This window comes from Anaerotruncus sp. 1XD42-93, from assembly GCF_009917605.1.
In the GTDB taxonomy this organism is placed as follows: domain Bacteria; phylum Bacillota; class Clostridia; order Oscillospirales; family Ruminococcaceae; genus Anaerotruncus.
This window is the reverse complement of sequence record NZ_QZEG01000018.1, coordinates 1-53,078: the sequence shown is the minus strand read 5'-3', so window position 1 is coordinate 53,078 and position 53,078 is coordinate 1. Positions and strand designations below refer to the sequence as shown.

Here is a 53,078-nt window from a genome sequence, read left to right as displayed (position 1 = left end):
ATCTTTCTGCCCCCGGTCTTTTAAGATAGTTCCATTCTATCACAATCCCCGCCTCTTGTGTAGACGCTATCTAAATCATATGTACCAAATTTCCTAATTTTATCGCGGCTAATACGGGCCTTGTACTCTCCTGCCCGATATCCACTAACCGAACAGGTATCTCCCACTTTTGCGCCATTTGTATAAAGACCAAAATAGCCTTGAGATGCCGTTCCTGTCGGAAGGGTAATCTCCTGCTGCTTTGGAGGAAGAACCCGCGCTCCATTGGGACGGATAGCGCAGTTTACTGCCATCAGCAAAAATTGTCTTATGCGGAAGAACAATTTTGATCCTTGTAGCCTTGCCGCCATATCTACCATCATACAGGCAATGTGCCGCTGTTCCCATCGCATGATCTCCATAGAGGAAACCTGTGCCCTGCCTTGTTTTTCCATCCGGATAGTCGATAAATAGCTTCGCATCAGCTTTGTATCCTCTTCCATCTGCCGATATGGCTTTCCAAGATTCATCATCGCCAAAAATCGTGCAAGGACGCACTGACGGGTTCGGGTCATAAGGTTCTGTTTTATCTTGAGAGTCGCCTACGGCAGAGGCCGACAAGCCCATAGTCAGCAACAAAAAAACAATCAGAAATGTACTTACGCACTTTTTTAACATATAATTCCATTTTCCTTCACTGTTTCTTTGCCGTGATACCCCCTGCGCGCAGATCTGTTTATCACAATTTCATCATATCACATATGGATAATATTGTAAATCTTGTTATTTTAAAAAATATATTTGATATTTAAAAAATAATTATAAAATAATCTGTATAAATCAATGCATTGGGACCATACTAACAACGGTTTTTACTCCGAAAAGCGTTTGCACGGGGATAAAAACCCAAGCCGGACGGCAATCGCTGTCCGGCTTTCGTTTTTTCTGTATCAAAGGGAGAGCTGTTCGCCGGTATCCTCCGGCCGGGGCAGCATCCCTGCCGAAGGCAGTGTCTTGGTACGGTACCGGTGGTCGTTCGCGAGCGACCCCTCCACAAACGGCTCGGCCGATGCCAGCGTCTGGTTCTTCTTCTGGGTCATGACCGCGATCCCCTGTGTCCCGCGGGTCGATTTCGGGGCGATTGCGCCGGTGTGGACAATCAGCATCCGGCCATTCGTTGAGGTCAGCAGGAATTCGCAGTCCTCCCCAATCTGACGCGCCGCGACCAGCGGGGAAGCCGCATTATAAGCGCCAAGCAGCTTTTTGCGGTTGGTTTTGGTCTGATACCCGGAAAGCTCCACCTTCGCGACCTTTCCGTTCTCGAAGAAGAAGAGCATATAACCGGCAAAATCCGAAGTCGCCGCCAGATAGACCGCGTTTTCGCCTTCCTCCATCCCGAGCCGGGCGGGGATATAATCCCCCATCACGCTCGCCTTGGTGTCGTCAAAGTCGGATGCTTTCGCCTTGTAGACCTGCGCCCGATCGGTAAAGAAGAGAAGTTCCATATTGTTGCTGCCCTCAAGCGCCTGTACGACCGAATCCCCCTCTTTGAGCTTGTGTTCACTGCTCATCCGGAGCGACTGCGGCGTAATCTTTTTGAAATATCCTTCGCGGGTAAAGAACAGATGGACCGGATAATCAGGCATCTCGGCGGCAACCGGCTGCTCGTCCTCCTCTGTGGGATAATAGAGCAGCGAACGGCGGGGTTTCCCGTACTTTTTGCTGACCTCCTTCAGATCAGAAATAATCAGTGCACGAACCTTTTTCCGATCCCCAAGGATCTCCTGCATCTCCGCGATCTCTTTTTCGAGCTGCCCGGTTTCCTCGATCCGCTTGAGAATATACTCCCGGTTCAGATGCCGCAGACGAATTTCCGCGACATATTCCGCCTGCACCTCGTCGATGCCAAATCCGATCATCAGATTGGGGACAACCTCTTTCTCCTCCTCGGTTTCCCGGACGATCTTCACCGCCTTGTCAATATCGAGCAGGATTTTCCCCAGGCCGCGCAGCAGATGCAGTTTATCCTGCTTGCGCTTCAGCTCGAAATGGATCTTGCGCCGGACACATTCTTCACGGAACGCCGCCCATTCGTTGATGAGCGTTTTAACCCCGCAGACCCGCGGCATACCGCCGATCAGCACATTAAAGTTGCAGGAAAAACTATCCTCAAGCGGGGTCATCCGGAACAGCCGACGCATCAGCGCATCAGGGTCTGTGCCGCGCTTGAGGTCGAGGGTCAATTTTAAACCGCTCAGATCGGTCTCATCGCGCATATCAGCGATCTCCCGGATTTTCCCGGCCTTGACCAGATCAACCACCTTGTCCATGATCGCCTCGACTGTGGTGGTTGGCGGGATTTCGGTGATATCAATGCAGTTGTTCGCCTTGTCGTAGGTATAGCGCGCCCGCACCCGGATGCCGCCCCGCCCTGTTTCGTAAACCTGACGCAGTTCCCGTTCGTTGTAAACGATATAGCCGCCTCCTGGGAAGTCGGGGGCTTTGAGGGTCTCAGTCAGGTCGTGATCGGGGTTGCGCAGGACAGCGATCGTGGTTTCGCAGACCTCCGAAAGGTTAAACGGGCAGATCGACGAAGCCATCCCAACTGCGATGCCCACATTGGCATTCACCAGAACCGACGGAAAGGTGACCGGAAGCAGAGTTGGCTCCTTCATGGTACTGTCGTAGTTATCCACAAAATCCACCGTGTCGCGGTCGATATCCCCAAACAGTTCATTGCAGATCGGGTCGAGCTTGACCTCGGTATACCGGGACGCAGCATAGGCCATATCCCGGCTGTATGCCTTGCCGAAGTTGCCCTTGCTATCCACATATGGATGGAGCAGCGCCTCGCACCCGCGTGCAAGACGCACCATTGTTTCATAGATCGCGCTGTCGCCATGTGGGTTGAGACGCATTGTCTGGCCCACCACGTTGGCCGACTTGGTGCGTGCCCCGGTCAACAGCCCCATTTTATACATCGTATAAAGCAGTTTCCGGTGCGACGGCTTAAACCCGTCGATCTCGGGGATCGCGCGGCTGACGATTACACTCATCGCGTATGGCATATAGTTTTTTTCGAGGGTTTCCACAATCGGCTGTTCGAACATGATGCCCGCATTTTCGATCACAGCCGAGGGATTGACCTGTCTTTTCGGTTCCTTTTTCGGTCGTTTGGCGGCCATTGGTTCACCTCATCCTGTATGTTTGTTTCACAACCAAAAGTTTTACTCGATTTTTTTCAAAAAATCGCGGTTTCCAAAGGCAGGGCCTTTGGCCGCGCTCCGCAGAGCGCGGAACGCCTTCTCCTGAGAAGCGCATTTGGGGGTGAATTGCCGCCGTCGGCGGCAAGAGGGGGCTTTTTGCAAGAGAAAAAGCCCCTTTCCCATCCATGCTGTCACGAGATGTCCGCCAGATCGAGATACTGATGCCCGTTTTCCGCAATAAACTCCTTGCGTCCGGCGAGGTTGTCACCAAGCAGCAGATCAAACATCCGGCTGGTTGCCTCCGCCTGCGAGGGATTCACCTTAATCAACCGGCGGGTCTCGGGATTCATGGTGGTCAGCCACATCATATCCGGCTCGTTTTCGCCCAGCCCTTTGGAGCGCTGGATGTTATATTTTCCACTGATCTTGGAAAGTGCGTCCGCCTTTTCCGCTTCGGTATAGGCGAAGTAAACTTTATCCTTACTGGTGATCTCATAAAGCGGCGATTCGGCAATATAGACATACCCCCGCTCAATCAAGGTCGGGGCGAGGCGGTAGAGCATGGTCAAAATCAGGGTGCGGATCTGGAACCCGTCCACATCGGCATCGGTACAAATTACGATCTTATTCCACCGCAGCCCGGAAAGATCGAAGGAAGAGAGGTCCCGGTTGGCCTTGGAGGTGACCTCCACCCCGCATCCGAGCACCTTAAAAATATCGGTGATGATGTCGTTTTTGAAGATTTTGTCATACTCCGCTTTCAAACAGTTGAGAATCTTACCGCGTACCGGGATAATCGCCTGAAACTCGGAGTCCCGGCCCATCTTGCAGGAGCCGAGCGCCGAATCCCCCTCCACGATATAAATTTCGCGGCGGTTCACGTCTCTGGTGCGGCAGTCAACGAACTTCTGTACCCGGTTGGACATGTCAATGCTGCCCGCCAGTTTCTTTTTGAGGTTGAGCCGTGTTTTTTCTGCGTTCTCACGGCTGCGCTTGTTGATCAGCACCTGCTCGGCGATCCGAGCCGCATCATCCGGGTTTTCGAGGAAATAGACCTCGATCTGATGCCGCAGAAACTCATTCATCGCCTCATAGATAAACTTGTTGGTGATCGCCTTTTTGGTCTGGTTTTCATACGAAGTCTGGGTGGAAAAGCTGCTCGAAACCAGTACCAGACAATCCTCCACATCCGCAAAGGTGATCTTGCTTTCCCCTTTGTTGTACTTCCCGGCGTTTTTGATGTAGTTGTCGATCATATAGACAAACGCCAGCTTGACCGCGCGCTCGGGGGAACCGCCATGCTCCAGAAAGCTGGAATTGTGGTAATACTCAGCCTTCTTCACCCGGTTGGAAAAACAACAGGCCACATTCAGCTTGACCTTGTATTCCGGCTTGTCCTCCCGGTCGCGGCCTCTGCGCTCGGCCTTCCAAAACTGCATCGAGGTCAGCGCGCCTTCCCCCGCAAGTTCGCCCGCATAATCGACAATCCCGTTTTCATAGAGAAACTCCTGCTCGTCAAACCCCGAATCGGTCTGGCTGCGCAACAGGAAACGGGTCCCGTCGTTGACGACCGCCTGCCGTTTGATGACATCCTGAAAATATTCGAGCGGGATGTCAATATCGGTGAACACCTGTAAATCCGGCTTCCAGCGGATTCTGGTGCCGGTCTGCCGGCGGCGGGTCTCCTCCTTCTGGAGTCCTCCGATGTTTTCACCCCGCTCAAAATGCAGGGTATATTTCATCCCATCGCGATAGATTTCCGCATCCATATACTCGGACGCATACTGGGTTGCGCACAGCCCCAGACCATTCAATCCGAGCGAATATTCGTAGCTTTCCCCCTCGTTGGTCTGGTACTTGCCGCCCGCGTAAAGTTCGCAAAATGCCAGCTCCCAGTTATACCGTTCCTCCCGGGGGTTGTAATCGACCGGAAGCCCCCGTCCGAAATCCTCGATCTCGATCGAATGGTCGAGATAGCGGGTGATGATGATCCGGTCTCCGTGTCCTTCGCGCGCCTCGTCGATCGAATTGGAAAGAATCTCAAACATCGCGTGCTCACAGCCGTCCAGACCGTCCGATCCGAAGATCACCCCTGGACGCTTGCGAACCCGGTCGGCCCCTTTCAGCGAGGAAATACTCTCATTTCCATAATCATTTGTGGCTTTTTTTGGCATTGTATGGCCTCCGTAATAAACAGCTTGTTTTTCATCATTTCACAGGGGCTTTTTCACTCGCAAAAAATGCCCTGTTCAGCCTGTAGATTCTCCCGACAGGCTGCGGGACGGGAAACCCGAATCTGCGCGCTGGGAACCGTAGCGTTATAGCGAATGCACTCCGCAAGATTCGCTGCAACCCACAGTGCAGCGGCAGCAAAAAACGAGTAAAACTTTCAAAAGAGAATCGGACCGCCTCTGCAAGCGAAAACGCCCGCCCAGCTCTGCACAGCAACAGCCGGGCGGACAAGGTTATCTCTTTTTGAAGAAATCTCTCAGGCGGTCCAGCACAAACCGCTCTCTGGCCTGTTGTTGTGTGGGCGTCCTCTTTTTGAGCGCTTTTGTGGCTGCTGCGTGTTTAGACTTGGGTGCGGATGGCTTCTGCGAACTTTTTGGCGGATTTGCCGCATGTTCCGCGCGCATATACGCCGCTTTGTACAGGTCGATCTGGCTATCTATCGGGGGCTTGTCGTTTTTGACCAGCTGATACTCCCCATTTTCCAAGAGCCGCTTCCCCTTAACGTTGTCTGAAAATTCCAGATTCAGCATTGCCATAATCCGCTGTTTCAGTTGTTCGTTGTAGATCGGCGCAGCGACCTCGACCCGGCGTTCCATGTTCCGGGTCATGAAGTCAGCGGACGAGATGTACATATGGCTGCGCTCGGGCGGGCCGAACACATAAACCCGGCTATGCTCCAGAAACCGTCCTACAATGCTGACAACCTCGATGTTATCGGTATAACCGGGCACTCCCGCGCGCAGGCAGCAGATGCCGCGAACCACCATCCGGATTTTGACCCCGGCTTTTGACGCCTCGATCAGCGCATCAATCAGGTCCTTATCGGTCACCGAATTCACCTTGACGAGGATTTCAGCCGGCTGTCCCTCCCGCGCATACCGGATCTCCTGTTCGATATACCGCAGCACTGCCGGTTTCATGGTGAGCGGCGAGGCGAGCAGATGGGTGGTCGTTTCGGCGGGATGGTCGGTCAGGATGCCGTTGAAAATCCGCAGTCCATCCTCTCCGAACTCCCGGTCAGCGGTAATCAAACAGAGGTCTGTATATTGCCGCGCGGTCGATTCGTTGTAGTTGCCGGTTCCGATCTGGGTGATAAACTGCACCTTATCGCCCTGCTTGCGGGTGATGACCAGCAGTTTGGAATGCACCTTATACTCTCCAAGCCCATAGGTCAGATTGACCCCCGCTTCCTCCAGCCGCCTGGACCAGATGATATTATTTTCCTCATCGAACCGGGCGCGCAGTTCAACGACGACATGGACCTCCTTGCCGTTTTCAGCGGCCTTGATGAGTGCCGCCACCACCTGGCTCTGACGCGCAACCCGATAGAGGGTCATCTTGATGCTCAGGACACTTTCGTCCGAAGCCGCCTCGAGAAGCAGGTCAATAAACGGCTTCATCGTTTCGAAGGGATAGGACAGCAGCACATCATGATCCTCGATCTGCGGCATGATCGGCTTGCCATGCTCGAGCATGACGCTCTTCTGGGGAGTGAGCGTCGGGTAGAACAGCTCCTTTTCCCCACGGCGCTCATACCGGGCACAGAGCGAAAAACCAAATGACATATCGAGCGGGGTACGCATCTGGAAAACCCGATCATGGCTCAACTCGAGCTTTTTGCAGAGCTGGTCCAGGATGGCGTGGTTGGCGCCGCCCTGAATCTGGAGCCGGACCGGCATCAGCTTGCGGCGGTTTTTGACCATCTGCTCCATGACGCTCCGATAGTCGATGTCGTGGTCGTACATCGCCTCATCCACATTGATGTCCGCATTGCGGGTGACCCGCAGGATCGTCTTGGCTGTGACGACATAGCTTTCAAATACCTTGTCGCAATATTTGAGCACCAAATCTTCAATCAGAACGAATTTGTCCTTGGCAAACGGGAGGAACACCATCCGGTCGAAGCCGGTCGAAACCGGGATCATTGCCAGCTTGACAAATTCCCCTTTGGTTTGGAGCTGGGCGCAGATGTAAATTTCCTTGTTGCGCAAAAACGGGAACGGATGATGCTTGTCGATGATCTGCGGAGAGAGCATGGGCATCAGCTCATGGGTAAAATATCGTTCAAGATACTCGGCCTTTTCCCCGTCGAGCGTTTCGGGGTCGAGCTGCTCGATCCCGTGTTCCTGTGTGAGATCCCGCATCAGCAGCTGGTAGACCTCGTCTTTCTGGGCGGCTAGCGAGCGGGTCTGCGCGAAGATCGCCTGAAGCTGTTCGGCAGGGCTCATCCCCAGCTTATTGTCGGTCTCATCCGGCTCGAGCAGCGCGGCATCGGTCAGCGTGCCGACCCGGATCATATAAAATTCGTCCAGATTGCTCCCGAAAATCGAGATGAATTTCAGCCGTTCGAGCAGTGGGATTGCGTTGTCCCGCGCCTGCTCGAGTACCCGCTGGTTGAATTTCAGCCAGCTCAATTCCCGATTGTGATAGAGCAGCGGCAGATTTCCCTGATTGTCCATTGTGAAGTTCCCCTTTATTCGTTGCTGTCCAAACTGCAAAAAAGGGCATCGCCTCCCGACAATACCCTCTTTTCTGTTTTAGTTGCGCTTGTTGTTGAAGATCGACAGGATGTCAAAGAAGTTGTCGTCGTCCTCATTGGAGGATACCACAGGCGGTGTTTCCTCCTGTTGCTGCTTCTCCGGAACCGCTGCCGGCTTTTTCCCGAACCCATAGGACGGCAGCGCAAAGTTTTTGTCGTTGTCGAAGCCGGTCGCGATCACAGTGACACGGATCTCGTCGTTGAGGGTTTCGTCGAAGGTGGCGCCCCAGATCAGGTTGACATCCGGATGCGCCGACTCATGGATCATCGAAGAGGCGGTATCGATGTCATCCAGATCAATGTCAGGTGATGCAGTGATATTGACGATCACGCCCTTGGCGCCGTTGATCGAGGTTTCGAGAAGCGGAGAGGCGATTGCCGCTTCTGCCGCCAGACGCGCCTTGTCCTTGCCGGACGCCGCACCAACACCCATATGCGCATAGCCCGCGTCCTTCATGATCGCAGTGACATCAGCGAAGTCGAGGTTGACCACACCGGGGATATTCACCAGATCGGAAATGCTCTGTACGCCCTGTTTGAGCACATTGTCCGCCGCAGAGAAGGCATTCTGGAGGGTGATCTTCTCGTCCGAGATCAGCTTGAGCCGTTCGTTCGGGATGACCAGCAGCGCATCGACATGTTCACGCAGCGCGGTAACACCCATCTCCGCCTGCTCCATCCGCCGGCGCCCTTCAAAGTTGAACGGCTTGGTGACAATGCCAACTGTAAGTACACCCATCTCGTGCGCAATCTCCGCCACAACCGGGGCGCCGCCGGTACCGGTGCCGCCGCCCATGCCCGCTGTGATAAATACCATATCGGTGCCCTTGAGCGCGGCTGCGATCTCGTCCCGGCTCTCCTCCGCCGCGCGCTGGCCCTTTTCAGGATTGCCGCCCGCGCCTTTGCCGCGGGTGAGTTTATCACCAATATGCAGTTTATAGGTGGCCTGCGACCGAAGCAGCGCCTGATTATCTGTATTGATCGAGATGAATTCCACACTCTTCATCCCCGACTGGACCATCCGGTCGACCGCATTGCCGCCACCGCCGCCCACGCCAACTACCTTGATTGATACGACATTCTCCGATTCACTTGCCATATCGAAGTTCATTATCATCGCTGTTCCCCCTGTATCCGTTCCATACCTTATTTTGGCGGCATGGCTGTTTTTATGTCTAAAAAGGCGCTTCTACCCCGTCTTAGTCTACTATCGTCCCCATTTTAACAGATTTCCGCCGGTAACGCAATAGCTTTCCGGGCCAGTTTCTCAAATTGTGACAAATTCCCAGCTTTCAGCCCTTTCCGGCACTCACCCAACCGGGACTGTGGCCAGCTCGTCCCGCGAGGAGGAGGACGCCTGTTCCGGCGGCCCCGATGCCGCGGACGAGGAAGATGCCGCTGCCTTTGCTGCGGCGCTGTTGGCGGCCGCAAGCGCGTCCGGGTCGAGCGCAAGCTCAGGATTGCTGCTGTCCTGGAACCAGATGGTGGTTTCCGGCTCCTCTTCCTCCTGCGCCTCTTCGATAAACTTGCGGCGGGCGTCGATCTCGCTTTGGATATCGCCGGGACGGCTCCAGATTTCCGCCGGGGTCGAGCTGCCGACCATCGTGACATCAAGGGTACCCTCAAAGTCATCCGCAAGATTTTCCAGAGCGACCTTCTCGACCGCCTGCAGCTTCAGCGCGAGGTGCGCCTCGCTCCCCAGCTCAACCATGATCCGCCCATCATAGACGATCATCATGTTGAGCGGGTCGGAAAAGTCGATCAGGGTGATGTTTTCAAAACCGGTCTCTTCCACCGCGTCGACCAGATAGGTCAGCATCTTGAAGCCGTCCTCCTCCGCTTCCGCCGCCTCCTGACGCCGGATCCGGTCCCGCTCCTTGTTGCTGATCTTCTGGCGTTTCGCCTCTTCCTCGCGTTCGGCGGCCTCCGCCTGGTCGAACGCATTGGTCTGCTGGACCTCTTCGGGATAGATGATCTCCCCGCGCTCAACTACGGTGCCCAGCCTGCGTCCAACCGCCGGCGAACTGATATACATGCCGGTCACAACGGTCATCGCTTCGGGCAGCGAAACTGCATTCGCCTCGAGAATCCGCCCGCTCCGGCCGATGATCAGGTATCCCACCGAGGTATCCACCGCGCCGAGCGGGGTTGCCTGGGTGATCTCCAGCACCAGCTTTGCCGGGAACACCCGCTTGAAATGCACCTCTTCAACGTAGGGGAACTTTTCAATCAGGCGCTCTTCCACCTTTTTTACGCTGACCCGGAACAGATTGTCCCCGATCTGGACCCCGCTGCTTTCGATCAGCTCTTCATCGGCATACATCGCGTTCCCGGAGACCTCGACCGCTTCGATCTTGAAAAACACGGTGAGCGAGAGCACCGAAAAGATCGACAGCGCAACAAGCATCAGCAATATGTAGTTGAGGGTCTGCCGGCCTGTGCGCCTGCGCCTGCGCCGGCGCCCGGAAGCTGCCGCCTTCGCCCGACTGGGGGAGGAACGGCGCACCGGTCCGAACGATAGGATTTTCTGCTTCATGGCTGCCTCCGGCGATTCCCGCTTCAAAAGGACGGGAACTGTTGCTGATAAAGATGATCCGGCCGAACCATTTCAGGACAACGGATCATCCTGGTAAATGGCGGACAAACGTCAGCAGGCATGTAAAACATGCCTGTCGGCCATGAAATCCGAATCAAAGCCGCTTTTCGCCGCTCCCTGCGGCCATTCTGCCGCAGGCTTCCAAAGAATCCCCATAAAACTTTGAAAGTAATTCGATTATAACGGAATCCGGGTGAGAAAAACCGGCGTTTCTGTCGAACTTCGCGCCTAATTTTAAAAAATATCTTCCAGCCCTCAAAGCAGACTGAATCGGCGGCTTTTATGAAAACTGGTTTCAAAACCAAAACGGTTTTGAAACCCGCAGCACTGCTGCGGGTAAGTATGGCTTCCAGGTAACCCCGCTGTCTGTAACGTGTCTAAAAGCCTATTCCATCTCTTTTTGCGAGGGATTTTTACCACCCGAAAAAGCAAAATCCCAAAAAGCGCTTCGTATGGAGAAAGCGTTCTTCCAAAACTCGGAGGGAATTGTATAAAACATCCCATCCAAAAACCGATAAATAGGGACACCCAAACCATCGAAACCATGCGTTTGGTCAAAAACGACCGTTTGCGCGGCGGAGATATGCCCGGAACCCATCAAAATCTTCCCACACTTTCCCTGCCGCCGCCCGCTTTCCAAAAACATCCAGCAGAGGGAGCCTCCTTGTTTGCGCCAGTTTTCTGTTCTATTATAACACGCAGGAGCAGGCGGCGCAATCCGCTCGAAAAAAATTCAAAATTTCAGGCATTGAATTTGGTTATGCCTCCCGCCGCACCTGTGCCCCGATCGACGCAAGGTTCTCTTCAAACCGTTCGTAACCCCGGTCAATATGCCCGATCTCGAGCAGTTCACTTTCCCCCTGTGCCGCCAATGCCGCCACTGCGATTGCCGCCCCGCCGCGCAGGTCGGTGCAGTGTACCGACGCACTGTGCAGCTCCCGTACCCCGTGTACCAACGCGATCCGCCCTTCTACCTTGATATCCGCGCCCATCCGCGCAAGCTCGGGAACCTGCTTATAACGGGACTCAAAGATGTTTTCGACAAACATGCTGCTCCCGTCCGCAAGGCAGGCGGCCGCCATCAGCGGGGACTGCGCATCGGTGGGGAAGCCCGGATAGGGCATGGTCCGCACACAACGGAGCGGACGCAACCTCTGGGGAGCTTCGAGCCGGATGGTCTCGGCTGTTGTCTCAATGCGGCAGCCCATCTCTTCAAAGCAGGGCAGAACCGCCGAGAGATGTTCGGTGCAGACCCCGGTCAGCAGCAGCTCGCCGCCGGTGATTGCCGCACAGCTCAGGTAGGTTGCCGCAGCGATCCGGTCGGAGATCACCCGGTGTTCACAGGGCGACAGGCTGCGGACCCCCTCGATCCGCACATCCCCGTTCTGCGCAATCCGCACCCGTCCGCCGCACGCATTGAGAAAATCAGCAAGATCGGAGATCTCCGGTTCACGCGCCGCATTCCGAATGACCGTCTCCCCTTCGGCCAGCGCAGCCGCGATCATAACGTTTTCGGTCGCGCCGACACTCGGGAACGGCAGCGTCACGATCCCGCCATGCAGCCGGTCCCGAACCCGGCAGTCGAGATAGCCGTGATCCTCCCCAATCTCGACCCCAAGCCGTTCAAGTGCGGCGAGATGCAGGTCGATCGGGCGCGGCCCAAGCTCGCATCCGCCCGGCAGAGAGATCCTCGCCCACCCGCATTTTGCGATGATCGCCCCCAGAAAGACGATTGACGAACGCATCCGGCGCATCAGCTCATCCGGGATACAGCAGCAACAGTCCCCGCCGCCAGACACCACCACCGATTCCCCCTCACGATGGGCGCTGGCCCCAAGCTGGGCGAGGATATTGCAGGCGGCTTCCACATCGGTCAAACGCGGGCAGTTATGTAATACGCATTCACCCGGCAGCAGTGATGCCGCAAGGATCGGCAGGGCGGCATTTTTCGCGCCGTGGACCCGCAGCGTCCCGGACAGCCGGCTGCCGCCGCAGATTTTCAGTTTTTCCATCTTCACGCACCCTTTCATCTGCGGATACGCCCCCCCTCGTTCCAGGGGCTGTTTCCATCGTTCAAACAGAGCTTCAATCCTGCCTGATTCTGAACCATCCTATGCTGTGCACAAAATTCTGGTTCCGGGAACGCTTTCGGGCTTCACCGCATAAAATTTCAGAAAGGGGTTGACAATCCCGGCCGTTTGTGCTTAAATAGGGGACATAAACCAGTGACGGAGAGATAAAACCGTAAGCGCACGCACAGAGAGCTTGGGAAGCTGAGAACCAGGCCGGAACGCGGGACGGGCAAATGGACTCCTGAGGGCGCGGTGAAAGGCGAATCTGCTGAGTATCCTGCGACGCGTGCCGGCGTTATCGGGCAAAGGGTGTGTTGGCACTCTGATGAGGTGGGCGTTTTTACGTCAATCAAGGTGGTACCGCAGGTTTTACACCTGTCCTTGTTGGAAGGGCAGGTGTTTTTGTTTGTTCTCCGGAAACTGCAAAGCCTGCTGTACCTCCACCAACATATAAATCATTTTATATGTAAAGGAGCACTGAACCATGAAAAAGTTTTTTGCAGCAGCAATCGCAGTCCTGATGACCGCTTCCCTCGCCGCCTGCGGCAGCACTCCCTCTTCTTCCGCGGCGGAAAACCCCGCCCCCGCTTCCTCGGCAGCATCCACAGAATCCGCACCCTCTGATGCAGGCTCGGGCAACACCTACCGGATCGGCCTGGCACAGATCATGGAACATACTTCGCTGAACCAGATTCGGGATTCGTTCACCGCTGAAATGGAAGCGCTCGGTTACGGGCCGGACAAGGTGGAAATCGACTACCAGAACGCACAGAGCGACCAGTCCAATCTGAATTCGATCTGCCAAAAATTTGCGGGCGACGGCAAAGACCTGATCGTCGCGATCGCCACCCCGACCGCGATCTCTGCGGCGGCAGCAGCCCCCGACATTCCACTGGTCTTTTCGGCGGTAACCGACCCGGTCGCGGCCAAACTGGTCGAGAACCCTGACGCCCCCGAAGGCAACATCACCGGTACCTCGGATGCGATCCCGGTCGACCAGGTGTTCGAGCTGATGAACCAGCTTACCCCCGGCGTCGAGACGGTCGGCCTGGTCTACAACCTGGGCGAGGTCAACTCGGTCGCAGTAATCGAGCAGGCCAAAACCTATCTTGACAGCAAGGGGATCGGATATGTGGAAGCCACTGTGACCAATACGAGCGAGGTACAGCAGGCGGCACAATCCCTGGTGGGCAAATGCCAAGCATTCTATACCCCGATCGACAACACCGTCGCAACCGCAATGCCGGTTTACGCGGAGGTGGCGAAACAGGCGGGCCTCCCGATCTATACCGGCGCAGACTCGATGGTCATTGACGGCGGCTTCGCAACGGTCGGCATTGATTACACCCTGCTCGGCAAACAGACCGCCGCAATGGTGGTGAAGGTGCTCGAAGGCACCCCGATCAGCGAGATTCCGGTTGAGACACTGAGCAACTTTGCCACCGTTGTCAACACCACCACCGCCGAAGCGATCGGCGTAACCCTCCCCGGGGACCTCCTCTCCTCCGCAATCGTCGTGGAATAACCATCTGCTGATTTTTTGAGAAAAGAGTGATCTTATGTCCTTATTCGCCTTGCAGGGCGCGGTCGAGCTGGGCCTGATCTATGCGCTGATGTCGCTGGGGCTGTTCGTCTCCTATCGGATTCTGGATATTCCCGACCTCACGGTCGACAGCAGCTTCACGCTGGGTGCGGCAGTCGCTGCCATGCTCACGGTGGCTGGCCACCCCTATCTCGGGCTGGGGCTGGCGGTCGCGGCGGGCACGCTGGCGGGCTGTCTGACCGCTTTCCTACAGACCAAACTGCAAATCCAGCCGATTCTGGCAGGCATCCTCTCGATGACCGCGCTCTATTCGATCAATCTGCATGTGATGGATGGCAAGGCACAGGTTTCGATGCTCAAAACCGCGAGTCTTTACACCCTTTCCAGCGGGAAGTTCTCGAAACTGCTCGTCTCGGGCGCAATCCTGCTGGCAGTCTGCCTGATGCTGGGATTTTTCTTCCGCACCCAGCTCGGGCTTTGCATCCGGGCGACCGGCGACAATGAGGATATGGTCCGCTCCTCTTCGATCAACACCGAGCGGATGAAATTCATCGGGCTTGGGCTGGCAAATGCGCTGGTCGCGCTCTCGGGCGGGATGCTCGCGCAGTACCAGAACTTCGCCGATCTGAGCATGGGAATCGGCATGGTGGTCATCGGGCTGGCTTCCCTCATCATCGGCGAGGTGATCTTTGGCCGGCCGAACATCCCGCGCAACATCCTCGCGGTCGTTCTCGGGTCGATCATCTACCGCACGATCATTGCGTTTGTCATGGCGCGTGGGATGTCCCCCAACGACCTCAAGCTGATCTCCGCGGCAATCGTCGTGCTGGCAATCTCCTATCCGGCAATCCTTCAAAAGGTCCGGGTGCGCAAACTGATGAAGGAGGCGAAGCTTGATGCTTGATCTGAAAAACGTCAGCAAAACCTTTTTCCCGAACACCCCCAACGAACGTAAGGCGCTCGTTGACATCAACCTGCATCTCGCGCCGGGCGACTTTGTGACGATTATCGGCGGGAACGGTGCTGGCAAATCGACCCTGTTTAACTCGATTGCCGGATCGTTCCTGATCGACCGCGGCAATATCCTGCTTGACGGCAAAAACATCACCTTCCTGCGCGATTACCAGCGCGCCCGGACGATCGGCCGGCTGTTTCAGGACCCGCTGAAAGGGACCGCCCCGAACATGACGATCGAGGAAAACCTGGCAATGGCCTACCTTCGCGGGATGCGCAAAGGCGTGCACTTCGGGATCAGCAAAAAGGATTCAGACTTCTTCCGGGAGCAGCTTTCCGAGCTGGGCCTGGGACTGGAAGACCGGCTGAAAACAAAAATGGGGCTGCTCTCGGGCGGACAGCGGCAGGCGGTAACCCTGATGATGGCAACGATCGTCACCCCAAAATTACTGCTGCTCGATGAGCACACCGCGGCGCTTGATCCCGCTACTGCGGAGAAGGTCGCCGAGCTGACCCAGAAGATCGTCGCACGCGGCAGCATCACCACTATGATGATTACCCACAATATGCAGCAGTCGCTCGATTGCGGCAACCGCACAATCATGATGGATAACGGCCGGATCATCCTCGACCTGCAAGGGGACGCACGCTCCAAACTGACCGTCCCGGATCTGCTGGAGCTGTTCAAGGACCGCAGCCATAAGGCGTTTGACAACGACCGTATGATGCTCTCGTAGGGCGGCATGTCCCCTGCCCCCGCTTCGCAAAGGAACGTTTTGCCTGCTTTTTAAGCAACCATCATAAAAAGTTTCGCCAGCCTTTTCAAAGGCTGCGGTTTCCAAAGGCAGCGCCTTTGGCCGCGCTCCGCAGAGCGCGGAACATCCTCTTGGGTGCCGGGCACCCGCCTGAGAAGCGCATTTTTGGGGGTGAATTGGCTCTGACTTGCAGTCAGAGCCAAGAGGGGGCTTTTTACAAGAGAAAAAGCCCCCTTCCCAAAAGATATACATAAACACCATGTGTTTCCACCAGCAAATCTATGCACTGCGGCCCGCCGGACAGCCTTCCGCTGTCCGGCGGCCTTTTTGCGATTCATAATGTTTTCGTTCCCCGCATAAGGTATACAAGCCTATTCAAAAGAAGGGGGACGAAAAAATGGGGCAGCAATCCGCAAGACTGACAGCCCACTCGATCGGGGGGCTGAGCAAATCCGAAGTGGAGCGCGCTCGGAGGGAGCATGGGGAAAACCAGTTTACCCGGAAACGCCGCAGAGGGTTCTGGCAGCAATTTCTCGAGAGCTTCGGAGACCCGATCATCAAAATCCTTCTGGCAGCGCTCGCGGTGAATCTGCTCTTCCTCCTGCGCAGCCAGAACTGGTTTGAAACTGTCGGTATCGCGCTGGCAATCTTCCTGGCAACCTTTGTCTCCACCCTGTCGGAATATGGGAGCGAGTCCGCCTTCCTGAAATTACAGGAGGATGCCGCTAAAATCCAGTGCCGGGTCAAGCGCCGGGAAGGGGTGCTCTCGGTTCTGATGTCCGAGATCGTAGTGGGCGACCTCGTGCTGTTGCAGGCAGGAGAACGGGTTCCGGCAGATGGTATTCTGATTTCGGGCGAGCTGCGGGTCGACCAGTCCGCGCTGAATGGGGAAAGCAAAGAGGCGGTAAAAATTCCGCTCCAAAACGGAGCGGACGACTGGGACCTTACCGTAAAAAACCAACTCTTCCGCGGGAGCGTGGTCACTTCGGGCGAGGGATTGATGGTGGTACGAAATGTCGGGGACCACACCTTCTACGGCGGGGTTGCTCAGGAACTACAGGAGGAAACACGGGAAAGTCCGCTCAAACTCCGTCTGGCAGGGCTGGCCCGGACGATCAGCGGACTGGGGTACAAAGCCGCTGGCCTGATCGCATTCGCCGACCTGTTCCACGCCATCGTGATCGACAACAGATACAGCATCCCGCTGATCCTCGCAGAACTGCACGACCTTGGCGGGATGCTCGCCAACTTCCTGCATGCGGGGATTCTGGCGATCACTGTCGTGGTGGTGGCGGTTCCCGAAGGACTCCCGATGATGATTACTGTCGTGCTCTCCTCCAACATGTTCCGGATGCTCCGGGACCATGTGATGGTGCGCAAACTGATCGGGATCGAGACCGCCGGGAGCCTCAATCTGCTGTTCACTGACAAGACCGGCACCCTCACCCGCGGTAATCTGAGCGTCTCCACCCTGATTTCCGGGGACGGAAAGCGATACAACAGCGTCCAGTCGCTCAAAGCGGCGCCCGGACTGTTTGAGCTGGTCTGCACCTCCGGGTTTGTCAACACAGCGAGCATCGTCTCACAGGGACGCGCCATCGGCGGCAATGCGACCGACCGCGCATTCCTGGATTACCTCCTGGCCGTCCAGCCGCAGCCCCCCTCCTGTTCCAAAGAACATGTTCTCCCGTTCGACAGCGCCCGGAAGTTCTCGTCAGTGCGCCTGGGCGGCGGACGGAATCTGACCCTGTTGAAGGGCGCACCCGAAAAACTGCTTCCGCACTGCAAGCGCTGCTACACCCCAGACGGCAAAATCCGCCCGCTCCCCAGCCTTGCAGCGCTCCAGCAGACGTGGAATCAGCTTGCAGGGGAGGCGATGCGGGTTCTGGTCCTCGCGGCATACGACGGCGCATGGAGCGAAGAGATTCCCCATGATCTGATCCTGATCGGGCTGGCTGGCATCCGGGACGAGCTGCGCCCCGAGGTGCGCAAAGCGGTCCGGGAGGTGGAAAGCGCGGGCATCCAGACGGTCATGATCACCGGCGACAACCGGGAAACCGCAGTTGCGATCGCGCGGGAAGCCGGTTTGCTTCGGTCGAACGAACCAGACGCAGTACTCACAAGTGCGGAACTCGCCGCGCTTGACGACAGCCGCCTCAAGGCAGTCCTGCCGCGCCTGCGGGTGGTCGCACGCGCACTGCCCACTGATAAGAGCCGGCTGGTGCGGATTGCGCAGGAACTGGGGCTGGTGGTCGGCATGACCGGAGACGGGATCAACGATGCGCCCGCCCTCAAAAAATCCGATGTCGGATTCGCGATGGGGAGCGGCGCAGAGGTCGCCAAAGAGGCCGGTGATATCGTCATCCTGGACAACAACTTCGCTTCGATCGCCAAAGCGGTGCTCTATGGCCGCACGATCTTCAAAAGCATCCGCAAGTTCATCGTCTTTCAGCTCACCATGAACCTCTGTGCGGTCGGGGTCTCGCTGATCGGGCCGTTCATCGGGATCGACACCCCGGTCACAGTGGTTCAGATGCTCTGGATCAATATTATCATGGATACGCTCGCCGGGCTGGCGTTCGCGGGGGAACCGCCGCTCGCCGAATACATGAAAGAGCCGCCCAAAAGCCGCAGCGAACCGATCATCAGCGCCGAGATGCAAAACCAGATCATTGTCACCGGGCTGTATACAGTCGCCCTCTGCGTATCGTTCCTGCGTCTGCCTTTCTTCCGCAGCCTGTTCCGACCGGGGGATGCCTATTTCATGACCGCCTTTTTTGCCCTTTTTGTTTTTTCAGGCATCCTCAACAGCTTCAATGCCCGCACCCATCGGATCAATCTGTTCGCCCATCTCGCAAAAAACCCGTCGTTTGCGGCTGTCATGCTGTTGGTCGCAGGGGTACAGCTTCTGCTCATCTACTACGGCGGAACCCTTTTCCGCACCGCTGGGCTTACCCTGCCCGAATTGAAAGCTGTCTGCCTGATCGCTTTTTCGGTGGTACCGGTCGATCTTGCGCGCAAGCTCTGTCTGCGGCTTCGCAGAAGATGACAAAAGCCTGTGCATGGGGTTCCCATGCACAGGCTTTTTTTCGTGAAGCGGATCAGACCAGCTCAATTGTATATTCGAACTGGTACTCCTGCTGGAGTGCTTTGACCTTCTCCTCGTTGTCCTCAATAAATGTCTCGGTATAGACCGATTTCCCCTGTTTTTTGTAATCGTTCAGGATTGCTTCGAGTTTGTTCCAGCATTCCTGCTGGCGTGCCTCGTCTTCCTCCTTGATGTCAATTACAAACTCTCGATGTTTCGGAATTCTCGCTTTCATCGTTTCACTTTCCTTTTCTCTCGGGCGGCAGCCGCCCGGGTAATGTCCTTATTTTATCGTCTGGAACGGTCCAGGTCAAGCTTTTTTTCACAGCCTGTTCTGCCTTTGGAGCAGACGTTCAGCGCTTCCCCTTCAGATATTCCGAAAGTGCCTGCGCCATCACACGCGCCTGCTGCTCGCTGAGCTGTTCCGGTTCAGGCGCCCCTGTCTGCGGCAGCGAAACCGGCTTCTGTGGTGCGGATGGCTTGCCGGCTGTCTGTTTTTTGCGGCGGAAAAGCCCCATTTCAGCACCTCCTTTTTGCAAAAATGGTCTGTGTCCCTGTGTGACTCCATGCCAATCTGGTGTATCTCCCTACCCTCATCAAGCGGCCGGATTCTTTTTTGATTATAGCACGCCTGCCCGCCGGTGACAAGAGAGACAGCGGAAATCCTCCTAGATGGCAGAACAGCCCGCCCCCTCCCATGCCATCAAAAATTTTGATAGCATGCCCCTTGATTTTTCAGGGCTAAAGAGCTAAAATAATGTCTAAATATTTCGTACGGAGGGGTCGAAAAATGGTAAAGGTCGGGTTTGATAAGGAAAAATATCTGAAGCTACAGTCGGAACACATCCTTGAGCGGATTCAAAAGTTCGGCAACAAGCTCTATCTGGAATTTGGCGGAAAATTATTCGATGATTTCCACGCCTCGCGGGTGCTGCCCGGGTTTGCCCCTGACAGCAAAATCAAAATGCTGCTCCAGCTCAAAGAGAGCGCAGAAATCGTAATCGTTATCAACGCCTCGGACATCGAAAAAAACAAGGTCCGCGGTGACCTCGGGATCACTTATGATGTCGATGTGCTCCGCCTCATCGACGCATTCCGCGCAATCGGTCTGTATGTCGGCAGCGTTGTCATCGCACAGTTCGCCGGACAGCCGACGGCAGATGCATTCCGAAGCCGGCTGGAAACCCTGGGGGTCCAGGTTTACCTCCACTACCCGATTGCCGGATACCCCTCCAACATCCCCCTGATTGTCAGCGACGACGGCTACGGCAAAAACCAATACATAGAGACCTCCCGTCCATTGGTTGTGGTCACCGCGCCCGGTCCGGGCAGCGGTAAGATGGCGGTCTGTCTCTCCCAGCTTTACCACGAACACAAGCGCGGGATCAAGGCCGGGTATGCCAAATTTGAAACCTTCCCCATCTGGAACCTGCCGCTCAAACACCCGGTCAACCTCGCCTATGAGGCGGCAACCGCTGATCTCAACGATGTGAACATGATCGACCCGTTCCATCTGGAATCCTATGGGGTCACCACCGTTAACTACAACCGCGATGTAGAGGTATTCCCGGTGCTGAATGCGATCTTCCATCAGATCGCCGGAGAAAGCCCCTATAAATCTCCTACCGATATGGGGGTGAACATGGCGGGCATGTGCATCACCGATGACGAAGCGGTCGTGCAGGCATCCCGACAGGAGATCATCCGCCGCTATTATCAGACGCTCGCTTCCCATCGGATGGGGATGGCAAGCGAGGAAAGCGTTTATAAACTCGATCTGCTGATGAAACAGGCGGAGGTCTCCACCAAGGACCGCCCGGTCGCACAGGCGGCTATCGACCGTTCGGCCGCAACTGGGATGCCCTCCACCGCGATCGAACTGCCCAACGGCAAAATTATCACCGGCAAGACCACCGATCTGCTCGGTGCTTCGTCGGCAGTCCTGCTCAATGCGCTCAAAGAACTGGGGGGGATCAGCCACAACATCCACCTGATTTCACCGATCATCATTGAGCCGATCCAGCATCTCAAGGTCGACCACCTGGGCAACCACAACCCCCGCCTGCACAGCGATGAAACGCTGATCGCGCTTTCAATCTCGGCAGCAACCAACCCCACCGCCGAACTGGCGATGCAGCAGCTCGATAAACTGCGTGGGTGTGAAGCGCACTCCTCTGTCATCCTCTCACAGGTGGATGTGGCTGTGTTTAAAAAGCTGGGGATGAACCTCACCTACGAGCCCCAATACCAGACCAAAAAACTCTATCATAAATAGGAAATCCGCGTTTCAGGGATTTCAAAAGAGCCGCCCAGATGCTGGGCGGCTCTCTGTGTTCTGGCTTTCTGGAGCTGTGTAAACGGAATCAGCCGAGCTTGAGCGCTTCCTTGACCTTTGCGATGATCAGTTCAGCGATATCACGGGAAGCATCGACGGTCTGCGCGCCGATGTGAGGAGAAACAATGAAGTTGTCGCACTCAAAAAGCGGGGAGTCGAAGCCTGCGCCTTCGGTGAGTCCGCCGCCAGCCAGCTCGTTCTCCATAACATCCGAAGCATAGCCGCCGATTTTGCCAGCCTTGAGCGCCTCATACATATCCTTCTCGTTGACGATTCCGCCGCGGCCCATATTGAGGACAACCGCATCGTTTTTCATCTCAGAAATCGACTTCGCATTGAACAGGTTTTTCGTCTCTGCGGTGAGGGGCACATGGATGGTCACATAATCCGAAACCTTGAGCAGTTCGTCCACGCCCATGCCGGTAGCGCCCTCTTTTTCGAAATCCTCGGGCTTGAGGAACGGATCGTAAGCAACAATGTTCATCTTGAATGCGCGTCCCAGCTCACCGACACGGCGTCCAATGCGCCCGAAGCCCAAGATACCGAGCGTTTTGCCGCGCAGCTCACGCCCAACAAATTTATATTTATCCCACGATTTGTTGACCTTGACATCATGGTTCGCCGGAATGGTGTGGCGGGACATCTCGAGCATCTTTGCGAGGGTCAGCTCAGCAACTGCGTTGGCGTTCATACCGGGCGCATTGAATACCTGAATGCCCTTTGCTTTGGCGGTCTCGGTATCGACATGGTTGAGGCCGACAGCGCAGACACCGATTACCTTGAGGTTTGCGGCAGCATCAAGGATGGTTTTGTCAATCTTGGGGTCGACACGCATAATCAGCACGTCATAATCCGGAATCAGCGACGCAAGTTCCTCCTGGGAAGGGAGCATTTTGGTATCTACCTGCATATACTTGCCAAGCTCTTCCGAAATCGAACTGTGGACCGCATCAATAATGAGACATTTCATGGGTAAAACATCCTTTCCAACTTTTTTGTGGTTCTTCTTCACAACATACAGAATTCCTGTTCGGAGAGACGGGACAATCGCCCGGGACACGGAGCAGCTAAAATTTTACAGTCACCTCCAATACTGACAAAATCCTGCCTCCATGTCGCCCCGCTCTTTACCAGTTTACCATCTTTTGCAACATTAAACAAGACAACTCTGAAAAAATCATGGAGATGTTTTTTCGCAGGGTTTGTGCAAAATTTCCTCATTCTCCCAGCCCCACAAAAACAGCGATGCAGACAGCAGATCGGCACACCCTCCCGGAGAGAGGTTCTGTTGGATAAACGCCTGGTCCAAAGCTGCAATATCCTCCATTTCCGGCAGAGGGCTGCGTTCCAGCAGCCGGGCACAGTCCTCCGCCGCTCTTTTGGCAGCAGGCTGCCCACCCCGGGCGATCATATTGGTGTCGGTTACCTTCGCGATCAGGTGAAGCAGCGCGACAGCCCCTGCATCGTTTCGGCTTCGGCCGGAGTCCAGCGCCCTCTGGAACGCAGGGAGGGCAATCTCAGAGACCCCCGGAAAACCCCGGGCCGCTTCCCCTCGGACCCCGGCCAACCCCTGCCGCAGATAGAGCTTTTGTCCAGTGGTATGGGCGGTTTCATCGCTCAGGCCCGCAAAATCCGCTTCTACCGCAGCGGTCGCCATGGCGGAACATTCCGCCAGTATGGCTTTTGGATCCCGGCAGGGATTGTCCGCCCGCCACAGCCGCCCCACAGCACCGCAGATGGTTCCCAGTGTAAAAATTGCTCCTTTGTGGGTATTGATGCCGCCTGTAGCGGCAAACATGGTGCGTTCCGCGCTCTGACCGGCCTGTTTCAGGGCCTGAAAAGTATCTGACGGGGTGCCTTTTGCCGTATCCTGGCCGATTTGCACACAGCGGGACCAATAGGGGGCCAAAGCTGCGGCACTGGCAAGAAAGGTGAAAAGGTCCATATCCCGGTGGCTACCGTTGTTTGCCCGATCTACGAGGCCCGGCTTGGGCGTGATGCAGACCTCTTCCAGCAGGGCTCTTGTCGCCAGCGCAGCGACAGTTTCCCGGTCCGCAGCGGCGAAGTGCTCCTCCATGATGCGCAGAGTCGCCTTTTGAAGCGTTTCCACCGAATGGACCCGCCGGGAGGCGCACCCTCTCCCCTCCGCACCGCAGACGATGCAGTTGCGGGAGCCGCCTCCAACCTCTTCCCGATCCAGTTTGCGGCCATCCGGAGCCAGGACATCCATATCGAACAGCCTGCCCAGCCCGGTACTGTCTTCGATCGAAACACATAGCGCCTTCACTTCCCGGGCTGTTCCTTTCACTGCATACCGCGCCTCACAACCGGTGGGAGCCAGCAGCTCCTGACGAGCCAATACAGGGAGCTTCGCTGCCTGTAGGCTGGCCTCCAACTGTCCCTGCCCCGCCCGGAACGACCGTCGGATCAGGGGGGAATCTTTGACCGGTCCGGCGATGTTCAGGGTGAAGGAGATGACCGGTACCCCATATTTTTCAAGCAGGGCGTTCTGATGCCATACCCTGTTTTCCCTGGCCTCCAACACTTCTGTCAATGTCACTTCCCGTTCCATTGTCCGCTCCTTTCAATAGTGGATCACATCTTCACAGGCCCGGATGGCAGCAATTACCGGCTTGGCCTCGGGCGAGGCAAAATAGTCCCAGGTTGTTTTGGGCACCAAAGGACCGATCTCCCCCAGCCGCCCATCATGAATCCATCTTCTGACTGTACTGGCGCTCACCGGCTGTCCATCGTGTTCCAGACGCGGGATCACCCGGCACTGGATGCCAAGTTCCGGCAGGCGCCGGACCATCTCCCCATTATACAGGGCTGTGACGCGGCTGCTCTTCTCCTCCCCTACATAGCGGTATCTGATGTTCAGGCAGGGGGCGATCTTTCCAAAGACCTCCAGATCCAAAGCAGCGTGGGCATGGATGACCGAATCCGCATCCTTTAAAAAATAACTGGGAAAGGTGGCCCCGCTGATGATGTAGGGGCCAGATTCATGGCAGATTACATTGGGCAGATGGGACACCCCCGCCTGTACCAGACGCCGGCGGACAGTGGAAGGGATGGGGCCGGCCTCTTCACTGAGGACAAACAGATGAACCGTTTCATGTGCCGCTGCGGCCCGCTCCACCAGATGCAGGTGGCCCAGTGTGAAGGGGTTCGCATTCATAACGACCGCGGCCGCCTCCCCTTCCCGCCGCATCTGTTCCAGTGCTGTGCAGTAGTCGGAAAAACCCCGGCGGCGGTTCTCCAGAAAGACCAGACGGTCCTCTACCCGCGCAATCTCATAAAACCCAAGATCACAAAAAAATCTGGCACTCTGCGGCTTGGTGTATAGGAACAGGTGGGTGTTCCCGCGTTCCGCCTGAACCTCCATCAGGTGGCTTACCACCTGGTTGAGCAGCCCTTCCCCCTGGCGCCTCCGATCCACCGCCAGGCAGCGGATGGTATTCCCAAAACAGCTTCCTGTGGCAGCCAGCTTCCAATCCGCATCAAAAAGGCCGCAGGTGTAGTCCAGATTTCCGTCCCGGCAGATTCCCTCCTGCTCCAGAAGTGCGTCCAGCTGCCGTTGGGCGCGTGTGTCTTTTGGGGAAACCGCAATCAATGTATCTGCCATAAAATTCACCTCATATCAGCAGTGTGGGATCGCCGCAGGCTGGAAAAGACCCATCCTGATGTTTTCCAGCGTTTTCATTATAACAGAGGGCGGTTGCTAAAAAAAGTCCCCTGACGCAGCAACCGACGAACGCCAGGGGAAACAAGAAAAGGAGAGCGCTTACAGAGGCATGATACCCAGCAGAATAGCCACCAGCATACACAGGATGGAGAAGCCCCAGACATAGGGGAAACTGTTCTTGATATGGTCCTTGATGTCCACATCGGCCAGGCCAACGCCCAGGAGGGTGGCGGGTACCATAGGACTGATAAAGGTGGCGCAGTTGCGGCAGACCACCATTGCCACAGCGATAGGCAGGGCGGCGATGCCGAATCCTTCGCCGATACCGATCATAACAGGGAGCATACCGTAGAAGTAGCTGTCGGTATCGAAAGCCAGCGCCAAAGGTACAGACAGGATGCCGATTACAATGGGCAGGTGACGGCCCAGGAAAGCGGGCAGGACCATCTTGATGAGGTTGGACATGCAGGTGACTACACTGGCAACCTCCACGTCATTGACCGTGACGCTCTTGACCAGCACGCCCATGAGAACAGCGGCGCCCATCAGGGTGGAGCACATCATCAAAGCGGGAGCGGCATGGCTGTTGATGATCTGTTTGTGGGCCTTGGCGGTAAACCCATAGTTGATCAGCAGTGAAGCGGCCACGCCCAGCATGAAGGGCACATAACTGGGGAATTTATCCCAGATCAGCAGGGCGATTACAGCGACCGTGAGCAGGACATTGACCGCGAAAAGACCGGGGCGAGACAGCTCGTTCTTCGCTTCCTGGGCAGCCTCATCCAGCACCACCTCGCCTTCCAGCTGGGCCAGGCTACCGTTGAGGCCCGCACCCCGTTTCCGTTCCTGAATACCGGCCAAAACAGCATGGGCCAGACACAGAGCGATACCAAATGCCTGGATGGGGAGCAGCGTGCTCCAAAGCTGGCTGGCCTCTATGCCCAGCACAGTGGCGGCGCGGGCGGTGGGACCGGACCAGGGCATCAGATTGAGTACGCCCATCGCCAGCACACTCACACGCAGCAGGGTAGCGGGGCGCATGTGCATCTTCCTGTAGACCGGCAGCATGGCGGGAACCACAATACAGAAGGTGGAGGCCCCGCCACCGTCCAGATGGCCGATGAGGGCGATCACAGTGGTCATGACGGTAACGCCTACAACACTGTTGCCCACCACCTTCATCAATTTTCCAATGATAACATCAAACATACCAGCATCTGTCATAATCCCAAAATATAGTACGCTGAATACAAACAGAGCCGCAGTAGGGGCGGTGGACCCAAACCCGGATTTGATGAGGGAGCCTACATTCCCCATGGTATAGTAACCGCCCAATACGAGGACAACCGCCAGGGTAAAGGGGAAAACGATAAAAGCAATGCTTGGAAGGGTGCGGCTCCGGAACAGTGTCACCACAATAGCGATGATGCACAGGAAGCCGAGAATACCTACCATAGTCTCAGTCATAATCTGTAACCTCTTTCTGTTTGATTTCTGTTAGTCCAGCGCAAACGGCCTGATCTTCCGCACGACATCCAGAATAGTCCCATCCCGGGCTTCCAGTACGGCCACCACCTGGTCCTCCCATTCCAGATCGTCCGGAGTCCCCACCAGCGCATACGCCTTCTCTTTTAACGTCTCAATGCCCACATGGGGAATCCCAGCCGCGTCCAGGCACTGGATCAGGTCCGGCCGCAGAGGGTTGACAGCGATACCGTAGTCGGTGACCAGCACATCCACACAGTCCCCGGGGGTCGTGACGGTGACTACATGCTCACAGACGGTGGCCATCCGCCCCCGGACCAGAGGAGTGACGATGATACAGCACTTGCTCCCGGCCGCCGCATCCGGATGCCCGCCGGGGGCGCCGCGGAGGACACCGTCCGAGCCGGTGAGAACATTTACATTGAAGCTGGTGTCGATCTCCAGCGCGGCCAATACCACAAAGTCAAGCTTGTTCACGAAAGCCCCTTTGTTTGCGGGATTGGCGTACTGGCTGGCGCTCATCTCAAAGTGTCCGGGGGTCTGGTGGATCGAGTTCACCCCATCCAGATCGAAGTCCTGAACGTCAATCACCTTGCCTACCTTGCCCTTTTTCAGCAGTTCCACCATAGGCCCGCAGATACCGCCGATGGCCCAGCCCATCCGGATTCCACGGTCATCCATATACTGTTCCAGAAACAGGTTGGCCGCGAGGGAAGGCCCGCCCACGCCGGTTTGGAACGAAAACCCATCCTTGAAGTAGGGGGTGGAGGCGATCACCTTTGCGACATCCTCTGCCATCATCAGGTCACGGGGATTCTGGGAGATGCGTGCTGCGGCCGAGGCGATCTTCTGCGGGTTGCCGATCGAGTCCACCACCACGACCGCATCCACGTCGATGGCTTCTACGCTGGCGGGCATGTTGGGAAAATCCACCAGGCAGTCGGTGATGACCACCACATGATCGGCATATCTGGCGTCGGTCATGGCGTAGCCGAGGCTTCCACAGTTGGACTTGCCGCCGATCCCCCGGCAGTTGCCCATACAGTCGCTGGTAGGGGCGGCGATAAAGGCGATGTCGATGTGCACTTCGCCCCCCTCAATCGCCCGGGGACGTCCGCCATGGCTGCGGATCACCGCGGGGGTCTTCAGCTTTCCAGCGGACACGACCTCCCCCATCCGGCCCCGGATGCCGGAAGTCTGGATCCCCACCACCTTACCCGCCTCGATATAATCGGCAATAGGGTCGTGGGCCGAACCCAGGCTGGTGGCTGCGATGGTCAGTTCTTCCAGTCCCAGCTGCTCAATAGCGGTCTGCATCACCATGTTTACCACATAGTCCCCATCCCGGAGATGGTGGTGGAACGAAAAGGTCATACCATTTGCGGCTTTGCACTGCCGAAGCGCCTGTGCGATGGATTCCACCACCTTGCTTTCCTGCGGCTTCTCGCAGCGCCGGGTCTTTGGGGCGGCTTTCTGGATGTATCTGCCGTCCATGTGGTCTTTCCCCTGATAAACTTCCCGCCCCCCGGTCAACAGGGCATCGGGAATTTCCCTTCCAACTGCATTTTTCATATCAGATCCCCCTCATACATACCACAGGCCCGCGCCAGACGCAGCGTACGTTCGGCGCCGGGAATAAAGGCAATGTCGATCATCTTGCCGTCCACAGTGAACACGCCCACCCCGGCGGCAGACTGCTCCCGGTAGGCCAGCAGGATTTTTTCCGCCTGCATGACCTCTTTTTCAGTGGGGGCAAAAACCTGATGGACAAACCGAATCTGTCTGGGGTTGATGAGGCTTTTTCCATCAAACCCCATCGCCTTGTTTTGCAGGACTTCGGCCTCGAACCCTTCCTGATCGTCCAGATTGGTGAATACGGTGTCAAAGCACTGGATTCCCGCAGCGCGGGCAGCCAGCAGCATCTGTCCGCGGGCGAACAGCATATCCACACCATCCCGCTGCGGGGTGGTCTGCATACATTTCCGGAAATCACCGCCCGAGATCGCCACCCCAAACATCCGCTCGGATGCGGAACAGATTTCGTAGGCATTCAGCACCCCCTTGGGGCTTTCCAGCGCGGCCATCAACAGGGTCCTCCCCTGCTCCACACCAAACTCCCGCTCGGCTTCCTCCACCGCGCGTTCTATGGTGTGCACATCATCGGCGCTCTCGCACTTTGCGATGCGGATTCCGTCGGCTCCGCCGGCCACGCACACCCGGACATCCTCCCGCCAATGGGGGGTATCCAGACCATTGATGCGTACGATCACCTCGGTGTCACCATAGTCGATCGACCGTAAAGCGTGGTATAGGGAGAAACGTGCGGCGTCCTTCTGGTTCTCGGCCACCGCATCTTCCAAATCCAGCATGATGGAATCAGCGCCATAGATATAAGCATCTTTGATCAGCCCCGGTTTCTGTGCATTCATGAACATCATGGTGCGGCGCAGCCGGAACCGTTCGGGTCTTGGACGGGGAATCATCTTACCGCACCTCCCCAGGGGATATTTGCGGCCGACTGGCCGCAGCTGCGGAACACCGCACATTCCACCCTCGCTTTCAGGGTACAGTCCAGCGCCCCTTTATCCACGACGGTTACACGGGCGCTGGCAACGCCCAGCCGTTCCAGCGTCTCTAAAATGGTGGCTTTGATCTGCCGCCCATACTGATTCATGACGCTGCTGGTAAGGGTCAGCTCAATACCCGCTGTGCCCGGCTCTATTGTCACTTGCGCATCGCTGGATTCCATTGTTCCGGCAATGGCTGGCTTCAAAATTTCCATCTCCTGTGCCTCCTTATAAAATGGGGTCTTTCCGCTCTTTGATGGCAATAGTTTAACATGCATCCTCATTAGGGACAAATAGAATTTTTCTGCATTTTATATAACTTTTTTCTTATGAAACCCGCTATAGATTGACTTATATAGAGATTATGTTATGATGTAAAGCAGATGCAGGCCATACCATTTGGACGTTTTGCAACAAACCGGGGAGGATTTTTCTATGAACCTGAAACAGGCCCATTATATCCGCACCATCGCGCAGGAAGGCAGTATCACCGCCGCCGCAAAAAAGCTCTATATCAGCCAGCCTTCCCTGAGCCAGATGCTCAAACAGGTGGAGGCCGAACTGGGGGTCTCGCTGTTCGACCGGAGCGTGTCCCCCTTCCGGCCCACCTTCGCAGGGGAAAAATATCTGCAAACTGCCGGGATCATCCTGGCCGCCAGCCAGCGCCTGGAAACCCAGATCCAGGCGATCCGGGAGGAGAACAGCGGCCGGCTCCGGCTGGGGATCAGCGTCCAGCGCGCCATGCAGGTGCTTCCGCTGGCTCTGCCATGGTTCATGGCCCAGTTTCCCCATGTGCTTCTGGAGATCACCGAGCGGGGAAGCGCCCATCTGGAGGAACTGGTCCTCCAGGGCCAGGTAGACCTGGCTCTGGCCGCGATCGAATCTACCAGCCCCCGCCTATCCTACGAGCTGATCGAACGGGAAGTGATCGGCATTCTGGCAGGGAAACGCTCCCATTTGGCTGCCCGCTATCCGGACGGGACCCCCATCACTTTGGATATGGCTGGAGAAGAAACGTTCGTAAGCCTGAAAAAAGGCCACAGCGTCCGGGTGGTCCAGGATGACCTGTTCCGGCGTTGTGGCCTGATGCCGCATATTCTGCTTGAAACCGATTCTCTGGAGGTCGCCCGGCGGGTAGCCTTGGGGACCGGGAGCTGTATGCTCTGCTCCAATATTTATGTAGACGGCCCAACCCGCCGCCATGGGGCCTTTTATCCGCTTCTGGATTACGAGAACCACCGGCATTTTTATGCCTGCTATCCCAGAGAGGAAAAACTCCCTCGTTATTCTGTCGAGTTTATCCAGATTGTAACCCGCGTGCTCCAGCAGGAAGACTTTTATCATTGATGCGCTTGTTTCCAAGTCGTCCGGCGATCACCGAAAAAAGTTGCACAAAATTCAAAGAAAGAATTTGTGGAGCGGGTTTTCCTCCATCCCCACCAGTTCCCTGATAAGTTCTAGCAAGTGGACTGCATGTTCCGAGGGCCTGCTGCCCCTGGGGTACGCCGCCGAAAAATCGGCGGACAGCTGCCGCTCCCCCACCGAGAAAACCTGGGGTGTCTGAATAAACCGCATATCCCGCAGGTAGCTTTTCAGGCAGAAGGAAACACCAAGGCCGCTTGCCGTCATCTGGGCGGCTGTCTCGATATTGCGGATCAGAGTGGTGCGATGGGGGGTTACCCCTGCCTGCCGCAGCAGCTCATCGGAATATTGACGCAGGCTCTGGTCGTTGTGCTGTAGGATAAAAACTTCCTGTTGAAACAGTTTCAGGTCGATCCACGGGCAGGCAAACCCCTCCCGGTATTTCGCATAGCCGCACAAGGGGTGGTCCCTTGGCGCCAGAAAAAGCACCGGATCGTGGTCTAAAAGGGTATATTCGAACTTTTGATCGGGCTGGACCGCATTGCACAGCATCAGGTCAAGCTGGTCGGTGCTCAGAAGCTCCCCCATGGTTTTGATGTTGCCTTCATAGATCACAAGCTCTACATGCGGATAGAGGTTCTGGAAGGTTTTCAACACCGATGGCACCAGCTGTGGAGAGCGCCGTATGGGGAAGCCCACCCGCAGGCGTCCCCGATGCCCATGCAGCACAAGGTCATGCTGGATGTCAAATTCTGCCCCAAGCGCCAGTATTTTTCGGGCTTTTTCCAGATATACCTCCCCCAGATAGGTGGGCACCAGCCTCTTCCCGGTACGTTCAAACAGCGGGTATCCCAGCCCGTTCTCCACAGAGGACAAATAGGAGGACAGGGCTGGCTGGGTCACCCCGAGACGGTTTGCGGCCCGGGTCATGCTGCCGCAGTCGGCCAGTGTCACAATATAGTGCTGCTCCTTCAGATTCATAAAACAGCCTCCTCCGCGTACCAACCATAAGTTTTTCTTATACCACCTAAAAAGCGAGATGATTTGCGTTATTCTGCCATTCCATTATACTGAATGTCAGGAAAAGCGGCAAGGCTTTTCTGCGTTGGTGTCCTGATAAAGCTGTCAGGCTGGGAACCTCTGGTTGGGAAGCGGTGAGTCCCCTGCCCGGCAGGACCAAGAAGAGGAGGAAAGAAACTTATGGAACCAAAAGCAAAAAAAGCATTTAAAATGCCACACACACTGGTCATCATCTTCGTCATCATCCTGGCTGCTGTTGTGCTGACCTGGCTCATCCCGTCCGGCGAATATGTGCGGGTTGAAGACGCGGCTACCGGGAAAAAACTGATTGACCCGAGCAGCTTCCATCTTGTGGAGAGCACACCCGTCACCCCTTGGGCCATCATGGACTATGTGGTCACCGGGTTTTCCAAATCCATCGACCTGATTCTGGTCATCCTGTTTGCAGGCGGCGCATTCCATATGGTGACCGAGAGCGGCGCGCTTCAGGCATCGGTGGCCAAGGTGGCAAGAAGGTTTTCCTCGCGGCTATACATCTTCATCCCGATTCTGACGCTGGTGTTCACAGCCATCGGCACCTCCCAGGGCGTGAACCTGTTTATCCCCTTTGTTCCCATCACCCTGATGCTCTCCTACGCACTGGGGCTTGACTCGATTGTGGGCGTGGGCATCATCCTTCTGGGCGGCGCTATCGGGTTCTCCACCGGCACCCTTCAGATCAATACCACCCTTGTTGCGCAGGAGATCGCTGGTCTGCAGCCCTACTCCGGCATCGGATACCGGTTCGTATGCCTGGTGGTATTCTATGTTATCACGAATGCCTATCTGATCCGCTATGCCATGAAAATCCAGAAAGACCCCCAGCTGAGTCCCATGTATGAGCTGGACCAGCAGAACGAGATGAAAAACAATGCGGACCTGGATTCCTTCGGCACCATGACCTGGCGGCGCTGGGCGATCCTGGCAGTCGTGGTCGGCGCGCTCGGTCTCATCGTCTACGGGGGCCTGAACCTGGATTGGGAAATGGCCAACTTTGCGGCCATGTTCCTGTGGTTGACGGTAATTGTCGGCCTGCTCGACAAGAAAGGCCCTTCCGCCATCGCCAAGGGTCTGGTGGTTGGATGCAAGACGATGCTGGGCGCGGCCCTGATTATCGGCCTGGCCCGGGCGATCGCCGCGGTCCTCTCCGCCGGCGGAATCATCGACACCATCGTCTATGCGATGGCGGGTGTCCTGAACGTGGTGCCCTCCTTCCTTCAAGCCCCTGTGATGTTCCTGCTCAACATCGTCATCAACTGCTTCATCACCTCCGGTTCCGGTCAGGCCGCAGTGGTCATGCCTCTGTTCCTGCCTGTGGCCGATCTGGTCGGCATGACCCGCCAGACCGCGATTCTCGCTTTTAACTTTGGAGACGGCTTCTGCAACTATGTCCTGCCTACCTCCACCGCTCTGATGGGGTTGATCGGTGCGGCCAACGTACCCTATGACAAGTGGATGAAATTCATGTGGAAGCTGTTCCTGATCTGGTGTGTAACCGGCTGCGTCCTGGTCAGCATTGCACAGTTTATCCGTTTGGCCTGATAACCTGTTTCGAATGAACCTATTGAAAAAAAAATCAGAAAATGGTTCTTTTCGGGCCTGCGGCGGGGTTGCCGCAGGCTTGAAAAATCCAAGGAGGATCCAGAAATGATGACAAAAGACGAGCTTTTCCAGACAGTTGAGAGCCAGCGTTCAGCCCTCCTGACCATGGCTGACAATATCTATGATCATCCGGAGCTGGGATTTCAGGAAGTTTCGGCAGAAAAAGCCATCACCGGCTATCTGACCCAATGTGGATTTCAGGTTGAACACGGTGTGGGAGGGATCGCCACCTCCTTTCGGGCAGTTTTTCAGAACGGAGAGGGTGGCCCTCGGATCGGGCTGTTGTGTGAGTATGACGCCCTGGAGGGGCTGGGCCACGCCTGCGGGCACCATATGCAGGGTCCTGCCATCGTGGGAGCGGCTCAGGCCCTGAAGGTATGCGCCGGAGAAATGCCCTATACTGTGGTAGTCTATGGCACGCCCGCCGAAGAGACTACCCATGGAAAACTGCGGATGCTGGAAAATGGCTGCTTTAAAGACATTGACGTGGCATTGATGATGCATGGCTCCCCCACCACCACTGTGGATGTGAAGTCGATGGCTATGTCCAGCTTTACCGTCACCTTTCACGGCAGGAAAGCCCATGCTGCCCTGAAGCCGGAGGACGGCCGCAGTGCGCTGGACGCGCTTCTTGTGGCCTTCCAGGGGGTGGAATTCCTGCGGGAGCATGTCCCGGAGGACACCCGGATGCACTATACCATTGCCCAGTCCCCCGGCCCTGCCAATGTAGTCCCGGACACCGCAATCGGGCGGTTCTCCCTGCGCTCCTACTCCCGCAAAGCGCTGGATCAGGTGGTGGAACGGTTCCGGAAAATCATTGAAGGCGCGGCGCTCATTGCCGACGTGACCTACGACCTGAAAGAAGGGGATCGGCTGGCGAATAAGATTCCGGTTCTGAAACTGAATCAGCTTCTGATGGAGAATGCAGAACTGGTTCAGGCACCCAGGCTCAGCCCTCCCCGTGAAAAAACCGGTTCTTCCGATTTCAGCAACGTTATGTATGAGGTTCCGGGAAGCTGTATACGGGTAGCCATGGTCCCGCCTGGGACATCCTCCCATTCGCTGGAGTTCCTCCAGGCGGGTAAGGGGGAAGAGGCGCACGAGGCGGTTGTGATTGCTGCAAAGGTGCTCTGCGGCGTCGCCTGCGATCTGATCCAGGAGCCGGAACGCCTGTCTGAAATCCAGATGGAATTCCAGAACAACAAGTGCACAAACCTGTAACCGGTAAGGGTGGCCCCTGCCCGAAACGCTCTGGTTGCCAGCAGGCTTATCTTCCTATAGGAAAGCCTCATAAAATCCCGTGGATTCGGCCCAATGACAGAATCCACGGGATTGCATCTTGTTGAACCATGCATACAGCACCTCCATAGAGGCAAACTACTCTTTTGCGCGGTTTCATGCGTGTCGATGGCAATACCTCTTACTTGCGAATGGAACCCGCTTCTGCTATAATTTCTTATAAAATGCAAAATGCTGAGAAGGAGGGTCATTCATGATTCGCATGATGGTTGCGGGATTCTGGGTCGCACTGATTGCCTATTTCTTTGGTGTATTTTGGGGATTGGTCGTTTTTGCAATTATGGTTTCCATGTCGCTTGGCCGGGCGATCGAGCAGACGGAACATCTACAGGATGAGCTGCGGAATTTGAGTTGGGAGGTCCGGGTACTGCGGGAGCAGGTGCGAGATATGCGCGGTGAAGACGGTATGCAAAGCGGCTCCCCGCAGCCGATGCATCGCATCGACCCGAAATGAGAGGTGTTTAACAGCTGTACTTCGGCGCAAAAATATCGCTTTTGATAGCAAAAGACGCTCATTGCGATTCTTCAAACAGTCCCTGCGCATTATAATCAAAAATGCCGCCCCGATTGGGGCGGCAGATTGTTTTTTACAAAGATGTACTTATTTGGATTTTTTGTTTGCTGCGATCGCGCCGGCAGCCGCAAGGGAAGCGATCCCTGCCATAACAGCCGCGTTGATCATGTCGCCAGCACCGGTGCCCGGGTTGTTCTTGTCGGTGTTGACGTTGCTGCCAGCATTGCTGCCGCCAGACACAACGTTCTCGTCGATAATGGTGCCGTCTTTGATCGACCTGTCGGTGACAAAGAAGGTATCGAGCTTGTTGGTACGGAACTCCAGAGTCTCATCCGCTGCATTGTAGGACGCATTCAGCTTGTAGACGCGGCCGTTCGCATAGCGGTAGAGGTTCAGGCTCTCGTAGTCGTCCACGATGTCCGAGACATCCAGCGCGACCTTACCGGTCGAGTTGAAGGACGGTTTGCCGCCGAACCGGAAGAACTTGAAGTCCTGATCCGGATATTTTGCCATGATCTCTTTGACACCAGCGTTGGTGAAGACCATGTTCTTGGTGGTCTCGTCGGTCACATTGACAGTGAACTGCCAGCCGGCACCCGCCAGAGTGACGTTCTTATAATCGTTGAGTTTCGCAATCTTGTTGAACTGCTCTTTGGTGATAACCGGACGGTTGTTGTCGATCTCGACGATATCGCCCTTGTCCAGATCATTGATATAATCGTCGTTGCTCTCGTCATAGCCGTAGGAGAATTTGACCTCCTGGCTGAATACCGAGATATTGTTGGATTTGCGGACCAGCTTGACATTGTACTTCACGTCAACCGGCTTGGTCGGGGTGGTGTCCTTGGTCTCGATGATCAGATAGTAAACGCCTTTGCGCTCCTCGATCTTGAAGGTCTTGACGCCCGAAGCGGTCACGCGGGTGTAATTGAACTTGTAGTCCTTGAGCAGCTCGTCGCTGACTGCGACCTTCGCTCTCTGGCCGCCAAACTCAACGTATGCCGGGAACCGGTACTCTCTGCCCGGCTCGAGGAGGTCTTCACCGAGGACAGTGCCGTCCTCATCCGAGTGGAAGACCAGGGAAGAGGGCTCACCCACCGGGGTCTCGTCCTCAGAGCTGGAAGAGTTGTCCGAAGAGCTGTTGTCCGAAGATGCATCCGAAGAGCTGTTATCGGAAGAAGTGTTGTCAGACGAGGTGTCGGAAGAGCTGTTGTCAGACGAAGCGTCCGAAGAGCTATTGTCCGAAGAAACATCGGAAGAGCTCGACCCGGTGTCGGCCACCTGGGCCACGTCATCCGCAAGGGCGGTCACGCCAAGGGCCATAGTCGCAGAAACTGCAAGCAGCATAGCAATCGCTTTTTTCATGGTTTAGGATCCTCCTGAAAGAAAAGTTTTGATCCGCGGCGTCCGTCGTCCGGGCCGCTTGGAACGTGTCTCAGTATAACCGGGCCACAAGACTTTTTCAAGAGGATTTTGTTACCATATTGTCATTTTTATTGTCTATAATTCATAATTTAATTTAATATATAAAATTAAAATTTGATTTTTTAAACAATTTCTAAAGATATACAGCCGATTCCACTAAACACTAGGAATAATTCTGCCATTCCTGGGCATACATCCCCGCACAAACCGTTCGGATTCGCGCCTGTTCCGATTTAAAAGCAAAAGGATCCTGTTGTTTTCCACTCGCCCACACCTGATAACAACACCCTCTATGCAGTCTGTTTTCTGCATAGAGGGTGTTCCTTTTCATCAGGACGGCGCTTCCGCAGAGGAGCCGAACCGTTCTCTGTAATCAGCCGCAGCAGGGATGGCTGCCCATATCGGCTGCCGCGCTGTTTTGCGCAGGGTCTTTCATGCAGAGATGCACTGACGCCGTTTTGAAGGTCAGCGGCAGGGCAAGGATGTTCGGGTTCGGCCCGACAAATTTTTTCTTCGCATCCTCAAGCGCTTCCTCAAAGGTCGGACGGGTTTTCAGCCCCATCCCGCGGGCATAGCCCGGCTCCTGTGCGCCCACAAGATAGATCGCCGATGTGTTCATCTCCGCGATATGGCCGCAGGCAATCATGCTGAACCCATGGAACGGATGGAACGCGTTGCAATAGCGGTACTTGCGGATATATTCCTCATTGGTCGCAAAATACTCGCCATAGCGGTTCATGTCCGGCAGCGTGTTCATCTGGTCATGCTGGAACATCTCATACATCTCCCGCAGATAAGGCCACAGCTCGTCATGGAAATAGCCGTTGCAGAGGGAGGAGCAGATAATCACACAGTGGTCGCTCATGATCCGTTTGTGGCGGATCACCTGCGCCGAAAGCGCCTGCATCAGCATGATCGGGTTGGTCCCCATCCCTTCCCCGTAGTGGAAGAACTGCGGCATCCCGAACACCAATACATCATACTTTTTCTCCGCCCAGTGGACATAGGTGCGCTTATCCGCATCCTTCCAGCTAATCGGCATCATCTCTTTGGCATAACCGCTGTAGACCGAAATCTGCCTGGATTTGGTGTCGAGCACCGCGTCGCAGCAGAAGAACTTCTTGCCCATGCATTTTTCCATATGCATACCGATTTCGTCAAACTTGGTGCGCATCAGGCTGGTGCCGCTGACCGGGACAAAGTCGGGACGGTGCATGACCTGCGGAACATGGTGGCTCGCGATCGACCGCCAATGGGTGATGCCGGTCGCGCAGTGTTTATAACCGCCCGAGTAGCCGCCGTACGGATTGCCCTGTACATGGCCGATCAGGACCGCAACATCCGCATCATAGACATATTTGTTCATGAGCACCGGGTCCCCCCGCTCGGTGGTGCCGAGATCAACCAAATGATCGTAGTCCTCGCTGTCATGGTTGATGATCTGATGGGTATACCAGAACTCGTTGAACAGCTTCTCCCCCAGTACCCCGCGAACCTCCTGCTCGGTATTCTTTCGGTGCAGGCCGTTCGAGCAGATCAGCAGGATGTCCTTTTTCTCGACACCGGCCGCATAAAGCTCGTCCAGGATCAGCGGGATGGATACCTTGCGGTGCGCGGTCGGCTGCTCCCCGCCCTTGACCCGGTCGGGGAACACGATAACGCATTTGCTGCCCTTGTGCGCCAGCTGGGAAAGCGGCTCCATACCGATCGGATTCCGGATGCTTTTGAGCGTCTCCTCGGCAATCCGGTCTTCCGGGATACAGGGCGGATCGGGCACCGTCTGCCCCGGGATAAACACATCGGTGGTGTCCGGCAGGTTTGCTGCCATTGTGCCGTGTCCATATTCAAATTCCAGTCTCATCTGTTTTCCTCCTCAAATCCCGGCCTTGCGGTAGCGCTCCGCCATCTCATCCAGTGTCACCCGCTCGACCAGCGGCGCCTTGCCCACGCAGCCAAACTCGACAATCAGTGTCCCGACCACTTCTTTCACGCCGCGCTCGATACAGCCTGTGACCGCAGACAGGTCGTCGTGGTCGATGGTGCCATACATGACCGTATCCATGATCGGCGGCAGGAATACGCGCGGATCGAATGCGGATTTGTTCGACTCGAGAAGCTCGTACATCTTCCCGACCTTTTCGCTTTTTTGCAGCTCGGGGCGGTCACGGAACAGCTCCTTGAGGTTGCGGGTGACCGCAAGCCGGATATCGGTATCCACGTTGATCTTGCCGATCCCGCACTTGGAAACCGCCTTGAGCTGATCGAGCGCGATGCCGTAGGCGTTTTTGATCTCTCCGCCGAGTGCGTTGATCTCGTCAACAATATACTGCGGGACGGTAGACGACCCATGGCTGACCAGTACACCGAAGATTCCCTCGTGCATCAGGCATTCCTTTACTGCAATCGCAATTTCCCTGCGCAGCTTGACGTCCTTCCCCTTGCTGGCGCCATGCATGGTGCCGTAGCTGATGGCGAGGCAGTCTACACCGGTCTTTTTGAAAAATTCCACCGCGTCGAGCGGATTGGTATAGGTCGAACTGGCGCTGAACACATGGTCCTCCACCCCTGCAAGCACACCCAGCTCCCCCTCGACAGTAACGCCCCGTTCGTGCGCATATTTGACCACCTCACGGGTGACCTCAATGTTCTGCTCAAACGGCAGGCTGGAACCGTCGATCATCACGCTGGTGTAACCGCCCGCAATCGCCGCCTTGCAGGAGTCGATGTCCCGACCATGGTCGAGATGGAGCGCAATCGGAATCGGGCTGGATTCCCCATACCTTTTCACCGCTGCCGCAATATTTTTTGCGCCGGCCTTCTTATCTTCAAGGGTCGCATTCATAAAATCTATGCGTCCGCCCATGAACCCGTTTGCGAGGTCAGCGCCCTGTAGGATCGCCGCGCTGCGGAACATCTCGTGCACTTCAATCGCGGCTTTCGCCTGCGCGACCGCGTTCACGTTGAACGCTCCCTGTGCGTACTGATATCTGTCGGTTGCTTCCAGAATGGCACGCAGTGGTACCAATGGCATAATGATTCCCCCTTATTGTAATCCTCTAAACGTTCCGGCCGTCCCTGACATAAACAGCCCTCCCACCGACATAGGTGGCCTTTACCTGAAGCGCTTTGTCAAGCACCACCAGGTCTGCATCCTTTCCTGGTTCGAGCGAACCCTTCCGCCCGAATATCCCCAGCATCCGCGCCGGATTCTCAGTGAGAAGCGGGAGCACCCGTTCGACCGGCTGCCCGGTGAAATGGACGAGATTGCGCAGCGCCTGGCCGGTGGTCAGCGTGCTCCCCGCACGTACACCGGTGTCAGCGAGCTTTGCATCCCCATCCTCGACCACAATATCATTCACTCCCAGCTTGTAATCGCCGTCTGGCAGGCCCGCAGCCATGATGCTGTCGGTCACCGCGATGACCCGGTCGTACCCTTTGGCTTTCAGGAGCATCCGGACGGTGGCAGGATGCAGGTGCCGCCCGTCGCAGATCGCTTCACAATAGATATCCGATTCGAGCACCGCGCCCATAATCGCCGGTTCATGCTGGTGGAACAGCCGCATTGCATTAAAAGTGTGGGTGCAGCTGGATGCGCCATTGCGGATGCAGTGCATACTGGAAGCATAATCCGCGCCCGAATGGCCAATCGCAATCCGGACCTCTTTGGAAAGGGTTTCTACCATCTCAGGAACCCCTTCAACCTCCGGGGAAACGGTGATATACCGCACCGTACCGCCCGCCGCAGCCTGGTATTTGCGGAAGAGGCCAATGTTCCCCTGCTGGAGCAGGTGCTCAGGCATTGCGCCCTTGTACTCCGATGCCAGGAACGGGCCTTCCAGATGCGCGCCGAGCAGCTGCGCCCCTTCCGTCGGGCGTCCGGATGCCTGCCGGATCTGCTCGAGACACCAGGTGGTCTGTTCCTCGGTATCGGTCAGGACGCTGGCGAGCCAGCCTGTTGTCCCTTGCGAAGCGAAAAACTTCCCGATCTTTTCCAGCCCTGCCACATCCGCAGCATTGACATCCACACCAGCAGCGCCGTGGGTATGCACATCGAGAAAGCCGGGCACCAGATAGGCGCCATCAAGATCGACCACTTCGCAGTCTGCCGAAATCCCGATGCCCAGCGCTTCGATCTTCCCATCCTTTATCAGCAGATTCCCTTCTGAAAACCTGCCATCCTTATAGAAACACGCATTTTGAAGCAATACTTTTTCCATGGTAGCTTTCCCTCTAAAATCTCTTGTTTTCCCCTGCTGAAACCTGTCCAGCCCTTTCCTTCGATGCGGCGGAGGTTCTGCTTACCGGCTTCTTCCCCCTCGGAAAGGACAGATAAAACGTTTCAAACCGCCCCGTATCCCTAGAATGGCTGCTGGGCCGCATTGCTGTTGGTCAGGATCATGGCGTCCGGATGGTTCTGGAGCAGGGTTACCGGGAACTGTGCGGTACGCTCCCCATAAGCCGCGCGCCGGATCACCGAGCGGTGCCAGTCGCGGAAGACGCCCAGCCGTACCTTTTTTGCCGAAAGAATCTCCCTGATTCCGATGGTCACACACCGCTTCGGCATAGCTTCGATCGCACCGCTCAGGTCACCGATCGCGTTGGCGGTCAGCGTCTCGCGGCTGATGTCAAGCACGCGGGTGGTAAGCTGGGCAAATTCCTCCTCGCTCATCCCTTCCTGTGGCTCGTTGAACGCCAGATGGCCGTTGATCCCGATCCCGCCAAATGCAATATCCACCTTGCCAAGCCGTTCGACCAGGGCTGTGAGCGACGCCGGGTCCTGGGGATCGGGGAATACACGCTGCTCCTCCGGCATGAGCAGCTCCGGGTCGATCTTTCCATAGACCTCCCGCTGCATGAATCCGCGGAACGAGAGCTTATGGTCAACCGGCAGATAGCGATCGTTTTCGTCCAGATACTCATCCATATTGAGGAACCAGCAGTTTTTCAGGGAAAGGCGCCGTTCGTTCACCAGACGCACAAAAATTGGGTACTGCCCCACCGGTCCGACCGGGCAGATATAGACGGTCTTGTCCCCTCTGGCGTTGTTCTCCTCAATGCCCTTGACCATCTCAAGCGCCAGTTCATAAAAAACTTCTCCCGAATCCCCGAGTTTGAGAATCGGCAGCTTTGCATTCTTCCCCAACTCTGCGCTGGGAATCTGATAATAGTTCATCTGTCCAAACACTTCCTTTCATCCCGGGTCTGCCTGAAAACAGCGGAAATAACGCATTTTCACAAAACGCGGCAGGTACCGCCTCCTGCCAAAAACCCTGCTTTCGATTTTTCAGGCAGCCCTTAAAACAGGTGTTCAATTTTGAGGTCGCGGATCATCGAGACGATCTCTTTTGTGCGGCTGCATCCAAACTTATGCAGCAAGCCTTTGATCTGGGTTTTCACCGTCACCACCTCGACACAGCGGATTCGGGCAATGTCATTGACCTTGTTGTCCTGAAGCAGCAGGCGGACAAGGTCCCTTTCCGCAGAGGTGAGTTGGGATACATTGTTGATAAAAAAGAGCAGGCTCTGTTCCGAGCGCCTCAGCCGGGAATACTCCCGCAGGATCGTTTCCTGAATCTTGCTGTTCATCATCGGCTGCCCGTCGTGAGCGGCGCGGACATGCTGTAAAATCTCGTCGTTGGTGCAGCCCTTGACGATATAGTCAACCGCACCGGTGGCCATTGCGGTGGTAATCATCTGTTGGGTTTCATGCGCAGTCAGAAAGATGATCTTCTGATCCGGAATCGCATCGCGGATCCGTTCTGCCGCATGAATACCCGCATTCAGGTTTTCCATCTCAATATCCATGAGGATCAGGTCGCTTTCCGTCGACAAAGCCAGCTCTACCATTCCGGCACCGGTCGCCGATTCCCCCACCACCTCAATATCCGGTTCCGCCGAGAGCATCTCGCAGATGTCCTGCCGCAGCAGGTCGAAATCTTCCGCCACAAGTATCCGGATCATTTGCTCTGTCTCCTTTGCAGGGCTGTATCTACACGCGGCGTGTAGCGGGGCAGCTGCATGAAAAAGCTGGTCCCCTCATTTTTTACGCTCTCCACCCGCAGTGCGCCGAGATGGCTTTTGACAATCTGGCAGACATAATACAGCCCCATGCCCCAGTTGAAGTTTGTATTCTTATTGGTATAAAACGGGTCGTAAATTTTTTTCTGTTCCTGCCGGGTCATTCCACAGCCGTTGTCCCGCACCTCGAAAACCACCCACAACCGTTCATCGTGTACCGCCAATGCGACCTTCCGGTCTGGCCTGCCGGACGCAACGGTCGCCTCATAGCCGTTTGTGAGCAGGTTATAGAGCGCTTCCGTAAGGTGGGTACTGTCCGCCAGAAGGAGCACCTGCGGCACCGGCAGGACTTCGAGCGATACCTCCGGATATTTCTGGGCGAACCGCTGGGCTGCCAGCCGGACAATCTCCTCCGCAGAGGTCGGGGTCAGCGAGATATAGCTGGATTTTACGCTTCTGTAAAGCTCCTCCATCCGCTGGAGCATCGTGTCGTTCATCGTCTCGAGCAGATGCAGGTATTCTTCCAGTTTTTTCTCATCCTGCTCGGGCTTCGCCAGCTCCTGTTCCAGTTTTTTGTAGGCGACCCGCGCCGCGAGAAGCTGGTTCTTGATGCTGTGCACAAAAACCGATACCCCCATGCTCGCGGTATCAAACTTGCGTTCGAGCGAAACCGCCCTGTCGTTCTCCCGGACAGTAATCTGGCTATATTCCCGCAGATTCCAGAATCCCAGCACCAGAGAAAAGGCGATCAAAACGCTCATCCCCTGCCACATCCAGAGCGGGATGTCCGGGTTGGCATAGGACATCCCATTAAACCACATATATTCCGTTGTATAAAGCTGATAGACCTGAATCGGGTCCTGGAGTCCAAACATCAGGTAAAGCAGCATCATGCTTGCGATCAGTATGACGATGGTGCGGAACTGCCGCCTGTAATAGGCGATTGTAACACTTGCATACTCATGAAGCAGGAGCACCCCCGCCGCCAGCAGATAGAGCACGATCCAAAGCACCATAGCGGTCATCAGAAAACGCTGGAGTACAAACCGGTTGCGCACGATCGTGTAGAAAACCCGGGGATAATAAAGCAGGAGGCTCACGATCGGAAAAAAGCAGATCAATGCCCACCATTTCCGGCATCTGCGCACCAACGGGATCATACTGTAATTGAGCGCGACGAGCAGCAGAAAAAGCGGGAACAGATACCGTCCAATCGCGATCAGATACCCCAACCGGCTCAGCGGGAAGATCAGATAGGAAAGCCGCTTCTGGATGCCACTCGAAAAATAGAGGAATACCTTCTGCGCCTCGCTCATCCCGCCGGTCTTTGCGGTATAGATGATGATGCCAACGAGCAGCAGGATCAGGCTCGCTCCCATCCCAAAGATGAGCAGTGCATAATGATCCCTCCGGTAGGCGAGCAGGATCACCGAAAAAACGGCGATCGAGACCAAAATAATGAACAGCACAACAGCGCCCCCTCCCACATCGACACGATCCGACCGTCCCTCCAGAGCTTCCGGCCTTTTCTCTGGTTTAACCGGACATCCGGACGGCAGCGGGCTTTGCCTGTGCAGCGTCTCGGCCATAGCCTTGATATAATCGGCCATAGGGACGGCAGCGGGCTTTGCCTGTGCAGCGTCTCGGCCATAGCCTTGATATAATCGGCCATAGGGACGGGAGCGGGCTTTGCCTGTGCAGCGTCTCGGCCATAGCCTTGATATAATCGGCCATAGGGACGGCAGCGGGCTTTGCCTGTGCAGCGTCTCGGCCATAGCCTTGATATAATCGGCCATAGGGACGGGAGCGGGCTTTGCCTGCGTATCGTCCTGGCCATAATCCCGGTATAATAGCTGCTTTGCAGCTATTATATCATAATCACGAAGTGATTTGATATAATAGCTGCTTTGCAGCTATTATATCATAATCACGAAGTGATTTGATATAATCGGCCATAGGGACGGGAGCGGGCTTTGCCTGCGTATCGTCCTGGCCATAATCCCGATATAATAGCTGCTTTGCAGCTATTATATCATAATCACGAAGTGATTTGATATAATCGGCCATAGGGACGGGAGCGGGCTTTGCCTGCGTATCGTCCTGGCCATAATCCTGGTATAATAGCTGCTTTGCAGCTATTATACCATAGTGCCAGCCGGGAAGGCAAACCGGTAAGAGAAGGGCATAAAGCGGGGTTTTGGCCCTCTTTATGCCCTCCTGCATTGGCATTTTGGGCCTGCCGGAACAGGTCCGATATGGTTACGCCGCTTTCGCGTTTGCCTCAGCAGCTTCTTCCATGACATCAAACAGAACATAATTGTTGACATCCACGGCTTCGGTCAGACGTCCGCTGTCGATGAACACTTTCTGCTGATTCTCATAGTAGCTCTTGATTGTGCCTTCCTTAACCGCGGAAGCGACAAACTCGCCGGTGAGCCAGTTGCCCTCTCCTACGCAGTCGAGCATTGTCTGCTCATCGACCATGCACTGTTTCGCAACCAGTTTCGCGATCTCGTCGATGTTGGCAGCGCGATAGTCCATCGCCATCTGGAGCGCGCGGGTGAACCGAACAAGGATATCGCGGTTCTCGTCCGCATACTTTTTGGTGGTAATCATGCTGGACGGGAAGGTCGCCTGATCCAGATAGTCGTTGTTGGTGGCAAGCGTAATCACCTTGTCACCCATCGCGGTTGCGATGGTCATGGTGCCCGGAGACCAGGTCGCGCAAGCGTCGATGTTTCCACTGATCATAGCCGAAACCATACCATTCGCATCCATCTCCACGATCTCCAGATCAGACTGGGACAGCCCTTCGGAAGCGAGCGCGAGATTGAGGATAATCTCCGCAGAAGTGCCGGCTGTGGTAGCGACTTTTTTGCCTTTCAGGTCAGCGATCGAGTTGACGCCCTTTTCCTTGTTGCCCATAACCGCATCCGCAAGGCTGGTGCAGTCGATCTCAAAGATCATCGCTTCGCCCTCAGCGCAGAGCGCGTGTGCACCATGGCCGATCTGTGCGATGTCAATGTCTCCCGAAGCCATTGCCGAAATTTCGGCGGGGCCTCCCTGGAACTCGACCAGATCAACCGTAATGCCCATCTTCTCAAAGAAGCCCTTGTCGCGTGCGGTAACCAGCAGCGATGCACTGCCCATGTTGGGCATGTAGGCTACCCGCAGCTTGACCTCCTCAAATGTTTCGGCAGGCTCAGCTGCCGGAGCTTCGCTCGACGCTGCCGCAGACGAGACCGGTGCAGGTGCCGGGGCGGCAGAGGAAGCCGGCGCAGACGACGCGCCAGAACCGCCGCAGCCCGCAAGCATCGAAGCGGCCAGTACGCCTGAAAGGATGACGCTTAAAAACTTTTTCATAAAATTTCCTCCTGACAGATTCTTGTGTTGAAGCGGGAAAAACCCGCCTAAAAGAAAAATGCAGACTGCATTTTGTCTTTTCAGACATGTACCGAACTGTGATTCCATATGGAACCACCGGTCAACATGACGGAGAAGCCGTTACGCTGACCGGGGTTCGACCCATCCGGGAGACAGGAAAGACAGCCTTCGATTTCCGGGGAAAATTGGCCCCTACTTTCTGATCGCCAGATATTCCTGATAAACCTGCGACCAGATATGGTTTTTCAGATCGAGGAACTCTTTGCTCATCTTGGTTTCCTGGGTGCGCGGGTAAGGGATGTTGATTTCAACAACCTCCTTGATCCGGCCAGGGCGGGCGCTCATGATAATCACCCGCTGTGCCAGAATGATCGCTTCTTCCACGTCATGGGTGATGAAGAAACAGGTCTTTTGCTCTTTTTCCCAGGTTTTGAGCAGCTCGGTCTGAAGCTGGGTGCGGGTCTGTGCATCCAGCGCGCCGAACGGCTCGTCCATCAGCAGCACCTTGGGATTGATCGCATAGGCGCGCGCAATCGCCACACGCTGTTTCATACCGCCCGAAAGCTCCTTCGGATAGGACTGCGCGAACTGCTCGAGATCCACCATCTTGATGTATTTCTTTGCTTCCTGCTCCGCCTTATCCTGCGACATCCCCTGCAGCTTCAAGCCGAACTCGACATTCTTCTGCACTGTCAACCAGGGGAAAAGCGCATACTGCTGGAACACAACGCCGCGGTCCGGGCCGGGGCCGCTCACCGCCTGCCCATCAACCAGCACCTGACCGGAGGTCGGCTCATGCAGTCCCGCGATGATATTCAGCAGGGTGGACTTGCCGCATCCGGACGGTCCAACGACACAGACGAACTCATTTTCATGGATGTCGAGGCTTACACCGTTGAGCGCGACCATCTCACCATTGCGCCCGCTGTATTTTTTTACAACATTGTCGATCTTTACTTTTACTGGGAGATTGTTTCCTGCCATCCCGTCAGCCTCCTCTCCAGGAATCTTACAATTTTTTCAAACAAAATACCGATTACACCAATCACCAGAATCCCCATCAAAACGGTGGACATATCGTAGTAGCCGCTCGCCTTCTGGATCATCATACCCAGCCCGCGGGAAGCGCCGGTCAGTTCCGCTGCAACCAGCGTGGTGAGCGAGGCGGAAAGGCCAAGCCGCGCGCCGGTGAGGATGTAGGGAGTGGAGGCCGGAATAACTACCTTAAAGAAGAGGTCGCGGTCGGTAGCGCCGAGCACCTTTGCCGCTTTGATCAGGGTGACATCAACGCTGAGGACGCCCTGATAGATGGTCACGACCAGCACGAGGAACGAAGCAATGAAGATCACGATTACCTTTGCCTGCTCGCCAACGCCCGCGCCGACGATTACCAGAGGGATATAGGCCAGCGGGGGGATGTTCCTCACAAACTGGATCCACGGAGAAACCAGATTGCGGAAAGGCGCATACCAGCCCATCAGGAACGCAACCGGGATCGAGACGACAAACCCGATGCCGAAGCCCGCAAGCACGCGGAAGAGGCTGATGCTGGTGTGCTGCCAGAGGGTGCCGTTCGAGAGCGCTTTTACGAACTGCTGTCCAACCTCCCACGGCTCGGCGAATACCACACCGCCTGCTTCGGTCGAAGCGATCACCGTCCAAAGCACGAATGCCGTGACCACCGAAATGACCATCCACACCGCATTGGGAATCTTACTGAAAAACCCCTTGTTTTTTCCGGTATTCAAGGTGCATACCTCCTTTATTTTCTATTCTTATCATACCGCAGAATCTATTTTCCCAACAAGTATGAAATTTTCTCATACTATGCCCATAACTGAAATCTATGGGATATCCCTTTTTGGATGTTTTGTACAACATTTTACATCATACGTTTGGTTTTCCAAGGGTGTGGAACATCAGCCGCTTGTAGGCTTCGACCCCTTCCTGGTCGAACGGGTCCACCCCAAGCAGACGCCCGGAAACCGCGCACGCTGCCATGAAGAAACCGTAAAGCTGCCCAAATGCATCCTCATCCAGCCGGTCGGCGGTCAGACGGATGCAGGGTACCCCGCCCTGCGTATGTGCGCGGATGGTCGCATCCTCTGCCGCGCGGTTGATCTCCGCAAAATCCATCCCGTCCAGATAGTCGAACCGATCGCCAAATGCAGGGTCAGGAGCGATCCGGACCGAAGCGCCCGGGTCCTCAACGCTCAAAAAGGTCTCGATCAGATTTCTGCGTCCGTCCTGCATATACTGCCCGATCGAGTGCAGGTCTTCTGAATAGATCGCACTCGCTGGGAAGATGCCCTTTTTCTGCTTGCCCTCGCTCTCGCCGAACAGCTGCCACCACCATCTCGAAAACCAGCTCAGGCGCGGTTCGAACGAAGCCAGCATCTCAATGTCGAAGCCTTTCTGGTAAAGCAGGCTGCGCACCGCGGCATATTCCGCAGCAATCCCGCCATCCTCCGCCCGCAGACGCTCCTGCATCTGCCTGCCTCCCTCCAGATAGGCGTCAATATCCAGACCCATCGCCGCGAGGGGCAGCAGCCCGACCGGGCTGAACGCCGAATATCTGCCGCCAATCCGTTCGGGGAACGAAAGGAAAGTGTACCCGTTCTCCTGGGCGATCTCCTCAAGGCGGGAACCATAGGTCCCGGTCAGCACCACCCGGCGCGCCATCTCTTCCCGGGAATACCGCTCCTGCATCCGCTGCCGCAGGACCCGGAAATGGCTTCCCGGCTCCAGCGTTTCAAAATTTTTGGCGATCACATTGATGTAAACACTCCGGCCCGCCGTTGCATCGAGGATGCGCCCGATCTCATAGGGCGAAAAGGTGTTGCCCGCATAGAGGATTTCAGGTGCGCCCTTGTGTGCCGACCGGACCGACTCGATCACCGCCCGCGCCGCCTGGTTGGAGCCGCCGACCCCCACCAGTACAAAAACATCCGCTTTTTCACAGATTTCAGCGCCTTTTCTGCGGATAAGGTCGAGCTGAACCGCCGACTCCTGGCAGGAAACCCAGCCCTTTACCCCCGCAGGATCCGGGGCCTCTACCAGGTCCCGATAAAATGCCTGCGCACGCTCCTGTTCCCGCCTGAGCGCATCCGGCTCTAAAAATGTCTGTGCGGAAGCGGTGTCCAGCACCAATCTGCTCATGAGCGCACCTCCTCACGGCCAGTGAAACTGATGAGTCGCGGCAGCGGCCCGCCCAGAAGCGGACGGCACCAGTCAAGAAATGCCTGGGTCACCCCGTTGCCCGCCTCGTTGATGAACGAATCCGGCATCCCTTTTTCGTGAAGCATCACCTGTTCGATCTCGATCATCATCGGCTCGATCCGGTAAGGCTCCCCCTCGAGCCGCCGGAATCCGACCATCTTTCCGCTCTCCCCACGTACCACAGCTTCGGCGGCGAGTTTTCCCGCCAGCACCGCCTCTTCCCGGTCACAGGCGGATTGCAGGGCTATTGAAGCGCGCCCAAGCAATCCGGGTTTCTCGCTGCGCGCTTTATATCCCAGCTTTTTGGTGATGAGGTTGGCAAGATGGGAGCTGACATCCCCAAAATAGACCGCGCGTCCCACCTGAAATACCGGTTCCACGATCGGTTTGCCGTCCGCATCGTGCAGCCCTTCGCTCGCGACCACCACGCCGCAGCCCTTCCGGTCGATCAGCTCCTGTACGTCCCGCAGGAACGCCGCTTCGTCGAACGCCCGCTCAGGCAGATAAATCAGGTCCGGACCACCCACGCCGCAATCGGCGGCGAGCGCGGAAGACGCGGTTACCCATCCGGCGTTCCGTCCAAGCGCCTCAATCACCACAATATGGATCGGCAATCCGCGCACATCCGCGCAGACCTCTGCGGTCGAGACCGCCATATAGCGCGCCGCGCTCCCAAACCCGGGGCTGTGGTCGGTCACCGCGATGTCATTGTCCATCGTCTTGGGAATCCCCATAACCGAGATTCCATGCGCACAGCACTGTTCGTAAATCCTTGAGCAGGTGTCCATTGTACCGTTCCCGCCGTTGAGCAGGACATATCGGATACCGAATTCTTCAAATACCGGTACCATCGCCGCATAATCCTCCGGCTCGAGGTGATCGCGGGAAGTCCCGATCGCAGAGGCCGGGCTGGTCAGCAACAGGTCCAGTTCTTCCTGCGGGATTTCCCGCAGATCAAGCAGCTTTTTGTGCAGCAAGCCGCCTGTCCCCCCGATTGCCGCATAGATTTTCCCCACCTCGGGATGTTTTTTCGCCTCCTCAACCGCTCCATAAAGCGATGCGTTGATGACGGCGGTCGGCCCGCCGCCATGTATGATTACCATATTTCCTGACATACCGCCACTCCTTCTTCCTTGTAAAAGGCTTTTCTGCTTTTCCATTATAAGGGCAAAAAAGGGCGGAGAACAGTATGAAAAATGATCCTCCCTTTCCTGGAGGGTATCGGTGCTGTTTGAAAAACAGAACGATCCTTTTCAAGACTGCGGCGTTCTCGCTTCAAGGGCTTCTGCTGACGCCCTTGCTTTCGGGTTCCATAGAGCGCGCGCTGGCGGGCCATAAAAAAGAGCGGATGCAACCGCATCCACCCATTTTTCAGATTCTGCAAACTTTCTCCGGCCTGTTGAGGGAGTCATGGCGCATAGAAGCAAACGATTCTTGTGAAGCCTGCGAAAAAAGCCACCGAAGGCGGCTCCGTTTCACATGATGGGATATTAGCAAGTATGCTTGTGGGCAACTGCCCGCTGGTTGAAAACAGGTCTGCTGCTGGGGATACCGGCGATTGCGTGAATCCTGCTTTTTATCCCCTGCCAAGGCGCCGGCGCGCAGTGCGCGCACGACTGCGCGGAAGCGGTTCCAGCGCCATCACAAAGGTCAATGGAAACCGCACCAGCTCCCGGAAAAACTGCTCCATTGTGGCGAGATGCCGCTCCTTCCCCATCACCGCGTTGAAAAAGCGCAGGACCTCCCCCTGCTCCTGTGTAAACGCCGCAAAATGGATGCCGCGACCGGTCCAGTAGGTGACAACCCCCGCAACCGCACCGCGCGAAACCGTCTGCGCTCCGGCCAGCGTGAATGCCTTTCGCAGATGGAACCCTTTGCGGCCCAGATACCAGCAGAGGTAAAACATATTGGTACCCAACAAGCCGCCCAGCATTAGGCTTCTTTGCAGTTCCTGCCGGATGGTTTCATACGGGATGGTTCGTCCTGCCGCCTTCAGTGCGTTATAGGCCGCAATCCAGCCGCAGCCGTTATAGGAGGAGTCGTAATTTCCGTAAGGAAGCATCCCGGTCTTGGACTGGTCGATCAGGTACCCGTCGGATGAAAATGCCTGCTCGCACATAGAATCACCCCTCCTGTTCTGGTACGGGGACATTGAGTGAATGCTTATAAAGCTCCCCTTTTTTATATCCGGTCTGCCGTGCGGCTTCTTTCGCGGCATCTGACAGCGACATCCCGCCCGCCGCCAGCGCCTGCACCAGCTCGACTGCCTCTTCCAGTGTGGGAGGCTCGTCCAGCCGCACCTGCGCCCCCTCAACAACCAGTACAAACTCCCCTCTTGGCGGATGCTCCGCATACCACTCCACCGCTTCCGACAAAGTGGTGCGCCGCACCTCCTCATGCAGCTTGGTCAGCTCGCGCGCAAGTGAAATCCGCCGGTTTCCAAACGCTTCAAGCAGGTCGTTCAAGGTCGCCAGCAGCTTGTGCGGGGCCTCATAAAAGATCAGTGTCCGGGGATCGTCTTTGACCTGCGCAAGATGCGCGGTTCGGCTGTTGCGTTTGACGCTCAAAAAACCCTCGAATGCAAACCGGGAGGTTGGCAACCCGGAAACGGCCAGCGCGGTGACCGCTGCACTCGGGCCAGGCACCGCTTCGACCGGGACGCCCGCCTCGGCGCAGAGACGCACCAGATCTTCCCCCGGGTCGGAGATACAGGGCATCCCCGCATCCGTGACGATCGCACACCGTTCCCCCGCCAGAATCCGCGCGACGATCACCTGCCCGCGCTCCCGCAGGTTATGCGCATAATAGCTTACCAGCGGTTTTTTGATCCCGAAATGGTTCAACAGTTTAAGGGTGACCCGGGTGTCCTCGGCGGCAATAAAATCTACACCGCCCAGCACCTCGACCGCCCGCGGCGAAAGATCACCCAGATTCCCAATCGGGGTTCCAACCAGATATAGCCTGCTCATAGATCCCTCTCCTTATCCAAAGGATTGCCTGCGTTTTTCGCCTTGCAGGACGGCAAAATATCCCTGCTCATAAAGAATGGTTCTGCTCCTTTTTATAAATCCGCAAAACCTCCTGTGAAAAACCGCCTTCCCCTTCGATCAGCAGCGGCGGGTCGACCCGCAGAAACGGTTTCCCGCCCTTGCGGCCCTCCAGCAGAAGCAGCCAGGGCGGCGCATCCGGACGCTGGTGCACAAATCGGAGGCGTTTCGGTTCCATTCCCCGGCTGCGCATCCCGTCGATCAGGTCTGCAAGCCGCTCCGGGCGCTGGCAGACACAGAGCCGCCCTCCAAATTTCAACAGGTAGCTGGCAGCGTCGCAGACATCCTCAAAGGCGCAGAGGGTTTCGTGACGGGCAATCCTGTCCGCATCGCTCCCGCTCAGAATCCCATCTCCAACTGCTTTATAAGGGGGGTTACAGGTGACCAGGTCGAACGATCCACCTTCAAGCCTGCCCTTGAGCTGCCGCAGGTCCGCATGTACTGGAAAAAAACGGCTGTCCGGCAGTCCGCCATCCTGTAGGGAACGCTTCATCTGGGTGACCGCCAGTTCCTGTACTTCGACCGCATAGGCCCGCTTGGGTGCGTCCTCCGGGTTCCGGAACCAGAGCGCAGGGATGATCCCGCAGCCGCTCCCGAGGTCGCAGACTGTATCTCTACGGCGGGGAGCGGCGAAATCCGAGAGCAGGAACGCGTCGGTACCGAATCTGTGCGTTCCTGTGACGCACAGGCGCAGGTGCTCTGCCAACGGTTCAAATGTAAAATCGTCCAGTTTGATCCATCCCTTCAAGCCTGTCCAGCATCTAAAGTTTTACTCAATTTTTTTCAAAAAATTGCGGGGTCGAGGGGCAGTGGGACAGCGGAAGTCTGGTTCCAGACCAGACTTCCAGGCGCAAAGCGCCTTCCTCGGGGCTTCTCGGGCTTTCAGCCCGAAGCGCGGCATACGCCGCGACGCCCCTGCGGGCTGTCTTGCGGGTTAGGGGTCAGCGACCCCTCCCCGCAGGCCCCACCCCGGCAAGCTCGGCGAATTTCTTATTTTCTCAATTTTTTTCAAAAAATTGCGGGGTCGAGGGGCAGAGCCCCCGACGCGCTCCGCACTGCGAGCCGCAGCGAAGCGTTTCGAGCGCAACCCGCCGAAGGCGGGCTCTTAGCGCG

43 protein-coding genes are annotated in these 53,078 nt (G+C 56.2%); 9 read left to right on the top strand and 34 right to left on the bottom strand.

All coding sequences use genetic code 11. The features are described from left to right. Positions 1-144: 144 nt before the first annotated feature. The 8 genes from D5269_RS08785 to murA form a co-directional block, all read right to left on the bottom strand. Positions 145-657: a hypothetical protein gene (locus D5269_RS08785; protein WP_161910289.1), complete on the bottom strand. Its 513-nt coding sequence runs from the start codon at positions 655-657 to the stop codon at positions 145-147. 272 nt (positions 658-929) lie between these two features. Continuing rightward, entirely contained in the window at positions 930-3,164 is a 2,235-nt protein-coding gene (locus D5269_RS08780; protein ID WP_120484808.1) for a DNA topoisomerase (ATP-hydrolyzing) subunit A, read from the bottom strand. A gap of 212 nt (positions 3,165-3,376) precedes the next feature. Further along, positions 3,377-5,359, bottom strand: a complete 1,983-nt coding sequence (locus D5269_RS08775; protein ID WP_016315037.1) for a toprim domain-containing protein — start codon at positions 5,357-5,359, stop codon at positions 3,377-3,379. 291 nt (positions 5,360-5,650) lie between these two features. After that, a complete protein-coding gene (gene ppk1, locus D5269_RS08770; protein ID WP_016315036.1) occupies positions 5,651-7,876 on the bottom strand; it encodes a polyphosphate kinase 1 in 2,226 nt (741 codons plus the stop codon). A 78-nt stretch (positions 7,877-7,954) separates the two neighbouring features. Next, a complete protein-coding gene (gene ftsZ, locus D5269_RS08765) occupies positions 7,955-9,067 on the bottom strand; it encodes a cell division protein FtsZ (protein WP_031219420.1) in 1,113 nt (370 codons plus the stop codon). Between the two features lie 198 nt (positions 9,068-9,265). Next, positions 9,266-10,492, bottom strand: a complete 1,227-nt coding sequence (locus D5269_RS08760; protein WP_016315034.1) for an FtsQ-type POTRA domain-containing protein — start codon at positions 10,490-10,492, stop codon at positions 9,266-9,268. A gap of 445 nt (positions 10,493-10,937) precedes the next feature. Beyond that, positions 10,938-11,198, bottom strand: coding sequence for a hypothetical protein (locus D5269_RS08755; protein WP_120484806.1), 261 nt, complete (start codon positions 11,196-11,198; stop codon positions 10,938-10,940). Between the two features lie 112 nt (positions 11,199-11,310). After that, on the bottom strand, positions 11,311-12,564 hold the full coding sequence (gene murA, locus D5269_RS08750) for a UDP-N-acetylglucosamine 1-carboxyvinyltransferase (protein ID WP_120484812.1): 1,254 nt from the start codon (positions 12,562-12,564) through the stop codon (positions 11,311-11,313). 544 nt (positions 12,565-13,108) lie between these two features. Between murA and D5269_RS08745 the strand changes: the two genes are divergently transcribed. The 4 genes from D5269_RS08745 (at position 13,109) to D5269_RS08730 (ending at position 18,925) form a co-directional block, all read left to right on the top strand. Continuing rightward, entirely contained in the window at positions 13,109-14,149 is a 1,041-nt protein-coding gene (locus D5269_RS08745) for an ABC transporter substrate-binding protein (RefSeq protein WP_120484805.1), read from the top strand. 34 nt (positions 14,150-14,183) lie between these two features. Beyond that, positions 14,184-15,071 carry an ABC transporter permease gene (locus D5269_RS08740; protein WP_016315031.1) on the top strand — a complete coding sequence of 296 codons (888 nt, stop codon included), beginning with the start codon at positions 14,184-14,186 and terminating at the stop codon, positions 15,069-15,071. Continuing rightward, entirely contained in the window at positions 15,064-15,858 is a 795-nt protein-coding gene (locus D5269_RS08735) for an ATP-binding cassette domain-containing protein (RefSeq protein WP_016315030.1), read from the top strand. The genes D5269_RS08740 and D5269_RS08735 overlap by 8 nt, the downstream gene beginning before the upstream one ends. 415 nt (positions 15,859-16,273) lie before the next feature. Further along, positions 16,274-18,925: a calcium-translocating P-type ATPase, PMCA-type gene (locus D5269_RS08730; protein WP_016315029.1), complete on the top strand. Its 2,652-nt coding sequence runs from the start codon at positions 16,274-16,276 to the stop codon at positions 18,923-18,925. A 52-nt stretch (positions 18,926-18,977) separates the two neighbouring features. On the opposite strand, the gene D5269_RS08725 is transcribed toward D5269_RS08730, so the two are convergent. Together D5269_RS08725 and D5269_RS08720 are read right to left on the bottom strand one after the other, a co-directional pair. Beyond that, positions 18,978-19,199, bottom strand: a complete 222-nt coding sequence (locus D5269_RS08725; protein ID WP_016315028.1) for a hypothetical protein — start codon at positions 19,197-19,199, stop codon at positions 18,978-18,980. 118 nt (positions 19,200-19,317) lie between these two features. Further along, positions 19,318-19,482 carry a hypothetical protein gene (locus tag D5269_RS08720; RefSeq protein ID WP_016315027.1) on the bottom strand — a complete coding sequence of 55 codons (165 nt, stop codon included), beginning with the start codon at positions 19,480-19,482 and terminating at the stop codon, positions 19,318-19,320. A 272-nt stretch (positions 19,483-19,754) separates the two neighbouring features. On the opposite strand from D5269_RS08720, the gene D5269_RS08715 reads away from it, so the two are divergent. Beyond that, entirely contained in the window at positions 19,755-21,239 is a 1,485-nt protein-coding gene (locus tag D5269_RS08715; RefSeq protein WP_120484803.1) for a DUF1846 domain-containing protein, read from the top strand. A gap of 88 nt (positions 21,240-21,327) precedes the next feature. On the opposite strand, the gene D5269_RS08710 is transcribed toward D5269_RS08715, so the two are convergent. The 7 genes from D5269_RS08710 to citD all read right to left on the bottom strand — a co-directional run bounded on the left by D5269_RS08710 (position 21,328) and on the right by citD (position 29,251). Then, positions 21,328-22,269, bottom strand: a complete 942-nt coding sequence (locus D5269_RS08710; RefSeq protein WP_016315025.1) for a D-2-hydroxyacid dehydrogenase — start codon at positions 22,267-22,269, stop codon at positions 21,328-21,330. Positions 22,270-22,476: 207 nt separating this feature from the next. Continuing rightward, entirely contained in the window at positions 22,477-23,871 is a 1,395-nt protein-coding gene (gene citX, locus D5269_RS08705) for a citrate lyase holo-[acyl-carrier protein] synthase (RefSeq protein WP_120484802.1), read from the bottom strand. A gap of 12 nt (positions 23,872-23,883) precedes the next feature. Beyond that, positions 23,884-24,924, bottom strand: a complete 1,041-nt coding sequence (gene citC, locus D5269_RS08700; protein WP_120484801.1) for a [citrate (pro-3S)-lyase] ligase — start codon at positions 24,922-24,924, stop codon at positions 23,884-23,886. Between the two features lie 159 nt (positions 24,925-25,083). After that, positions 25,084-26,451 (bottom strand): SLC13 family permease, encoded by a 1,368-nt coding sequence (locus D5269_RS08695; RefSeq protein ID WP_120484800.1) that lies wholly within the window; start codon positions 26,449-26,451, stop codon positions 25,084-25,086. A gap of 30 nt (positions 26,452-26,481) precedes the next feature. Next, on the bottom strand, positions 26,482-28,041 hold the full coding sequence (gene citF / locus D5269_RS08690) for a citrate lyase subunit alpha (protein ID WP_120484799.1): 1,560 nt from the start codon (positions 28,039-28,041) through the stop codon (positions 26,482-26,484). Beyond that, complete coding sequence (locus D5269_RS08685) at positions 28,038-28,952, bottom strand: aldolase/citrate lyase family protein (RefSeq protein ID WP_120484798.1); 915 nt, start codon at positions 28,950-28,952, stop codon at positions 28,038-28,040. The genes citF and D5269_RS08685 overlap by 4 nt, the downstream gene beginning before the upstream one ends. Next, positions 28,949-29,251 (bottom strand): citrate lyase acyl carrier protein, encoded by a 303-nt coding sequence (gene citD / locus D5269_RS08680; protein WP_120484797.1) that lies wholly within the window; start codon positions 29,249-29,251, stop codon positions 28,949-28,951. Before citD ends, D5269_RS08685 begins: the two co-directional genes overlap by 4 nt. 220 nt (positions 29,252-29,471) lie before the next feature. Between citD and D5269_RS08675 the strand changes: the two genes are divergently transcribed. Further along, entirely contained in the window at positions 29,472-30,383 is a 912-nt protein-coding gene (locus D5269_RS08675) for a LysR family transcriptional regulator (RefSeq protein ID WP_016315018.1), read from the top strand. A gap of 51 nt (positions 30,384-30,434) precedes the next feature. On the opposite strand, the gene D5269_RS08670 is transcribed toward D5269_RS08675, so the two are convergent. After that, positions 30,435-31,379: a LysR family transcriptional regulator gene (locus tag D5269_RS08670; RefSeq protein ID WP_120484796.1), complete on the bottom strand. Its 945-nt coding sequence runs from the start codon at positions 31,377-31,379 to the stop codon at positions 30,435-30,437. Between the two features lie 219 nt (positions 31,380-31,598). Between D5269_RS08670 and D5269_RS08665 the strand changes: the two genes are divergently transcribed. The 3 genes from D5269_RS08665 to D5269_RS08655 all read left to right on the top strand — a co-directional run bounded on the left by D5269_RS08665 (position 31,599) and on the right by D5269_RS08655 (position 34,812). Further along, on the top strand, positions 31,599-32,999 hold the full coding sequence (locus D5269_RS08665; protein ID WP_120484795.1) for a Na+/H+ antiporter NhaC family protein: 1,401 nt from the start codon (positions 31,599-31,601) through the stop codon (positions 32,997-32,999). 105 nt (positions 33,000-33,104) lie between these two features. Then, entirely contained in the window at positions 33,105-34,280 is a 1,176-nt protein-coding gene (locus D5269_RS08660) for a M20 family metallopeptidase (RefSeq protein WP_347707291.1), read from the top strand. A 271-nt stretch (positions 34,281-34,551) separates the two neighbouring features. Then, a complete protein-coding gene (locus D5269_RS08655; RefSeq protein WP_120484794.1) occupies positions 34,552-34,812 on the top strand; it encodes a hypothetical protein in 261 nt (86 codons plus the stop codon). A gap of 147 nt (positions 34,813-34,959) precedes the next feature. On the opposite strand, the gene D5269_RS08650 is transcribed toward D5269_RS08655, so the two are convergent. The 16 genes from D5269_RS08650 to D5269_RS08575 form a co-directional block, all read right to left on the bottom strand. After that, positions 34,960-36,237, bottom strand: a complete 1,278-nt coding sequence (locus D5269_RS08650) for a hypothetical protein (protein ID WP_120484793.1) — start codon at positions 36,235-36,237, stop codon at positions 34,960-34,962. A 433-nt stretch (positions 36,238-36,670) separates the two neighbouring features. Beyond that, the gene (locus D5269_RS08645; protein WP_016315012.1) at positions 36,671-38,158 is read right to left on the bottom strand and encodes a lactate racemase domain-containing protein; all 1,488 of its coding nucleotides are present in this window, start codon (positions 38,156-38,158) and stop codon (positions 36,671-36,673) included. Between the two features lie 12 nt (positions 38,159-38,170). Further along, a complete protein-coding gene (locus D5269_RS08640; protein ID WP_016315011.1) occupies positions 38,171-39,328 on the bottom strand; it encodes a class II fructose-bisphosphate aldolase in 1,158 nt (385 codons plus the stop codon). A 25-nt stretch (positions 39,329-39,353) separates the two neighbouring features. Beyond that, on the bottom strand, positions 39,354-40,514 hold the full coding sequence (gene nagA / locus D5269_RS08635) for an N-acetylglucosamine-6-phosphate deacetylase (protein ID WP_120484792.1): 1,161 nt from the start codon (positions 40,512-40,514) through the stop codon (positions 39,354-39,356). A gap of 140 nt (positions 40,515-40,654) precedes the next feature. Next, entirely contained in the window at positions 40,655-41,470 is an 816-nt protein-coding gene (locus tag D5269_RS08630) for a glucosamine-6-phosphate isomerase (protein WP_120484791.1), read from the bottom strand. Positions 41,471-41,592: 122 nt separating this feature from the next. Next, positions 41,593-42,258, bottom strand: a complete 666-nt coding sequence (locus D5269_RS08625; protein WP_016315008.1) for a response regulator transcription factor — start codon at positions 42,256-42,258, stop codon at positions 41,593-41,595. Next, a complete protein-coding gene (locus D5269_RS08620) occupies positions 42,255-43,784 on the bottom strand; it encodes a HAMP domain-containing sensor histidine kinase (protein ID WP_031219413.1) in 1,530 nt (509 codons plus the stop codon). The genes D5269_RS08625 and D5269_RS08620 overlap by 4 nt, the downstream gene beginning before the upstream one ends. Positions 43,785-44,193: 409 nt before the next feature. Then, positions 44,194-44,544 (bottom strand): hypothetical protein, encoded by a 351-nt coding sequence (locus D5269_RS08615; RefSeq protein WP_120484789.1) that lies wholly within the window; start codon positions 44,542-44,544, stop codon positions 44,194-44,196. A gap of 30 nt (positions 44,545-44,574) precedes the next feature. Continuing rightward, complete coding sequence (locus D5269_RS08610; RefSeq protein WP_120484788.1) at positions 44,575-45,678, bottom strand: aliphatic sulfonate ABC transporter substrate-binding protein; 1,104 nt, start codon at positions 45,676-45,678, stop codon at positions 44,575-44,577. Between the two features lie 213 nt (positions 45,679-45,891). After that, positions 45,892-46,683: an ABC transporter ATP-binding protein gene (locus D5269_RS08605; protein ID WP_016315005.1), complete on the bottom strand. Its 792-nt coding sequence runs from the start codon at positions 46,681-46,683 to the stop codon at positions 45,892-45,894. Continuing rightward, positions 46,659-47,447 carry an ABC transporter permease gene (locus tag D5269_RS08600; RefSeq protein WP_016315004.1) on the bottom strand — a complete coding sequence of 263 codons (789 nt, stop codon included), beginning with the start codon at positions 47,445-47,447 and terminating at the stop codon, positions 46,659-46,661. The genes D5269_RS08605 and D5269_RS08600 overlap by 25 nt, the downstream gene beginning before the upstream one ends. A gap of 139 nt (positions 47,448-47,586) precedes the next feature. Continuing rightward, positions 47,587-48,858 carry a glucose-6-phosphate isomerase gene (locus tag D5269_RS08595; RefSeq protein ID WP_120484787.1) on the bottom strand — a complete coding sequence of 424 codons (1,272 nt, stop codon included), beginning with the start codon at positions 48,856-48,858 and terminating at the stop codon, positions 47,587-47,589. After that, positions 48,855-50,033 carry a diphosphate--fructose-6-phosphate 1-phosphotransferase gene (locus tag D5269_RS08590; protein WP_120484786.1) on the bottom strand — a complete coding sequence of 393 codons (1,179 nt, stop codon included), beginning with the start codon at positions 50,031-50,033 and terminating at the stop codon, positions 48,855-48,857. Before D5269_RS08590 ends, D5269_RS08595 begins: the two co-directional genes overlap by 4 nt. A 461-nt stretch (positions 50,034-50,494) precedes the next feature. After that, positions 50,495-51,037, bottom strand: a complete 543-nt coding sequence (locus D5269_RS08585) for a hypothetical protein (protein ID WP_120484784.1) — start codon at positions 51,035-51,037, stop codon at positions 50,495-50,497. A 4-nt stretch (positions 51,038-51,041) separates the two neighbouring features. Further along, positions 51,042-51,887: a 16S rRNA (cytidine(1402)-2'-O)-methyltransferase gene (gene rsmI, locus D5269_RS08580; protein WP_120484783.1), complete on the bottom strand. Its 846-nt coding sequence runs from the start codon at positions 51,885-51,887 to the stop codon at positions 51,042-51,044. A gap of 67 nt (positions 51,888-51,954) precedes the next feature. Beyond that, positions 51,955-52,713, bottom strand: a complete 759-nt coding sequence (locus tag D5269_RS08575; RefSeq protein ID WP_207709111.1) for a methyltransferase — start codon at positions 52,711-52,713, stop codon at positions 51,955-51,957. Positions 52,714-53,078: the final 365 nt, after the last annotated feature.

What these genes read in the sequence shown, in the direction of transcription:
- D5269_RS08785 (WP_161910289.1), bottom strand. Translation starts at nt 657, where the DNA reads ATGTTAAAAAAGTGCGTAAGTACATTTCTGATTGTTTTTTTGTTGCTG.
- D5269_RS08780 (WP_120484808.1), bottom strand. Translation starts at nt 3,164, where the DNA reads ATGGCCGCCAAACGACCGAAAAAGGAACCGAAAAGACAGGTCAATCCC.
- D5269_RS08775 (WP_016315037.1), bottom strand. Translation starts at nt 5,359, where the DNA reads ATGCCAAAAAAAGCCACAAATGATTATGGAAATGAGAGTATTTCCTCG.
- ppk1 (WP_016315036.1), bottom strand. Translation starts at nt 7,876, where the DNA reads ATGGACAATCAGGGAAATCTGCCGCTGCTCTATCACAATCGGGAATTG.
- ftsZ (WP_031219420.1), bottom strand. Translation starts at nt 9,067, where the DNA reads ATGAACTTCGATATGGCAAGTGAATCGGAGAATGTCGTATCAATCAAG.
- D5269_RS08760 (WP_016315034.1), bottom strand. Translation starts at nt 10,492, where the DNA reads ATGAAGCAGAAAATCCTATCGTTCGGACCGGTGCGCCGTTCCTCCCCC.
- D5269_RS08755 (WP_120484806.1), bottom strand. Translation starts at nt 11,198, where the DNA reads ATGTTTTTGGAAAGCGGGCGGCGGCAGGGAAAGTGTGGGAAGATTTTG.
- murA (WP_120484812.1), bottom strand. Translation starts at nt 12,564, where the DNA reads ATGGAAAAACTGAAAATCTGCGGCGGCAGCCGGCTGTCCGGGACGCTG.
- D5269_RS08745 (WP_120484805.1), top strand. Translation starts at nt 13,109, where the DNA reads ATGAAAAAGTTTTTTGCAGCAGCAATCGCAGTCCTGATGACCGCTTCC.
- D5269_RS08740 (WP_016315031.1), top strand. Translation starts at nt 14,184, where the DNA reads ATGTCCTTATTCGCCTTGCAGGGCGCGGTCGAGCTGGGCCTGATCTAT.
- D5269_RS08735 (WP_016315030.1), top strand. Translation starts at nt 15,064, where the DNA reads ATGCTTGATCTGAAAAACGTCAGCAAAACCTTTTTCCCGAACACCCCC.
- D5269_RS08730 (WP_016315029.1), top strand. Translation starts at nt 16,274, where the DNA reads ATGGGGCAGCAATCCGCAAGACTGACAGCCCACTCGATCGGGGGGCTG.
- D5269_RS08725 (WP_016315028.1), bottom strand. Translation starts at nt 19,199, where the DNA reads ATGAAAGCGAGAATTCCGAAACATCGAGAGTTTGTAATTGACATCAAG.
- D5269_RS08720 (WP_016315027.1), bottom strand. Translation starts at nt 19,482, where the DNA reads ATGGGGCTTTTCCGCCGCAAAAAACAGACAGCCGGCAAGCCATCCGCA.
- D5269_RS08715 (WP_120484803.1), top strand. Translation starts at nt 19,755, where the DNA reads ATGGTAAAGGTCGGGTTTGATAAGGAAAAATATCTGAAGCTACAGTCG.
- D5269_RS08710 (WP_016315025.1), bottom strand. Translation starts at nt 22,269, where the DNA reads ATGAAATGTCTCATTATTGATGCGGTCCACAGTTCGATTTCGGAAGAG.
- citX (WP_120484802.1), bottom strand. Translation starts at nt 23,871, where the DNA reads ATGGAACGGGAAGTGACATTGACAGAAGTGTTGGAGGCCAGGGAAAAC.
- citC (WP_120484801.1), bottom strand. Translation starts at nt 24,924, where the DNA reads ATGGCAGATACATTGATTGCGGTTTCCCCAAAAGACACACGCGCCCAA.
- D5269_RS08695 (WP_120484800.1), bottom strand. Translation starts at nt 26,451, where the DNA reads ATGACTGAGACTATGGTAGGTATTCTCGGCTTCCTGTGCATCATCGCT.
- citF (WP_120484799.1), bottom strand. Translation starts at nt 28,041, where the DNA reads ATGAAAAATGCAGTTGGAAGGGAAATTCCCGATGCCCTGTTGACCGGG.
- D5269_RS08685 (WP_120484798.1), bottom strand. Translation starts at nt 28,952, where the DNA reads ATGATTCCCCGTCCAAGACCCGAACGGTTCCGGCTGCGCCGCACCATG.
- citD (WP_120484797.1), bottom strand. Translation starts at nt 29,251, where the DNA reads ATGGAAATTTTGAAGCCAGCCATTGCCGGAACAATGGAATCCAGCGAT.
- D5269_RS08675 (WP_016315018.1), top strand. Translation starts at nt 29,472, where the DNA reads ATGAACCTGAAACAGGCCCATTATATCCGCACCATCGCGCAGGAAGGC.
- D5269_RS08670 (WP_120484796.1), bottom strand. Translation starts at nt 31,379, where the DNA reads ATGAATCTGAAGGAGCAGCACTATATTGTGACACTGGCCGACTGCGGC.
- D5269_RS08665 (WP_120484795.1), top strand. Translation starts at nt 31,599, where the DNA reads ATGGAACCAAAAGCAAAAAAAGCATTTAAAATGCCACACACACTGGTC.
- D5269_RS08660 (WP_347707291.1), top strand. Translation starts at nt 33,105, where the DNA reads ATGATGACAAAAGACGAGCTTTTCCAGACAGTTGAGAGCCAGCGTTCA.
- D5269_RS08655 (WP_120484794.1), top strand. Translation starts at nt 34,552, where the DNA reads ATGATTCGCATGATGGTTGCGGGATTCTGGGTCGCACTGATTGCCTAT.
- D5269_RS08650 (WP_120484793.1), bottom strand. Translation starts at nt 36,237, where the DNA reads ATGAAAAAAGCGATTGCTATGCTGCTTGCAGTTTCTGCGACTATGGCC.
- D5269_RS08645 (WP_016315012.1), bottom strand. Translation starts at nt 38,158, where the DNA reads ATGAGACTGGAATTTGAATATGGACACGGCACAATGGCAGCAAACCTG.
- D5269_RS08640 (WP_016315011.1), bottom strand. Translation starts at nt 39,328, where the DNA reads ATGCCATTGGTACCACTGCGTGCCATTCTGGAAGCAACCGACAGATAT.
- nagA (WP_120484792.1), bottom strand. Translation starts at nt 40,514, where the DNA reads ATGGAAAAAGTATTGCTTCAAAATGCGTGTTTCTATAAGGATGGCAGG.
- D5269_RS08630 (WP_120484791.1), bottom strand. Translation starts at nt 41,470, where the DNA reads ATGAACTATTATCAGATTCCCAGCGCAGAGTTGGGGAAGAATGCAAAG.
- D5269_RS08625 (WP_016315008.1), bottom strand. Translation starts at nt 42,258, where the DNA reads ATGATCCGGATACTTGTGGCGGAAGATTTCGACCTGCTGCGGCAGGAC.
- D5269_RS08615 (WP_120484789.1), bottom strand. Translation starts at nt 44,544, where the DNA reads ATGCCAATGCAGGAGGGCATAAAGAGGGCCAAAACCCCGCTTTATGCC.
- D5269_RS08610 (WP_120484788.1), bottom strand. Translation starts at nt 45,678, where the DNA reads ATGAAAAAGTTTTTAAGCGTCATCCTTTCAGGCGTACTGGCCGCTTCG.
- D5269_RS08605 (WP_016315005.1), bottom strand. Translation starts at nt 46,683, where the DNA reads ATGGCAGGAAACAATCTCCCAGTAAAAGTAAAGATCGACAATGTTGTA.
- D5269_RS08595 (WP_120484787.1), bottom strand. Translation starts at nt 48,858, where the DNA reads ATGAGCAGATTGGTGCTGGACACCGCTTCCGCACAGACATTTTTAGAG.
- D5269_RS08590 (WP_120484786.1), bottom strand. Translation starts at nt 50,033, where the DNA reads ATGTCAGGAAATATGGTAATCATACATGGCGGCGGGCCGACCGCCGTC.
- D5269_RS08585 (WP_120484784.1), bottom strand. Translation starts at nt 51,037, where the DNA reads ATGTGCGAGCAGGCATTTTCATCCGACGGGTACCTGATCGACCAGTCC.
- rsmI (WP_120484783.1), bottom strand. Translation starts at nt 51,887, where the DNA reads ATGAGCAGGCTATATCTGGTTGGAACCCCGATTGGGAATCTGGGTGAT.